The organism is Bradyrhizobium sp. Ken01 (assembly GCF_055807355.1).
Genome location: NZ_JBVVPC010000024.1, coordinates 1 through 55678 on the forward strand (window position 1 = coordinate 1; position 55678 = coordinate 55678).

Annotated in this window: 53 protein-coding genes (1 of these 53 cut by a window edge); 21 read left to right on the forward strand and 32 right to left on the reverse strand. The window is 63.8% G+C overall.

Features of this window, described 5'->3' with window-relative positions:
• Positions 1 to 404, reverse strand: a 404-nt coding sequence (locus AC0L3S_RS22080) for an aldehyde dehydrogenase family protein (protein WP_473281215.1), incomplete at its 3' end; no start/stop codon positions are given.
• A 203-nt stretch (positions 405 to 607) separates the two neighbouring features.
• Positions 608 to 2971, reverse strand: a complete 2364-nt coding sequence (locus tag AC0L3S_RS22085; protein WP_473281217.1) for a transketolase — start codon at positions 2969 to 2971, stop codon at positions 608 to 610.
• 133 nt (positions 2972 to 3104) lie between these two features.
• Between AC0L3S_RS22085 and AC0L3S_RS22090 the strand changes: the two genes are divergently transcribed.
• Positions 3105 to 3566, forward strand: coding sequence for an Lrp/AsnC family transcriptional regulator (locus tag AC0L3S_RS22090; protein ID WP_247342718.1), 462 nt, complete (start codon positions 3105 to 3107; stop codon positions 3564 to 3566).
• A gap of 4 nt (positions 3567 to 3570) precedes the next feature.
• Here AC0L3S_RS22090 and AC0L3S_RS22095 read toward each other — a convergent pair whose 3' ends face one another.
• From AC0L3S_RS22095 to AC0L3S_RS22130, 8 genes are all read right to left on the reverse strand, one after another.
• Complete coding sequence (locus AC0L3S_RS22095) at positions 3571 to 4650, reverse strand: zinc-binding dehydrogenase (RefSeq protein WP_473281219.1); 1080 nt, start codon at positions 4648 to 4650, stop codon at positions 3571 to 3573.
• Positions 4651 to 4709: 59 nt separating this feature from the next.
• Positions 4710 to 5651, reverse strand: a complete 942-nt coding sequence (locus AC0L3S_RS22100; protein WP_473281221.1) for a DMT family transporter — start codon at positions 5649 to 5651, stop codon at positions 4710 to 4712.
• A 185-nt stretch (positions 5652 to 5836) separates the two neighbouring features.
• Positions 5837 to 6676, reverse strand: coding sequence for an aldo/keto reductase (locus tag AC0L3S_RS22105; protein WP_473281223.1), 840 nt, complete (start codon positions 6674 to 6676; stop codon positions 5837 to 5839).
• 45 nt (positions 6677 to 6721) lie between these two features.
• Positions 6722 to 7624: an SMP-30/gluconolactonase/LRE family protein gene (locus AC0L3S_RS22110; protein WP_473281341.1), complete on the reverse strand. Its 903-nt coding sequence runs from the start codon at positions 7622 to 7624 to the stop codon at positions 6722 to 6724.
• Between the two features lie 232 nt (positions 7625 to 7856).
• The gene (locus tag AC0L3S_RS22115; protein ID WP_473281225.1) at positions 7857 to 10562 is read right to left on the reverse strand and encodes a nitrate reductase; all 2706 of its coding nucleotides are present in this window, start codon (positions 10560 to 10562) and stop codon (positions 7857 to 7859) included.
• Positions 10563 to 10577: 15 nt separating this feature from the next.
• Positions 10578 to 11795 (reverse strand): NAD(P)/FAD-dependent oxidoreductase, encoded by a 1218-nt coding sequence (locus tag AC0L3S_RS22120; RefSeq protein WP_473281227.1) that lies wholly within the window; start codon positions 11793 to 11795, stop codon positions 10578 to 10580.
• A 10-nt stretch (positions 11796 to 11805) separates the two neighbouring features.
• Positions 11806 to 12234 (reverse strand): globin family protein, encoded by a 429-nt coding sequence (locus tag AC0L3S_RS22125; RefSeq protein ID WP_354056597.1) that lies wholly within the window; start codon positions 12232 to 12234, stop codon positions 11806 to 11808.
• A 119-nt stretch (positions 12235 to 12353) separates the two neighbouring features.
• A complete protein-coding gene (locus AC0L3S_RS22130; RefSeq protein WP_473281228.1) occupies positions 12354 to 13733 on the reverse strand; it encodes an MFS transporter in 1380 nt (459 codons plus the stop codon).
• Between the two features lie 105 nt (positions 13734 to 13838).
• On the opposite strand from AC0L3S_RS22130, the gene AC0L3S_RS22135 reads away from it, so the two are divergent.
• Positions 13839 to 14078, forward strand: a complete 240-nt coding sequence (locus AC0L3S_RS22135; protein ID WP_473281230.1) for a hypothetical protein — start codon at positions 13839 to 13841, stop codon at positions 14076 to 14078.
• Here the strand turns inward: AC0L3S_RS22135 and AC0L3S_RS22140 are convergent.
• The 3 genes from AC0L3S_RS22140 to AC0L3S_RS22150 form a co-directional block, all read right to left on the reverse strand.
• Positions 14059 to 15774 (reverse strand): ABC transporter ATP-binding protein, encoded by a 1716-nt coding sequence (locus AC0L3S_RS22140; RefSeq protein WP_473281232.1) that lies wholly within the window; start codon positions 15772 to 15774, stop codon positions 14059 to 14061. The two genes, AC0L3S_RS22135 and AC0L3S_RS22140, sit on opposite strands and share 20 nt — an antisense overlap.
• 7 nt (positions 15775 to 15781) lie before the next feature.
• Positions 15782 to 16870 carry an ABC transporter permease gene (locus tag AC0L3S_RS22145; RefSeq protein WP_007607757.1) on the reverse strand — a complete coding sequence of 363 codons (1089 nt, stop codon included), beginning with the start codon at positions 16868 to 16870 and terminating at the stop codon, positions 15782 to 15784.
• A gap of 79 nt (positions 16871 to 16949) precedes the next feature.
• Entirely contained in the window at positions 16950 to 18413 is a 1464-nt protein-coding gene (locus AC0L3S_RS22150) for a CmpA/NrtA family ABC transporter substrate-binding protein (protein WP_473263513.1), read from the reverse strand.
• Positions 18414 to 18550: 137 nt separating this feature from the next.
• On the opposite strand from AC0L3S_RS22150, the gene AC0L3S_RS22155 reads away from it, so the two are divergent.
• From AC0L3S_RS22155 to AC0L3S_RS22165, 3 genes are all read left to right on the forward strand, one after another.
• Positions 18551 to 18793 carry a hypothetical protein gene (locus AC0L3S_RS22155; protein ID WP_473281235.1) on the forward strand — a complete coding sequence of 81 codons (243 nt, stop codon included), beginning with the start codon at positions 18551 to 18553 and terminating at the stop codon, positions 18791 to 18793.
• A 309-nt stretch (positions 18794 to 19102) separates the two neighbouring features.
• Positions 19103 to 19942: a formate/nitrite transporter family protein gene (locus AC0L3S_RS22160; RefSeq protein WP_007607755.1), complete on the forward strand. Its 840-nt coding sequence runs from the start codon at positions 19103 to 19105 to the stop codon at positions 19940 to 19942.
• 55 nt (positions 19943 to 19997) lie between these two features.
• The gene (locus tag AC0L3S_RS22165; RefSeq protein WP_473281238.1) at positions 19998 to 21734 is read left to right on the forward strand and encodes a bifunctional protein-serine/threonine kinase/phosphatase; all 1737 of its coding nucleotides are present in this window, start codon (positions 19998 to 20000) and stop codon (positions 21732 to 21734) included.
• Between the two features lie 24 nt (positions 21735 to 21758).
• Here the strand turns inward: AC0L3S_RS22165 and AC0L3S_RS22170 are convergent, their stop codons facing one another.
• Both AC0L3S_RS22170 and AC0L3S_RS22175 read right to left on the reverse strand, forming a co-directional pair.
• On the reverse strand, positions 21759 to 22433 hold the full coding sequence (locus AC0L3S_RS22170) for an NAD(P)-dependent oxidoreductase (protein ID WP_473281240.1): 675 nt from the start codon (positions 22431 to 22433) through the stop codon (positions 21759 to 21761).
• 42 nt (positions 22434 to 22475) lie between these two features.
• Positions 22476 to 23345, reverse strand: a complete 870-nt coding sequence (locus tag AC0L3S_RS22175) for an SDR family oxidoreductase (protein WP_473281242.1) — start codon at positions 23343 to 23345, stop codon at positions 22476 to 22478.
• 103 nt (positions 23346 to 23448) lie between these two features.
• Between AC0L3S_RS22175 and AC0L3S_RS22180 the strand changes: the two genes are divergently transcribed.
• The gene (locus AC0L3S_RS22180; protein WP_473281243.1) at positions 23449 to 24342 is read left to right on the forward strand and encodes a LysR family transcriptional regulator; all 894 of its coding nucleotides are present in this window, start codon (positions 23449 to 23451) and stop codon (positions 24340 to 24342) included.
• A 31-nt stretch (positions 24343 to 24373) separates the two neighbouring features.
• Here AC0L3S_RS22180 and AC0L3S_RS22185 read toward each other — a convergent pair whose 3' ends face one another.
• A complete protein-coding gene (locus AC0L3S_RS22185; protein WP_473281245.1) occupies positions 24374 to 25291 on the reverse strand; it encodes an intradiol ring-cleavage dioxygenase in 918 nt (305 codons plus the stop codon).
• A 171-nt stretch (positions 25292 to 25462) separates the two neighbouring features.
• Here AC0L3S_RS22185 and AC0L3S_RS22190 point away from each other — a divergent pair, with 171 nt between their 5' ends.
• Entirely contained in the window at positions 25463 to 26737 is a 1275-nt protein-coding gene (locus tag AC0L3S_RS22190) for a serine hydrolase domain-containing protein (RefSeq protein ID WP_473281247.1), read from the forward strand.
• A 49-nt stretch (positions 26738 to 26786) separates the two neighbouring features.
• Here AC0L3S_RS22190 and AC0L3S_RS22195 read toward each other — a convergent pair whose 3' ends face one another.
• From AC0L3S_RS22195 to AC0L3S_RS22210, 4 genes are all read right to left on the reverse strand, one after another.
• A complete protein-coding gene (locus tag AC0L3S_RS22195) occupies positions 26787 to 28106 on the reverse strand; it encodes a TRAP transporter large permease (RefSeq protein WP_473281249.1) in 1320 nt (439 codons plus the stop codon).
• The gene (locus AC0L3S_RS22200; RefSeq protein ID WP_473263503.1) at positions 28103 to 28618 is read right to left on the reverse strand and encodes a TRAP transporter small permease; all 516 of its coding nucleotides are present in this window, start codon (positions 28616 to 28618) and stop codon (positions 28103 to 28105) included. The genes AC0L3S_RS22195 and AC0L3S_RS22200 overlap by 4 nt, the downstream gene beginning before the upstream one ends.
• An 84-nt stretch (positions 28619 to 28702) precedes the next feature.
• Positions 28703 to 29701, reverse strand: a complete 999-nt coding sequence (locus tag AC0L3S_RS22205) for a TRAP transporter substrate-binding protein (RefSeq protein ID WP_473281251.1) — start codon at positions 29699 to 29701, stop codon at positions 28703 to 28705.
• A gap of 377 nt (positions 29702 to 30078) precedes the next feature.
• The gene (locus AC0L3S_RS22210; protein ID WP_007607722.1) at positions 30079 to 30312 is read right to left on the reverse strand and encodes a hypothetical protein; all 234 of its coding nucleotides are present in this window, start codon (positions 30310 to 30312) and stop codon (positions 30079 to 30081) included.
• A 138-nt stretch (positions 30313 to 30450) separates the two neighbouring features.
• Here AC0L3S_RS22210 and AC0L3S_RS22215 point away from each other — a divergent pair, with 138 nt between their 5' ends.
• From AC0L3S_RS22215 to AC0L3S_RS22225, 3 genes are all read left to right on the forward strand, one after another.
• Positions 30451 to 30795 carry a DUF1236 domain-containing protein gene (locus tag AC0L3S_RS22215; protein ID WP_473263501.1) on the forward strand — a complete coding sequence of 115 codons (345 nt, stop codon included), beginning with the start codon at positions 30451 to 30453 and terminating at the stop codon, positions 30793 to 30795.
• 348 nt (positions 30796 to 31143) lie between these two features.
• Entirely contained in the window at positions 31144 to 32601 is a 1458-nt protein-coding gene (locus tag AC0L3S_RS22220) for a sensor histidine kinase (protein WP_473281343.1), read from the forward strand.
• A gap of 13 nt (positions 32602 to 32614) precedes the next feature.
• Positions 32615 to 33751 carry a mandelate racemase/muconate lactonizing enzyme family protein gene (locus AC0L3S_RS22225; RefSeq protein ID WP_473281253.1) on the forward strand — a complete coding sequence of 379 codons (1137 nt, stop codon included), beginning with the start codon at positions 32615 to 32617 and terminating at the stop codon, positions 33749 to 33751.
• On the opposite strand, the gene AC0L3S_RS22230 is transcribed toward AC0L3S_RS22225, so the two are convergent.
• Together AC0L3S_RS22230 and AC0L3S_RS22235 are read right to left on the reverse strand one after the other, a co-directional pair.
• Positions 33748 to 34479 (reverse strand): cytochrome c biogenesis CcdA family protein, encoded by a 732-nt coding sequence (locus AC0L3S_RS22230; protein ID WP_473263499.1) that lies wholly within the window; start codon positions 34477 to 34479, stop codon positions 33748 to 33750. The genes AC0L3S_RS22225 and AC0L3S_RS22230 overlap by 4 nt on opposite strands.
• A 206-nt stretch (positions 34480 to 34685) precedes the next feature.
• Positions 34686 to 34952, reverse strand: coding sequence for a hypothetical protein (locus tag AC0L3S_RS22235; protein ID WP_007593979.1), 267 nt, complete (start codon positions 34950 to 34952; stop codon positions 34686 to 34688).
• Positions 34953 to 35467: 515 nt separating this feature from the next.
• Here AC0L3S_RS22235 and AC0L3S_RS22240 point away from each other — a divergent pair.
• The 5 genes from AC0L3S_RS22240 (at position 35468) to AC0L3S_RS22260 (ending at position 40043) form a co-directional block, all read left to right on the forward strand.
• Positions 35468 to 36514 (forward strand): LysR family transcriptional regulator, encoded by a 1047-nt coding sequence (locus AC0L3S_RS22240; protein WP_473263498.1) that lies wholly within the window; start codon positions 35468 to 35470, stop codon positions 36512 to 36514.
• A gap of 29 nt (positions 36515 to 36543) precedes the next feature.
• Positions 36544 to 36915, forward strand: a complete 372-nt coding sequence (locus AC0L3S_RS22245) for a helix-turn-helix domain-containing protein (protein ID WP_211382658.1) — start codon at positions 36544 to 36546, stop codon at positions 36913 to 36915.
• Between the two features lie 371 nt (positions 36916 to 37286).
• A complete protein-coding gene (locus AC0L3S_RS22250; RefSeq protein ID WP_473281255.1) occupies positions 37287 to 38636 on the forward strand; it encodes a L,D-transpeptidase family protein in 1350 nt (449 codons plus the stop codon).
• Positions 38637 to 38747: 111 nt separating this feature from the next.
• Positions 38748 to 39569 carry an enoyl-CoA hydratase gene (locus AC0L3S_RS22255; protein WP_473281257.1) on the forward strand — a complete coding sequence of 274 codons (822 nt, stop codon included), beginning with the start codon at positions 38748 to 38750 and terminating at the stop codon, positions 39567 to 39569.
• A gap of 189 nt (positions 39570 to 39758) precedes the next feature.
• Positions 39759 to 40043 carry a hypothetical protein gene (locus AC0L3S_RS22260; protein ID WP_473281259.1) on the forward strand — a complete coding sequence of 95 codons (285 nt, stop codon included), beginning with the start codon at positions 39759 to 39761 and terminating at the stop codon, positions 40041 to 40043.
• Between the two features lie 33 nt (positions 40044 to 40076).
• On the opposite strand, the gene AC0L3S_RS22265 is transcribed toward AC0L3S_RS22260, so the two are convergent.
• The 3 genes from AC0L3S_RS22265 to AC0L3S_RS22275 all read right to left on the reverse strand — a co-directional run bounded on the left by AC0L3S_RS22265 (position 40077) and on the right by AC0L3S_RS22275 (position 43752).
• Complete coding sequence (locus AC0L3S_RS22265) at positions 40077 to 41156, reverse strand: isocitrate/isopropylmalate dehydrogenase family protein (RefSeq protein ID WP_473263493.1); 1080 nt, start codon at positions 41154 to 41156, stop codon at positions 40077 to 40079.
• A gap of 135 nt (positions 41157 to 41291) precedes the next feature.
• On the reverse strand, positions 41292 to 42359 hold the full coding sequence (locus AC0L3S_RS22270) for an alcohol dehydrogenase (protein ID WP_473263492.1): 1068 nt from the start codon (positions 42357 to 42359) through the stop codon (positions 41292 to 41294).
• Between the two features lie 196 nt (positions 42360 to 42555).
• On the reverse strand, positions 42556 to 43752 hold the full coding sequence (locus AC0L3S_RS22275; RefSeq protein WP_473263491.1) for a CaiB/BaiF CoA transferase family protein: 1197 nt from the start codon (positions 43750 to 43752) through the stop codon (positions 42556 to 42558).
• Positions 43753 to 43946: 194 nt separating this feature from the next.
• Here AC0L3S_RS22275 and glgA point away from each other — a divergent pair, with 194 nt between their 5' ends.
• A complete protein-coding gene (gene glgA / locus AC0L3S_RS22280) occupies positions 43947 to 45362 on the forward strand; it encodes a glycogen synthase GlgA (protein ID WP_473263490.1) in 1416 nt (471 codons plus the stop codon).
• Between the two features lie 159 nt (positions 45363 to 45521).
• Here the strand turns inward: glgA and AC0L3S_RS22285 are convergent, their stop codons facing one another.
• The 3 genes from AC0L3S_RS22285 to AC0L3S_RS22295 all read right to left on the reverse strand — a co-directional run bounded on the left by AC0L3S_RS22285 (position 45522) and on the right by AC0L3S_RS22295 (position 48600).
• Positions 45522 to 46466: an oxygenase MpaB family protein gene (locus AC0L3S_RS22285; RefSeq protein ID WP_473281261.1), complete on the reverse strand. Its 945-nt coding sequence runs from the start codon at positions 46464 to 46466 to the stop codon at positions 45522 to 45524.
• 94 nt (positions 46467 to 46560) lie between these two features.
• Complete coding sequence (locus AC0L3S_RS22290) at positions 46561 to 47706, reverse strand: patatin-like phospholipase family protein (protein ID WP_473281264.1); 1146 nt, start codon at positions 47704 to 47706, stop codon at positions 46561 to 46563.
• 69 nt (positions 47707 to 47775) lie between these two features.
• Positions 47776 to 48600 carry a 3-hydroxybutyrate dehydrogenase gene (locus tag AC0L3S_RS22295; RefSeq protein WP_473281266.1) on the reverse strand — a complete coding sequence of 275 codons (825 nt, stop codon included), beginning with the start codon at positions 48598 to 48600 and terminating at the stop codon, positions 47776 to 47778.
• A gap of 185 nt (positions 48601 to 48785) precedes the next feature.
• Between AC0L3S_RS22295 and AC0L3S_RS22300 the strand changes: the two genes are divergently transcribed.
• Positions 48786 to 49673, forward strand: a complete 888-nt coding sequence (locus AC0L3S_RS22300; protein WP_063993255.1) for a LysR family transcriptional regulator — start codon at positions 48786 to 48788, stop codon at positions 49671 to 49673.
• 53 nt (positions 49674 to 49726) lie between these two features.
• On the opposite strand, the gene AC0L3S_RS22305 is transcribed toward AC0L3S_RS22300, so the two are convergent.
• Positions 49727 to 50443, reverse strand: coding sequence for a peroxiredoxin-like family protein (locus AC0L3S_RS22305; protein WP_473263485.1), 717 nt, complete (start codon positions 50441 to 50443; stop codon positions 49727 to 49729).
• Between the two features lie 80 nt (positions 50444 to 50523).
• Positions 50524 to 50808 carry a hypothetical protein gene (locus tag AC0L3S_RS22310; protein ID WP_473263484.1) on the reverse strand — a complete coding sequence of 95 codons (285 nt, stop codon included), beginning with the start codon at positions 50806 to 50808 and terminating at the stop codon, positions 50524 to 50526.
• Between the two features lie 228 nt (positions 50809 to 51036).
• Here AC0L3S_RS22310 and AC0L3S_RS22315 point away from each other — a divergent pair, with 228 nt between their 5' ends.
• The 4 genes from AC0L3S_RS22315 (at position 51037) to AC0L3S_RS22330 (ending at position 54803) form a co-directional block, all read left to right on the forward strand.
• Entirely contained in the window at positions 51037 to 51531 is a 495-nt protein-coding gene (locus tag AC0L3S_RS22315; RefSeq protein ID WP_473263483.1) for a DUF302 domain-containing protein, read from the forward strand.
• Between the two features lie 10 nt (positions 51532 to 51541).
• Positions 51542 to 52903 carry a dihydrolipoyl dehydrogenase family protein gene (locus AC0L3S_RS22320; RefSeq protein WP_473263481.1) on the forward strand — a complete coding sequence of 454 codons (1362 nt, stop codon included), beginning with the start codon at positions 51542 to 51544 and terminating at the stop codon, positions 52901 to 52903.
• A 114-nt stretch (positions 52904 to 53017) separates the two neighbouring features.
• A complete protein-coding gene (locus tag AC0L3S_RS22325; RefSeq protein ID WP_473281269.1) occupies positions 53018 to 53500 on the forward strand; it encodes a cupin domain-containing protein in 483 nt (160 codons plus the stop codon).
• 100 nt (positions 53501 to 53600) lie between these two features.
• Positions 53601 to 54803 carry an MFS transporter gene (locus AC0L3S_RS22330; protein ID WP_473263479.1) on the forward strand — a complete coding sequence of 401 codons (1203 nt, stop codon included), beginning with the start codon at positions 53601 to 53603 and terminating at the stop codon, positions 54801 to 54803.
• Here the strand turns inward: AC0L3S_RS22330 and ccoS are convergent.
• Positions 54800 to 54967 carry a cbb3-type cytochrome oxidase assembly protein CcoS gene (gene ccoS / locus AC0L3S_RS22335; RefSeq protein ID WP_007607689.1) on the reverse strand — a complete coding sequence of 56 codons (168 nt, stop codon included), beginning with the start codon at positions 54965 to 54967 and terminating at the stop codon, positions 54800 to 54802. The genes AC0L3S_RS22330 and ccoS overlap by 4 nt on opposite strands.
• A protein-coding gene (locus tag AC0L3S_RS22340) for a cation-translocating P-type ATPase (RefSeq protein ID WP_473281271.1) crosses the window boundary here: on the reverse strand, positions 54967 to 55678 show its 3' portion. 1481 nt of this gene lie beyond the right edge of the window; only the last 712 of its 2193 coding nucleotides appear in the window; its start codon lies off the right edge, out of view; it ends in the stop codon at positions 54967 to 54969. The genes ccoS and AC0L3S_RS22340 overlap by 1 nt, the downstream gene beginning before the upstream one ends.

A 55678-nucleotide genomic window follows, 5' to 3' on the forward strand; every position in this document is an offset into this window, starting at 1 on the left:
TCGCGCAGCACCATGGCGGTGCCGACCGGTTCCTCGAAATGATAGTTCTTGAGCACGTCGAGCGTGGTCATGAGGTGGCCAAGGCCGGCGCCGGCCTGCAGCTTTTCGGCCATCGGCAGCGGCGCGCCCATCTCGTCGGAGACGGCGGCACCGATCTCCTTGAGCCGGCCCTTGTAGATCTCGATGACCTTGGTGAGCAGCGCGACGCGCTCGTCACGGCTGGTCTGGGAGAACGTCACGAACGCGCGCTTGGCGGCGGCGACAGCTTTGTCAACGTCGGCCTTGGAGCCCAGCGCAACCTCGTACATCGCCTCTTCCGTCGCCGGATTGACCACGGCGGTGGACTTCTTGACGGCGGGATCGACCCAGGCGCCGTCGATGTAGAACTGCATGCGATTGACCATAGTGAACCTCTTCTTGGGGGGCTTGGGGGCGTTTCGGCAGGCATCCTTGCACGAAAGCGCCGGCAATTGAACCCGCCATGTGCGGGGCCAGCATTGCGGCGGACTGAGGTTATATGAGCCGATGGCGGAGGGGTGGCAAGGTCTCGATTGCCGTCGTCCTGGCCTAGTGCGCCATTGCGCACGGGGGCCAGGACGGCGGAGAACTACACCGCCATCTTCCGATGCAGCACCGGCGCGCCGGTGGTGAGGCTTTCGGCCGCATCGATGATGGCGTTGGCGTCGATGCCGTGGTGACGATAGAGGTCGGCGATGGTGCCGGTCTGGCCGAACTGCTCGACGCCGAGCGCCTCGACGCGGTGGCCGCGGACGCTGCCGAGCCATCCGAGCGCCGCCGGATGGCCGTCGATCACGGTCACGATGCCGCAGTCGCGCGGCAGCGGCGCGAGCAGTTTTTCGATGTGGCTGAGATGCTGCACGCCGCGCCGATCGCGGCGCAATTTCCGCGCGGCGGTCCATCCCGCATGCAGGCGATCCGCGGACGTGATCGCGAGCAGGCCGATGTCGCGCCGGCTCTCGCCGATGAAGCCGGTCGCCTCGATCGCTTCCGGCGCAACGGCGCCGGTATAGGCGATGACGGCCTCTGCATTGGGGCCCGGCTTGCGCAGCCAATAGGCGCCGTCGGTGATGCCCTGTGCAAGCTCGGGTGTCATGATCCGCTGCGCCTGCTCGATCGAGCGCGTCGAGAGCCGCAAATAGACCGAGCCGCCCTCGCCCGGATCGCGCTGCATGTGGTTTAAGCCGAAGGCCATGATCACGGCGAGCTCGTCGACGAAGGCCGGCTCGAACGAGGCAAGCCCATCCTGCGCCATGCCGATCAAAGGCGTTGCGATCGACTGGTGCGCGCCGCCTTCGGGTGCCAGCGTGATACCTGACGGGGTTGCCGCCACCATGAAGCGGGCGTCCTGGTAGCAGGCATAGTTCAGCGCATCGAGACCGCGCTCGATGAAGGGATCGTACAACGTGCCGACCGGCAGAAGCCGCTCGCCGTTGATCTGGTGCGACAAGCCTAACGCCGAGAGCATGATGAACAGGTTCATCTCGGCGATGCCGAGTTCGAGATGCTGGCCCTTGGGCGAGAAATCCCAGTTGAAGGTGGATGGAATTTTCTCGCTGCGGAATAAGTCTGCCTTCTCGCCGCGCGCGAACAGGCCGCGCCGGTTCACCCACGGACCAAGATTGGTCGAGACGGTGACGTCAGGCGATGTCGTGACGATGCGCCTGGCAAGCTCGCTGTCGCCGCGCGCGATCTCGTTCAGCACGAGACCAAAACCCTGCTGGGTCGACATCTGCGGCGCCGGCTTGAAGGCGAGTTGCGACGGCACCTCGATCACAGGCGCGGTAAGCCGGCGGCCGTCCTGGTTGAACGGCACGCCCGCGAGGAAGGCGTCGAGCTCGGCGGCACTTTGGGCGAGACCCTCGTATCTGTCCCATTCGTGTCCTGGCCGGATGTTCTGGCTGTCGCGATATTTCTCCATCTGCGCAACCGTCATCAGGCCGGCGTGATTGTCCTTGTGACCCTGGAACGGCAGGCCGACGCCCTTGATGGTGTAGGCGATGAAGCAGACCGGGCGATCGTGATCGATGGATTCAAAGGCGTCCAGCATGCTCGCCATGTCATGGCCGCCGAGGTTCGACATCAGCGCCAGCAATTCGTCGTCGCTGCGCTTATCGATCAGCTTGGTGATGGGACCCTGATCGCCGATCTCGTCGTGGAGGTGTTTGCGGAACGCCGCGCCGCCCTGAAAACACAAGGCGGCGTAGAGCGCGTTCGGGCAATTGTCGATCCAGCGCTTCAGCGCCTCGCCGCCAGCTTCCGCAAAGGCCTCGCGCATCAGTCGGCCGTATTTCACGATCACCACGTCCCAGCCGAAATTGCGGAACACGGTCTCGAACTTTTCCCAGAGGCCTTCGCGGACCACGGCGTCCAGCGACTGCCTGTTGTAGTCGACCACCCACCAGGTGTTGCGCAGCCCGTGCTTCCAGCCTTCCGCCAGCGCCTCGAAGATGTTGCCCTCGTCCATCTCGGCGTCGCCGACCAGCGCAATCATTCGCCCTTCGCGGCGATCCTTCATCCAGCCATGTGCCTTGACATAGTCCTGCACCAGCGAGGCGAACAGCGTCTGCGCAACGCCGAGGCCGACCGAGCCGGTGGAGAAATCGACGTCGTCGACGTCCTTGGTGCGCGAAGGATAGGACTGCGCGCCTTTGAAGCCACGAAAATTCTCCAGCTTGTCGCGGCTCTGCCGGCCGAACAGATATTGGATGGCGTGGAACACCGGGCTTGCATGCGGCTTCACCGCGACGCGATCTTCGGGTTTCAGCACGTGGAAATACAGCGCCGACATGATGGTGGCGAGCGAGGCCGACGAGGCCTGATGTCCCCCGACCTTCAGGCCGTCCGCATTCGGGCGGATGTGGTTGGCGTGATGAATGGTCCATGACGACAGCCACAGCGCCTTGCGGGCGAGCGCGGTCAACGTGTCGAGGCGGGTGGTATCAACGGGCATGGCAATGCTCCCGGAAAACAGGTGCCCGATGATACCCCTGCAGGAAGCGCTAAACTTCTCAATTTTTCGCGCAATAGCAACTAATGTTGGGATAGCTTACCAATCGATCGGTAAAAACGACAGGTTCATCCCAATGCCCGCCCTCGACGCCATCGACCGAAAAATCCTCGCTCTGCTCCAGAACGACAGCCGGTTGACCATGCAGGAGCTGGCCGACAAGGTCGGGCTGTCGGTGTCGCCCTGCCATCGCCGGGTCAAGCTGCTGGAGGAACGCGGCGTCATCTCGCGCTACATCGCGACCGTGGACCAGAAGGCGCTGGGGCTGCATGTCAGCGTTTTCATCTCGATCAAGCTGGCGCGGCAGAAGGAGGAGGATCTCAACCGCTTCGCGCGGGCGATCTCGAAATGGGACGAGGTGCTGGAGTGCTATCTGATGACCGGCAACCGCGACTATCTCCTGCGCGTTGTCGCGGCCGACCTCGCCTCCTACGAAACTTTCCTGAAGACCAAGCTGACCCGGCTCGACGGCATCGCCTCGATCGAGTCGAGCTTCGCGCTCAGCCAGGTGAAATATTCGATCGCGCTGCCGGTGTAAGGCATCACCGCCACGGCTGTACGATGATCTTGGTGTGCGCTTCAGGGTTGGCGAGGTCGGCGAAAGCCTTTGCGACGCCGTCGATGCCGATCTCGGCGGTGACCATCGCCGCCGCATCCACCTGCCCTTCCGCGATCAAGCGCAGTGAGGCTGCAAACTCGTCCGGCGTGTAGCCGAGCACGTACTGGACGTTGAGCTCCTTCATGATGCCGAGCATGGGCTCGCTCCTGTCGGTCTCCATGCAGACACCGACCACGACGATCCTGGCATCGCGCGGCGCGCCTTCGAACACCTGTTGCAACAGACCGGGCACGCCGACGCATTCGAAGATGATCGCGGGCTTCAGCGCGGGCAGCATCGCCTGCAACGGTGGCCGCGCAGCCTTCTCCGCATCCGACATCTGCGCATGCTCGGCCCAGGTCGCATAGGGCTGCGACACCCTTGGATCCACGACGACATCGGCGCCGAGTTTTGCCGCAAGCGCGCGCCGCGCCGGCGAATAATCGGCCGCGACGATCGGATGCAGGCCTTTGAGCTTCAGCGCCGCAATCACCGCGAGCCCGACCGGCCCGCAGCCGATCACGAGCGGCACCTCGCCGCCTCGGATGTTGGCCTTGGCGACGGCATGAACGCCGACCGCGAGCGGTTCGGTGAGCGCGGCATGCTCCGGCGCGAGACCGTTGGGCACCTCGAGCAGCAGCGCTTCGCTCAGCAGCATCGCCTCGGCATAGCCGCCAATATTGTCATTGGAATAGCCGATGCCCTCGATGCCCAGCGGAGTCACGAGGGCCGGCAGCGAGCAGACGCGCGTGCCCGGCTTGAGCTTGCGCACAGTCCCCGGGCCGAAGTCGACGATCTCGCAGCAGAACTCGTGGCCGAACACGACGTCACGGGCGAGGTCCATCGGCTTGCGGCCGGTCTTTCGCGCCATCTCCACCATGCGGTGGGCGTGCTGGCGCGCGTGCAGGTCGGAACCGCAGATGCCGCAGGCGAGCGTCTTGACCAGCACCTGGCCGGAGCCCGGCTTTGGCTCGGCGATCCGGTCGACGACAATCTCACCGTTCCTGAAAATCGCAGCGCGCATCCGGCTCCTCCCGTCTTGTTGGAGCCATTGATAGCACGAAGCGGACGCGCGATCTTGCGTCAGGGGTTCGGGGAACGCTCTTCCATGATCAGGAGCTGGGCGCGGCGGATGCGCTCGCGATGGGCGATGTAGAGGCCGCTGGCGACGATGAAGGCCGCGCCGGTGACGGTCCAGACATCCGGAACTTCGCCGAACAGGAAGAAGCCGAGAATGCTGACCCACAGCAACTGCGTGTAGGAAAACGGCGCCAGCACCGAGGCATCGCCGTAGCGATAGGCCAGCACGATGATCCACTGGCCGACCGTGGAGGCGACGCCGATCACGATGCCAAGCCCGATCGCGGTCCACGTCGGCGCGACCCAGACGAACGGTACCATCAGAGAGAGGATCGCAACGCCCGTCAGCGCCGAATAGGCCATGGTGGTGAGGACGGCTTCGCGCCCGCTCATCATGCGCGTCAGGATCAGCGCCGCAGCCCAGCAGAACGCCGAGACGATCGGGAAGAACGCGGCGGCGTGAAACGCGCTGGAGCCCGGGCGCAGGATGATCATCACGCCCGTCAAGCCGATCGCGGTGGCGATCCAGCGGCGCATGCCCACCTTCTCGCTCAGGAACACGATCGAGAGAGCGGTGACGAACAGTGGCGAGACGAACCCGGTCGCGGACGCTTCCGCGATCGGGAGAAAGCTCAGGCCGGTGATGAAGAACAGCGAAGAGCCCAGCAATGCCGCGCCGCGCATCAGCTGCAGGCCGAGGCGCTCGGTGCGCATGGCATGAAGCGGCGAGCCCGGCAGCATCACCGGCGTGAACATCAGCGCGAACGTCACGAAGCGGATCCAGGTGATCTCGATCGACGGGAGGCTCGACGACAAATATTTCGCGGTGACATCGGAGCAACCGAGAAAGATCGTCGACAGCAGCACCAGCGCGATGCCCTTGAAAGGATGATCGACGCGCGCGGGCGCGCGGCGCGCCTGCGGCTTCTTTTCCGGCATAGGCATGGGAATACTGTCGAGCCTTGCGGCTGCGGCGGGCGGCGGGGTCACGGCTGGAACCTAGGAATGCGAATCGGGAATGATCGTAAAAAACGATAATTGCGCCGCTTTCACAACTTCCGAAAACAGGATGCCGATATGCGCTCACGTCCGCGCGCGTCAAGACTCCATTAATAATGGGCGTTTGTGCACTACAGCATGGGCAGCCCGCGCGGCTTCGGACCGCGCGGAAACGCCGCATCGAGCGCCGCAATCTCGTCTTTCGTCAGCACGAGATCGCCGGCCGCGGCATTTTCGCCTGCATGTTCCGCGGACGACGCCTTCGGGATCGCGAACACCGTAGTCGCACGGGTGAGGAAGCTCAGCGCGACCTGGCGCGGCGTCGCGCGACGCGCCTCCGCGATGCGCACCAGCACCGCGCCGCCCTTGCTGCTGCTCGCAGGGAAATCGTCGTGGCCGAACGGCGAATAGGCGACCACGGCAACACCATGCTGCTCGCACCACGGGATCACCGCGTGCTCGATCGCGCGTTCCCTCAGATGATAGAGCACCTGATTGCAGGCGATGCGGCCTTCGCCGGCGGCGTCGAGCATCTCGTCGAGATCATCGGCATCGAAATTGGAGACACCCCAGGATTTGATCTTGCCGGCCTTCACCAGTTCCTCGAACGCGGCCACAGTGTCCTCCAGCGGATACGAGCCGCGCCAATGCAGCAGATAGCAGTCGAGCCGATCCGTCTTCAGCCGCTTCAGCGAGCGCTCACAGGCGGTGATGGTTCCGCGGCGCGAGGCGTTGCTTGGCAGCACCTTTGACACGAGGAACACCTCGTCGCGTCGGCCCGCGATCGCATCGGCAATGACGAGTTCGGCATCGCCATACATCTCGGCGGTGTCGATGTGGGTCATGCCGAGATCGAGCCCGCGCTGAAGCGCCGCGATCGCGCGCTTGCGATCACCATGGTCGAGATACCAAGTGCCCTGCCCGATGACGGAGACGCTGGCACCGGTTTTGCCGAAGGGTTTCGTGTTCATAATTGCTCCGATACCACTCGTTCGCTCAGGCAACCGCCATCGAGCTCAAGAGTTCAATCCGCCGATGTCAGCGACCAGTACGCTACCGGTCGCAGACTCCGTGATGTAGAGCTGATCTTTGTTCGCGCCACCAATCGTGACATTGGTGCAATTCGGTCCGGCACACGATTTCACCCGCGCGATCAATTCGCCGTTGGGCGCGAACACGAAGACATGGCCGAGCGAGGCGTGACCGACGAACAGGCGGCCCTTGGCATCCATGGTCATCCCGTCAGGACCGCTGGTGCCGAACAGCGAGCAGAAGCGGCCGACCTTCGACACGCTGCCGTCCTTCATGAACGGCAACCGCCACACCGCGTTGTCGCGCGTCATCGCGACGAACAGCACGGTCTCGGTTGGATCGAGCACCAGACCATTCGGACTGATGCCAGTGTCGACCAGGCAATCCAGCCGGCCGCTTTGCGCCAGGCGATAGACACGGCCGCTTGCGTCATGCAGGCCGGTCTGTCCCTGGTCGGTGAAATAGATGTCGCCGTTGGAAGCGAGATGCAAATCGTTGCAGCCGCGGAATGATTCCGAATTGCGCGCGGTCAGCACAGGCCTGATGCGGCCTGCCTCGGCGTCGAATTCCATGATGCCGTGCCTGTAGTCGGCGACCAGGATGCGGCCGTCGGCCGCGATCTTCAGCCCGTTCGGCCAGCCCTCATATTCAATCGCGAGCGACCACTCGCCGTCAGGCGCAATGCGGAAGATGCGGCCGAAGGGAATGTCGACGATGTAGAGATTTCCATTGTTGTCGAACGACGGCCCCTCGATGAAGGAGTCCGTCGGCACACCCGGCCGGTTGGCATCGGCCCAATCCGTCCGTTCGCCCTTGCGGCGGAATTTGTCGGGCATGGCGGAGAAGAGCCTGGTCTCGATCAGGCGCGGCGGCGTTTCCAGGTACATCATTGTTGTTATCTTTGTTGAACTGGCGGAATGCGCGGCAGCATAGGGCACAACGGAGGGGTCGTCGATTGGTGCGACAGCTTCACCACACTCTCGGGGTCGTCCTGGCGAAAGCCAGGACCCATTACCACAGGGACATATTGTTGCGGATAGTGGCCACAACGGGCTTCGACAAACGCTGACCGGGGTAATGGGTCCTGGCTTTCGCCAGGACGACGATCAGGAGAGACCTCTACCCCGCCGCGCCCGCGCGCTTGGCCTGCATCGCCGGTGCCACCTCGGTGGTCGCGATCAGGCGCTTCAGCTCGGGGATGCAGGAGCCGCAATTGGTGCCGGCCTTGAGCTTTGCGCCGATCTCGGCGGCCGTGCGCGCGCCTGCGGCGATAGTGTCGCAGATGGTGCCGCGGCCAACGCCGAAGCAGGCGCAGACGACAGGCCCGGTCGAAGCCGCGCCCTCGCTGGACTTGCCGGACAGCAGCATGCGCCGCTGCTCGTCGGTGACGTGGTCGGCGACGAACAGGCTCTTCACCACCTCCCAGTCGCCGGCATCATGCGCGGGGCCGACGAACAGGCAGGTTTCGATGCGGTCGCCCACAAACGACGCCGCGCGATAAACGCCGCCGCCGAAGTCGCGATAGTCGGCGACGTCCTCGCCGGCAACGCCACCGAGCCAGGCCGGCCAGCGCGACAGATCCGCATTGTCGGCGAAGAGATAGCCGAAGCCGCCCGTGACAGTGACGCGGGTCCACATCAGATTCGGCGGCAGCTCCAGCTGCTTGCGCGACAACGCAAAGCCGCGGAAGACGTATTCATAAGGCACGATCGCAGCTGGTGTCGCCTTGGACTCCGGCTGTCCCGAGAATGGATCGGTGAACGGTGCAACCAGCGCCCCGACGCGACCGTGCGAGGCGTTCATCGCACTCCAGTGGATTGGCGCGAACAGCGTGCCGCGCTGCTGCCGGTCGCTGACGACGGCCTTCAGAATGCACTGGCCATAGTCGCTCGTGATGCGGGCATAGCCGTCGTGGACGATGTTGTATTTGTTGGCGTCGTCGGGATGAATCTCGACGAACGGCTCGGGCCGATGCGCACCGAGCCGCTGGCTGAGGCCCGTACGGGTCATGGTGTGCCACTGGTCGCGGATGCGCCCGGTATTGAGCCGCAGCGGCCGCGACGGCCCGGTCTCGCCGCGCAGCGCCGGCACCTCCGTCGCGACGAAGCGACCCTTGCCGTCATTGGTGAAGAAGCCGCCAGCCGCGAAAAACCGCTCGCCGGGCGCCTCGCCTTCGCGCGCAGGCCACTGCACGGGCTTCAAGGCGTCGAAGCCCTCGTCGGATAGCGAGGTCAGCGCGCCGATGTCGAAATCGCGGCTGCCATCGTTCTCGAACGCCGAGAGCGCGGCGTGCTCGCGAAAGATGTCGGCTGCGGATTTGTAATTAAAGCTGTCGCCGAAGCCGAGGCGTTTTGCAGTTTCGCTCAGGATCCACCAGTCCGGCCGCGCCTCGCCGGGCGCCGGCAGGAACGAACGCTGGCGCGAGATACGGCGCTCGGAATTGGTCACGGTGCCCGACTTCTCGCCCCAGGCGAGCGCGGGCAGCAGCACGTGCGGTCCGGCCTCGACGGTGTCGTTGGAGAGCACGTTCTCGGACACCACGAACAGCTCGAGCTTCTTCAGCGCCTCGCGCACGAAGTCGGCATCGGGCAGCGAGACCGCGGGGTTGGTGCCCATCACCCACAGGGCCTTGACCTCGCCGCGGTTGATGGCTTCGAACAGCTGCACCGCCTTCAACCCTTCATGGGTGGCAATGCGCGGCGCCTTCCAGAACCGCCGCACGCGATCGATGTCCGGCGGCGTGAAGTTCATGTGCGCGGCGAGCTGGTTGGCGAGGCCGCCGACCTCGCGACCACCCATCGCGTTGGGCTGGCCGGTGAGCGAGAACGGCGAGGCACCGGGCTTGCCGATGCGGCCCGTGGCAAGATGGCAGTTCAGGATCGCGTTGACCTTGTCGGTGCCCTGCGCCGACTGGTTGACGCCTTGCGAGTACAGCGTGACGACGCGGGGCGTGTCACGGAACATCTTGAAGAAGGTAGCAACGTCCGGCTCGGAAAGGCCGGTCGCCAGTGCGGTCGCGGTGACGCCGCCGGCGATGTTGCGTGCGCGCGCCAGCGCGTCGTCAAAGCCCGACGTGTTTTGCGCGATATAGTCCTGATCGAGCGCACCATTGTCGGCGAGGTGAACGAACAGGCCGGAGAACAGCGCCGTGTCGGTGCCGGGCTTGAGGCCCAGGAACAGATCGACGTCGGTCGCGGTGTCGGTGCGGCGCGGATCGATCACGATCATGCGCGCGCCGCGCTCCTGCCGGTTCTTCAACATGCGCTGGAACAGCACGGGATGGCACCAGGCGGCATTCGAGCCGACGAAGACGAGCAGATCGGCCTGGTCGAGATCCTCGTAGCAGCCGGGCACGGTGTCGGCGCCGAAGGCGCGGCGGTGACCGGCGACCGAGGACGACATGCAGAGCCGCGAATTGGTGTCGACGTTGGCGGTGCCGACAAAGCCCTTCATCAGCTTGTTGGCGACGTAATAATCCTCGGTCAGAAGTTGGCCGGAGAGATAGAATGCGACCGCGTCGGCGCCGTCGCGCGCGACGATGTGCTGCATGCGGTGGGCGACGTGATCGAGCGCATCGCTCCAGGCGACGCGTTCGAGCACGCCCTTGCAGCGGATCATCGGATAGAGCAGCCGGCTTTCCAGCCCGATGGTCTCGCCGAGCGCCGAACCCTTGGAGCACAGCCGGCCGAAATTGGCAGGATGATCGGGATCGCCCGCGATCGCCGCGCCGCCCTTGCCGTCTGGCGTGGCCAGCACGCCGCAGCCGACGCCGCAATACGGACAGGTCGTCTTGGTGGCGCGGAGCGTGGGATCGATCGCCGTCATATCAAGCCGCCTCAATCAAGCCGCCTTGGAGGGACGCGCGAGCGCGCGGCCGAACATCATGTCGGCGCGGATCGCCGCCACCTTTTCGCGGTTGCGGATCAGTTCGAGATACCAGAGCGCATCGACGGTATCGCCAATCAGCAGGGCACCGGCGAGCCGGCCCTCGGCGATCACGAGCTTCTTGTAGGTGCCACGCCTGCGGTCTGACAGCACGAGGCTCTCGCTGCCCTCCCCGCCCATGAAGTCGCCGGCGGAGAACACGCTGACGCCCGACACCTTCAAATTGGTCGAGACCACGCTGCCCTGATAGGCCGCGGGACGGCCGGAGAGATGCCGCGCCAGCACGCGCGCCTGCTCGTAGGCAGGCTCGACGAGGCCGTAGCAGGTGCCGCGATGCTCGGCGCATTCGCCGAGCGCGTAGATATCGGGTGACGCCGTCTGCATCTCGTCGTTGACGACGATGCCGCGGTTGACTGCGATGCCGGCGTCTTTTGCGAGCGCAATGTTGGGCCTGATGCCGGCGGCGAAGATCACCGCATCGGCCTCGATGCGGCTGCCGTCGGCAAGCTCGACCGCTTCGACATGGCCCTCGCCGTGAATGCGGGCTGTGGATGCATTGAGCAGGATGCGAATGCCCTTGCGCTCGACCAGCGTCTTGAGCAGGTCGGCGGCGGGGGCATCGAGCTGGCGCTCCATCAGCCGGTCCATCAGGTGCAGCAGCGTCACGGGCGCTCCGGCCTTGGCGAGGCCGTAAGCCGCTTCGAGTCCGAGCAGACCACCGCCGACCACGACGACGCGTTTCTTAGCCGCGGCAAGGGTCAGCAGCAGATCGACGTCCCGGGTGTCGCGAAAGGTGTGCACGCCGGCGAGATCGGCGCCGGGCACGTTGAGCCGCAGCGGCGTCGAGCCGACGGCGAGCACGAGCTTGGAATATTCCATGCTCTCTTCGCCCTCGATCTTGAGCTCGCGTCGGCCGGTGTCGATCTCGGTGACACGATAGCCGTAGCGCACCGTGACGCCGCGATGGCGCCACCAGTCGGCAGGCCGCAGTTCGATCTCGTGCGAGCCGGTCTCCCCGGCCAGCACGGAGGAGAGCAGAACGCGGTTGTAAGCGAGCCGCGGCTCTTCGCCGATCACGGCGACCGCGTAGCGGCCGAGCGAGGTCTTGGCGAGCTCGTCGACCAGACGCGCGGCCGCCATACCGTTACCGACGATGACCAGCGGTTCGCTCACAACGCATCTCCTATTCGGCGGCCTGCGGCTGTGCGCCGTAGGCCTCGGAAATCATGTAGCCGGACAACACGCCGTAGGCGTCGGTCCAGGCGGTAGCGAGTTCGGGCGTCCAGGCTTCGCCGAGGCCCTTCTCCAAGGTCCACAGCAAGGTCGCGCCGACCACGGGGTAGTGCTCGGCCTTGGCGCCGTAGGCGACGTGACGCTTCGCAAGCGCCGAGGCCGCGGGAAGAATCGAGTCCAGGTTCGACAGACCGCCCACGACGGCAGCGAGCATGCCCATCAGCTTCTTGCGCTGCTCGGTCATGTCCTCGGGAAACATCGCGCGCACGGATGGCGCGACCTCGAACAGGCGATCGTAGAACAGCACCGCGGCTTGCGCGGAAATCGGCGCGACCTTGGCAAAGCTCTGTTGGACGAGGGTGATCTGTTCTGGCGTCATGATGTTCTCCTGCCTGTTGGGTTTGCCTTGGTGCGCGCCATTGCGAACCAGGTTCATTGTCAAACTGTCGGGCAATGCTTCTCCCCGCGTACGGGGAGAAGCGAGATTCGTACCAAGTATTAGGCACGCGCGCCGGCGAGGGTTGACGCGCCTTCGCCCTGCGGGCTGCGACGCAGATAGAACCACCAGGTCAGCGCGAGACAGGAGGCGTAGAAGCCGAGATAGATCGCGAGCGCGAGCTGCGGCCCATCGGTCAGCGCGATCGACTTGCCGAACCCGGTCGGGATCAGATAGCCGCCGACGGCGCCGACCGCGCCGATGAAGCCAACCGCAGCACCGCTCTCGATGCTCGCCGTCTTCAAGGCGGCCGCGCGCTCCGCATCGCCCTTGCCGCGCACCCTGAACAAATTGTGCTCGCGGAAGATCGAGGGGATCATGCGGTAGGTCGAGCCGTTGCCGATGCCCGTCGTCACGAACAGGACCAGGAACATCGACAGGAAGCCGATGAAATCCTTGTGCCCGACGAAGTAGAGCACGCCGATCGTCGCGCCTGCCATCACGATAAAATTCCAGAACGTGATCACCGAGCCGCCGATCCTGTCGGCAAGCCAACCGCCGAGCGGCCGCGAGAGCGAGCCGACCAGCGGTCCCAGGAACGCGATCGCAATGGTGACCTGCGGGAACTGGGTCTTGATCAACAGCGGAAATGCAGCCGAGTAGCCGATGAAGGAGCCGAACGTGCCGATATAGAGATACGCCATGATCCAGGTGTGCTTGCGCTTGACCACGGCGAGCTGGTTCTTGATCGACGACTTGGCCGTGGTCAGGTTGTTCATGAAGAACACTGCGCCGAACACCGCGATCGCGATGGGCAGCACCCACATCAGGCCGGCGTTTTGCAGGAAAACACCGTCAACGGGCGATGCCTGGAACAGGTTGATGACGGCGAGCGTCATCAGGATCGGGGTCAGGAGCTGCACGCTGGAGACGCCGATATTGCCGCCGGCCGCATTCAGTCCCAGAGCCCACCCCTTCATCCGGTCGGGGAAGAAGAAAGAGATGTTGGTCATGCTGGAAGCAAAATTGCCGCCGCCGAGACCGGCGGTCGAGGCAATCAGCAGCATCAGCCAGAACGGCGTATCGGGCTGGCCGACGAAATAGGCCAGCGAGAGCGTCGGAATGAACAGGATCGCCGCACTGAAGATGGTCCAGTTGCGGCCGCCGAACGTCGTCACCGCAAAAGTGTAGGGAAAGCGCATCAACGCGCCGATCAGCCCGGGCACCGCGACGAGCTGGAACAGCTGGTCGGTGGTGTAGTGGAAGCCCGCCTGCGGCAGCTTGGTGGTGACGATGCTCCAGATCAGCCAGACCGAGAAGCCGATATGCTCGGCCACGATCGACCAGATCAGGTTGCGTCGGGCGATCGTCTTGCCGCCCGCATTCCAGAACGCCTCATCTTCGGGGCGCCAGTCTGAAATCCAAGTTGGATTCTTCGTCATTGAGTATCCCTTCCAGGCTCACCGCTGCGTCGTTGCAGGCTCAGCCTCCGGCCACGGAGGCGCGCTCCGAGGCTTCACCCCGGTGGCGAGTTACGATGCTGATTGATGATGTTGAGGGACGTCGTCGTTGGCGTCGCAATTGGTGCTTCAATTTCCGTGCCAACTGCGCGCATTCCGGAAACGCTGGAAATTCAGGAGCTTGTTCGGAGTGCTCCGATTTTTCGCAGGACTATTCCGCACGCAAATTTTGCGATTCGCTCAATCCCTGTGCGGCGCACAAGGATTGAGCTTGATGCAACCGATTTGAACGTGCATGCGCGCCTGATCACGCCGCTTCCGGATTGACCGCTGGTTTCGGCGGCGCCTTCGACACGGCTCCATGCTCGTAAGCTTCGAGAAAATCGAGCAACTCGCGGCGATATCGGTAGTAATTGGGGTGCTCGAGCAGAGCCTTTCGCGTGCGCGGCCGAGGGATGTCGACCTCCATGATGTGACCGATCCGGGCGTACGGTCCGTTGGTCATCATCACCACGCGGTCGGCAAGCAGGATCGCCTCGTCGACATCATGGGTCACGCACATCGCCGTCACTTGCGTGCGCTTCCAGACCTCCATCAGTACCTCCTGGAGGTCCCAGCGGGTGAGGCTGTCCAGCATGCCGAACGGCTCGTCCAGCAACAGCAATTTTGGCGACAGCGCGAAGGCACGCGCGATGCCGACTCGTTGGCGCATGCCGTTCGACATTGCCGCAGCCGACTTGTCGAAAGAATCCGCAAGCCCCACCCGCTCGAGGTAATAGTCGACGATCTCGTCGCGCTGTCGCCGCGTAGCGTGCGGATAGACGCGGTCGACACCGAGCGCAACGTTCTCGCGTGCCGTCAGCCAGGGAAACAATGAAGGTGCCTGGAATACGACCGCACGGTCGGGACCGGCCGTCGTTACCTCGCGGCCGTCGAGAATGATGCCCCCGAGGGAGACCTCGTTGAGACCTGCAGTCATCGACAGCACCGTCGACTTGCCGCAGCCGGAATGACCGATCACCGTGATGAACTCGCCTTTGCGAACCTTGAGGTCGAAGTTCTCCACGATGGTCAGCGGCCCCGTCGGCGTCGGATAGACCTTCGAGAGCTGGGAGAATTCGAGATAACGATCTGTGTTGAAGGTCACCGTAGCAGCCGCTTTCTGATAGGCCGTCGGCGGCTTGTCCATCTGCGTGATGGGTATGACGTTGGGCAGGGTACGAACCGTCGCATCGGCTTCGGCCGAGCGCTCTTTCGCGACGTCAAGGAGATAGCCGGTGACGGCCTGCCGCAGCCGCTTGAAATGCGGATCCTCGTTGATCGAGGACCGGTCGCGCGGGCGCGGGATGTCGACTTTGAACTGCTGCCCGAGCGTCGCGTTCGGGCCCGGCAACAACGGAATGATGCGATCGGCGAGCAGGATCGCTTCGTCGACGTCATTGGTAACCAGCACCACGGTGCGCTTGTCGCGCGACCAGATGTCGACGATCTCGTCCTGGAGCTTGGCGCGGGTCAACGCGTCGAGTGCCGATAGCGGCTCGTCGAGCAGCAAGATCTCGGGGCTGGTTGCAAGCGCACGGGCAACGGCGACGCGCTGACGCATGCCACCGGACAGCTCGGCCGGCAGGCGGGTCGCCGCGTGCGACAGCCCGACCATGTCTATGTAGCGGTCGACGCGGCCGGCGCGCTGAGTCTTGCTTTCGCGGGCAAACACCTGATCGACAGCGAGAGCGATGTTGCCGCGTACCGTCAACCACGGCATCAGCGAGTACGACTGAAAGACGATGCCGCGGTCCGGGCCGGGCCCCGCGACCGGTTTGCCCTTGAGCGTGATCTCGCCGGCATCCGGCTGCACCAGCCCGGCGATCGCCGAGATCAGAGTCGTCTTGCCGCTGCCCGAGAAGCCCACGATGGCGATGAACTCGCCCTCGGCAACCTCAAGATTGACATTCGACAGCACGTCGGTGCGCTTGGCGCCGGTACCGTAGCCCTTGCGGAGCCCCTTCAGCGACAGGAACGACATCAGGGCCTCAGCGCTGGCTGGAAAAGGTGAAAGCGGACTGGAGCGCGTACATCACGCGATCGAGCAGAAAGCCGATGATTCCGATCGTCAGCACAGCCAGGATGATCCGGGCCAGCGACTGCGACGAGCCGTTCTGAAACTCGTCCCAGACGAATTTCCCAAGGCCTGGATTCTGCGCGAGCATTTCCGCCGCGATCAGCACCATCCAGCCCACGCCGAGAGAGAGTCTCAATCCGGTGAAGATCAGTGGCAGCGAACTTGGCAGGACCAGCTTGGTGACGGTGCGCCATGTCGGCAGCTGCAGGACGCGGCCGACGTTGAGCAGGTCCTTGTCGATCGAAGCCACTCCAAGCGCAGTGTTTATCAACGTCGGCCACAATGAACACAGCGTCACCGTGATGGCGGAGATGACCAGCGACTTCGGTAGCAATTCCGACGGGTTCACATAAAGCGCCGAGACCACCATGGTCACGATCGGGAGCCACGCAAGCGGCGATACCGGCTTGAATATCTGGATCAGCGGGTTGAGAGCACTGTTCATGGTCCGGGAGAGGCCGCACAGGATACCGAGCGGCACGGCAACAAGCGTCGCCACGGCAAAGCCGAGCGCCACCGTCATCAGACTGGTTAGTATTTGGTCGAAATAAGTTGGCTTGCCTGCATAGCCACGATGCCGGACATCCTCGGGATGACCGTCAGCGACGACTTTGGCGTTACGTTGATCTTGGCGTTCGTAGAAAGCCGCCCGCTTGGCGCGTTCGGCCAGATGGTCGGCGTACAGGTTTCCGGCCTGCGTCCAGACCTCGGCGGGCCCCGGGATGGCGCCGAGCGACGTCTTGACCCGCGGCGCTGCCCAGGCCCATGCCAGAAGGAAGACTCCGATGCCAATCAGCGGCACCAGCAATCCCTGGCGTAGCTCCTTCAACTGCGGCTTGACGCTGTCGCCGGCCGCAATACGGGCCAGTGGCACGAGCCATCCCAATCCGAGGATGTTGAGATAAATCGCTGCTGCATTGATGCGCGCAAACACCCGCTCCCGGCGGGCACGCTTGCGCTCCTCTGCGCTGAGGTCGATGTAGTCGGTAACCGCTGCCATAGTCTTATCCCTCGGCGTTCATCGCCCGACTTCGAGTGAGGAGACCGGGCCGGCCTGACGGCGGCCCGGCTCATGCGCGTCAGCCGTCGATGACCTTGGCACCGTCGATCTTCTGCTTGCCCTTTAGACCGATCTTCAGGCTATCGATGTAGGCGTTGGGCTTGCGACCATCGTAAGTGACGCCATCGATGAATTCCGAGGTCGGCGCACGATAACCCTCGCTCTCCCAAGGGAAGTCGTCCTTGTTCGCTTTGCCGTCGGCGATCAGAAGCTTGGCCGCGGAAAGATAGATATCCGGACGATACACGCTCTTGGCCGTCGCCTCGTACCAGGCGTCGTCCCTGGCCTCCGCGATCTGCCCCCAGCGGCGCATCTGCGTCAGATACCAGACCGCGTCGGAATAGTAGGGATAGGTCGCGAAATAGCGGAAGAACACGTTGAAGTCCGGGATGGAGCGCTTGTCGCCTTTCTCGTATTCGAAAGTGCCGGTCATCGAGTTGGCGATGACTGCCTTGTCGGCGCCGACATACTCGGGCTTCGACAACAGCTCAACGGCCTTGGCGCGATTGGCGTTGGCATTCTCGTCCAGCCACATCGCGGCGCGGATCAGCGCTTTGGTCAGGGCCAGCACGGTGTTTGGATTCTTGTCGGCAAAGGCCGCGGTGATGCCGAACACCTTCTCCGGATTGTTCTTCCATATCTCATAGTCGGTGATCACGGGCACGCCGATGCCCTTGAACACCGCGGCCTGGTTCCAGGGCTCGCCGACGCAGTAGCCGTTGATGGTGCCGGCTTCGAGCGTCGCTGGCATCTGTGGCGGCGGCGTCACCGACAGCAGCGCTTCGGCCCCGACCGTTCCGGTCACGTCGCCGGACGAATAATAGCCGGGGTTGATGCCGCCCGAAGCGAGCCAGTAGCGCAGCTCGTAATTATGGGTAGACACCGGGAAGACCATGCCCATCTTGAAAGACTTGCCGTCGGCCTTCAGCTTCTCGATCGCCGGACGCAACGTATCGGCCTTGATCGGATGCACGAGCTTGCCGCTCGCATCCTTCGGGATGTTCGGCTTCATCATCGCGAATATCTCGTTCGAGACCGTGATGGCGTTTCCATTGAGGTCCATCGAGAACGGCGTGATGATGTGCGCCTTCGTGCCAAAGCCGATCGTGGCCGCCAATGGCTGGCCCGCCAGCATGTGCGCGCCGTCCAGCTCGCCACTGATGACGCGGTCCAGCAGAACTTTCCAGTTGGCCTGCGCCTCCAGCGTAACGAACAGACCTTCGTCCTCGAAGTACCCGTTCTCCTTGGCAACTGCGAGCGGCGCCATGTCGGTGAGCTTGATGAAGCCGAGCTTCAATTCTTCCTTCTCGGGTTTGAGCGCGGCGGCGCGGACGCGGCCGGGAGCGACCGCAAACGCCGCGGCGACGGTGCCTGCGGCGAGGAACGTGCGGCGGTCCAGGAGCATGAGCGCGTTCGCGCTGGCTCCGCCAAGATGGTGGCCGCGACGACCGCTGCGCGAGGACTGATCAATTGGCTTCGTCATTGAATGTGATGATCCTTTGTGACCGGAGCGACCATCCGCACATGCCGACCGCACGACGCGCACGGCGGCACGTCTCCGGGGAAGCCCCGGATGGCAGAAGTCACAATTCGGATGGAGATCTTCGAGGGACGGCATCGATGGCGTCGCGCATTCTCAAACAAGAAGCGTGCCAAAGCGAAGAAATCGACAATGCCAAGCAAAAACAGAGCGTTGCGCCGAAGCGACTCTCTGTTGGCAAATCTCCGCGCGCCGTCAAATTTGGCGAACAGCCCAGTTCTTGTGCGTCGCACAAAAATTGGGCAGGCCTGACTTCGTACCTCTCGGAACCTTGGTCCATCGATGGTCCGCTCGACATATGGAAGGCGCAAAACACACTGTAACCGCGCCAGCACTCGGTCGCGATGCATGGCCCGTCATCTGGCACGTGGATTGCTTGCACAGTAACCACTCAGTCAACGACGACTGCGGTCCGCCGACATGTTGAGGCCTCCAAAGGCTGAAACTCGGGGAGAGCAATATTGCTTCGCTGAGCCCATCGGGCACAGTCGTCGTCACGCGATCCCAAGCGAGATTCCGAATTCCTTTGGTCCGCAGATTGCCGGTTCACCGGCTCGTGCGGAGGCAGCATCTCGACAACGGTACCGTCCGAAACCGCCACGCTATTCTCACACGAGCAAAAGGAACCATTGATGTCGTATCTCGCGCCTTCGGAATTCGTCACCAAGATGGTGGATGCGGGCGAATCCAAGATCTTCATGTCCACCCGCGATACCATCATCCGCGCCTACATGGCCGGCGCTATCCTCGCGCTGGCGGCATGGTTCGCCGTCACCATCAACGTGAACACCGGCCAACCTCTCATCGGCGCGTTGCTGTTCCCGGTCGGATTCTCGATGCTCTATTTGTTGGGCTTCGACCTTTTGACCGGCGTGTTCGTGCTGGCGCCGTTGGCGCTCATCGACAAGCGCCCCGGCGTAACCTTCGGCGGCGTGCTGCGGAACTGGAGCCTCGTCTTCGTCGGCAATTTCGCAGGCGCCCTTACGGTGGCCTTCATGATGGCCTTCGTCACGACTTTCGGCTTCACGCAGGATCCGGACAAGGTCGGCACGGCGATCGGCAATATCGGCGAAGGCCGCACGCTCGGCTATGCCGCGCACGGCGCGGCCGGCATGGCGACGCTGTTCATCCGCGGCATGCTCTGCAACTGGATGGTCTCGACCGGCGTCGTCGGCGCCATGATCTCCACCTCGGTCCCCGGCAAGGTCATCGCGATGTGGATGCCGATCCTGGTGTTCTTCTACATGGTGTTCGAGCATTCCGTCGTGAACATGTTCCTGTTCCCCTCGGGCCTGATGCTGCACGCGAAATTCTCGATCATGGACTATTTGATCTGGAACGAGATCCCGACCGTGCTCGGCAATCTCGTCGGCGGCCTCGCCTTCACCGGCATGACCCTCTACGCCACGCACGTCCTGACCCAGCCGAAGCGCCAGGCGAGCAAGGCCTCGTCGCCCCGCATTGCGGCCTGATACGTCTCGACAGGAGAGCCTCGCCCGATCAGGGTGAGGCTCCCCTTTGCCGGTGATGACGATGACCCGCGGACTTCAGATCTCGGTCGGCCAGCATTCCGACAAGGGTCGCAAGCCCATCAACCAGGATTTTCACGGCGTCCTCGTTCCGGACGAGCCGATGCTCAGTCTGAAGGGCATTGCGGCGGTCCTCGCCGACGGCATCTCCAGCAGCACGGTGAGCCAGATCGCCAGCGAGTCGGCGGTCAAGAGCTTCCTGATGGACTATTACTGCACGTCGGAATCCTGGACGGTGAAGACCTCCGCCCGCCGCGTGCTCGACGCGACCAATTCCTGGCTCCACGCGCAGACGCGCAAGAGCCAATATGCCTATGACCGCGACAAGGGTTATGTCTGCACGCTGAGCGCCATGGTCATCAAGGCGACCACCGCGCACATCTTCCACATCGGCGACTGTCGCGTCTACCGCGTGGCGGGCAAGGCGCTCGAGCAGCTGACCGACGATCACCGGATCATCGTGTCCTCGGAGCAGACTTATCTTGGCCGTGCGCTCGGCATCAATCCACAGCTCGAGATCGACTACCAGAATTTCGAGATCGAGACTGGCGACACCTTCCTGCTGGCGACCGACGGCGCCTATGAGTTCGTCGACGCGCGTTTCATCACGAGCGCGCTCAGCGAGCATGCAGCCGAGCTCGACGGAGCGGCGAAGGCGATCGTCGAGGAAGCCTATCGGCGCGGCAGCGACGACAACATCACGGTCCAGATCCTCCGCGTCGATGCGGTGCCGCAGCGTGAGCCGGCCGGGATCTTCAATCAGACCTCCCAGCTGCCACTTCCCCCGCTGCCGGAGCCGCGGGACATCTTCGACGGCTACAGGATCGTCCGCGAAATCCACGCCAGCAGCCGCAGCCATATCTACCTTGCCGTCGACGCGGTGACCGAGGAGCCGGTCGCGCTGAAGCTTCCGTCGATCGATCTGCGCGACAATGCCGCCTACCTGAAGCGCTTCCTGATGGAGGAGTGGATCGCGCGCCGGATCGACAGCCCGCACGTGCTGAAGCCGCTGTCACAGTCGAAACGGCGCGGCTATCTCTATGTCGCGACCGAATTCGTCGAAGGTCAGACCTTGCGGCAGTGGATGACGGACAATCCACGCCCCGATCTGGAAACCGTCCGCGGACTGGTCGAGCAGATCGCCGCGGGCCTGCGCGCCTTCCACCGCATGGAAATGCTGCATCAGGACCTGAGGCCCGACAACATCCTGATCGACAAGACCGGTACCGCGAAGATCATCGACTTCGGATCGGTCAAGGTGGCAGGCGTCGCGGAGGCCGCCCCGCTGGACGAGACCGATGAAATTCTCGGAACGGTCCAGTACACGGCGCCGGAATATTTTCTTGGGCAAGGCGGCTCGCCGCGCTCAGACATGTTTTCACTCGCCGTGATCTGCTACCAGATGCTGACGGGAAAGCTTCCCTACGGCACCCAAATCGCGAGGATCCGGCGCAAGGCGGACGTGCGGAGGCTCAAATATCGCCCGGCCGACGACGACAGCAACGTGCCTGCCTGGATCGACGGGGCGCTCAGACGTGCGCTCCATCCGGATCCCTACAAGCGGCACGAGGATCTGTCCGAATTCGTCTTCGAGCTTCGCACGCCCAATCCGGCCTATCTCGACACGCGGATTACGCCGCTTTTGGAACGCAGCCCGCTGATGTTCTGGAAATTGACCACGGCGGCGCTCGCCTGCGTCGTGGTGGTCCTGCTTGCGATGTTGCACGCGCGCTGATCAGGAGTGTAGCCACGCAAAGCGTCACCACGTGATGAGCGGAGAGCGATGAAGCGAGGTATCGGCGCGCACCTGATCGAGCACGAATGTCGCGACGTCTTCGCGCGCAATGCTGCCGCCATGGAAGCCCGAAAGATCCGTCAGGGCCCGGACCGAGCCGCGGCCGGGCTTGTTATTCAGGACCGAGGGGCGAACCAGGACCCAGTCCAGCCCGCTGTCCCTGACGATCGCTTCCTGTCGGTTCTTGTCGGCGTACACCTTCTTCAGGAGAAGCGGAAAGATGACATTGTCGGCGACAAAGCCGCCGTGCCCTGCACTGTCGCCGGCGCCCATTCCCGTGATGCAAACCAGCCGCGAGACCTGCTCGGCCTTCATCGCGCTCACGAGCGCGCGCGTCGCGGTCGAGAGAAGCGTCACCTCGCGGAACGGGCTTACCGGCGTACCCAGCGCACTGACCACGGCATCACGGCCTTTGAGGGCTTCGCGCAGGGCTGTTTCATCGCGGGCGTCTCCGACGATGAGCTTCGCCCCCGTGATGTCACGTGCCTTCTCGGCGGAACGCACCAGCACGGTGACGTCGTAGTCTCGCGCCACCGCCTGGTTGACGATCAGGCGACCGGTGGCACCGGTCGCTCCAAGCACCAATATCTTCGTTGCGCCTTCCGGATCCGCCGGAGAAGTGGCGGTTGAAGAGATCATGATAGCATTCCTCGTTGTCGTGATGGGGACGTGCCCGTGCCGTCAAGCAGTGGCCGCGATCTCGGAGACGAAGTCGCGGTAGGAGCGCAGCGGACGGCCCAACAGCGCTGTCAGCCGCTCGACGTCACCGGACTCGGGGACCATTCCTTCGGTGAGGAAACGCTCGCTCATCAGCCGCATGTCGTAGGCCATCCAGCTCGGCATGAACTGCCGGAGATTCTTCTCGAAGCCGGCGGTATCGTCCCCGGGATAGGCAATCGTGCGGCCCAGCACCTCCGACCAGACGGCGGCGGCTTTCGCGCCGGTCAGCGTATCGGGACCGACGAGATTGATGCGCGTGAGCGGAAGCGGCGCTGCGGCACGCTCACGACGGATGAGCTCGATGGCCGCGATCTCGCCGATGTCGCGCGCATCGATCATGGCGAGCCCCTTGCTGCCGATCGGCATCGGGTAGATGCCGTATCCGGTCACCACGTCCTTGATCGTGACGTCGTTGTTCATGAAGTACGCCGGGCGCAGGATTGTGGCGTCGAAGCCCATCTGCTCGATCATCCGCTCGACACCGAACTTGCCCGCGAAGTGCGGCACGTTCACGTAGCGATCGCTGTGGATCACCGAGAGGTATACGACCCGCTCGACGCCAGCCTCGCGAGCAACGTTGAGCGCGATCAGTGCCTGCGTGAATTCATCCGGCACCACTGCGTTGAGCAGGAACAGGGTCGAGACGCCTTTGAACGCGCTGCGGAGCGAATCGACGTCGAGCAGGTCGCCCTGCACGACCGTGACGCCTGCCGGAAGGTTTGCCTTGGCAGGCTCGCGGGCGAGAGCACGGACATCGGCGCCGCGCTTGACGAGCTGTTCGACGACATGGCGGCCGATGGTGCCGGTTGCGCCGGTAACGAGGATGGTCATGGGGATCACTCCGGGTTTGGGTCAGAAGACACCCCGGAAATTAGTGATCCACAAACGAACCGATAGCCGCTATATCTGGACATACTGTCTCACTGGTGGAACGATGGACCTGCTGGCACTCACCGATTTCAATCTCGTCGCCCGGCACGGCGGCTTCGGACGGGCCGCACGCGCCGCCGGACGCCCGAAAGCCACCCTGTCCCGGCGGGTCGCCGAGTTGGAGGCTGCCCTCGACCTGCGCCTGTTCGAACGGGGAGCGCGCACCCTGAAACTCACGCAGGAAGGGCGCGCCCTTTACGAGCGGACGGGGGCCTTGCTCACCGAGCTCGACGAGACGGCGACAGCGATCGCTTCGGGTGGGGACAGGCCGCGGGGGCGCTTGCGGATCAGCGCGCCTATGCTGTTCTCGCAGACTGCGATGGGAAACCTCGCGGCCGGGTTCGCACGCAGATACCCGGAGGTCCGTCTCGAGGTCACGACGGAAGACCGCTCCGTCGACATGGTGGAGGAAGGGTACGACCTCGTCATTCGGGTCAATCCCGATCCGGATGACAGCCTTGTCGGACGAATCTTTCTGCGCGATAGGCTGGTGGTGGTGGCGAGCCCGAATCTGAAACGACCGCGGGACGGTATCGCTATGCCGGCTGTCATGCGCGGACCGGGCGACCAGCTGACCAGCTGGGAAGTCACGATGCCAAGCGGAAGGTCGCGCATCGCGATTGATCCGGTCCTTCGCCTGTCATCGCTCGTCATGGTCCGCGATGCGGTCCGGGCGGGCGTCGGCGCTGCACGCCTTCCGGTATCACTGGTCAGTCAAGACCTGGCTGCCGGCACGCTGGTGCATTGGGGCGACATCGACGGACCAGAGATCGCGTTGTGGACGCTCTATCCATCGCGCCGGCTGTTGAGCGCGCGCGTCTCCGCCTTCCTCGACTTCATGAAAGAAGCCTTTCCGATGGGAACGCCTGACGAGCTGGCGGCCTTTATCGGGAGATGAGAGGGCGGCGCGCGCTGCTCGCGCCTGACTGTCAGGCGTGCTCCTCCGCCTTCGTCCCCAGCGGCTTCGGCGCCATGCCGCCGCCGGGCTTGAGGTGGAATTCGTAGCTCATCAGGTGCCACTGCCCGTTCGCCTTGGTGCCGTCGGGCATCTCAAGGTCGTTGCGGGGCTCGACCTTGGCGACGAGGTCGTCCTTCACGCCGAACACCACGTCGGAATCCAGATATTTGTCGCCATCCATGAAGACGTGGGTGATCAGCGGCTCGTAGCCCTTGGCATTGACCAGGAAATGCACATGCGCCGGGCGCATCGGGTGGCGGTTGGTCTGCACGATCATCTCGCCGACCGGACCATCGGTCGGAATCGGGTAGCTGCACGGCAAGATGGTGCGGAAGAAGAAGCGGCCATCGCTATCGGTGATGAAGCGCGCCCGCGCCGAGGCGCCGACCTCGTCATAGTTCGGCTTCTGCGAGTCGTAGAAGCCATCATCGTCGGCATGCCAGACATCGACGGGGACATTCGCGAGCGGCTTGCCATTGAGATCGGTAACACGGCTCTGCACGAACATCCGTTCTCCGGTTTGATTGTTCGGAGAGATGTCGGTGCCGTGCGCCGTCACCTTGTGCTCGCCGACATAGAACGGCCCGAGCACGGTGGTCTGGGTGGCGCCCTCGCGCTCGCGATGGTTGACCGCGTCGACCAGCATGGAGACGCCGAGCACGTCGGACAGGAGGATGAATTCCTGCCGGGTGTCCGTGCATTTCTGGCCGGTGCGGGTCAGGAAATCGATGGCGTATTCCCACTCCTCGAAGGTGAGGCCGGTCTTGCTCACGTAATCGTGCAGCGACTTCACCAGTTCCTGGAGCAGGAATTTCGCGCGCGGGTCAGGTGTCTGGTCAAAGCTCCGGACGACGGCTTCGGTGAGTTCGGTTTCGTTGAACTGGGTCATGGTGCGTTTGCCTGCGTTTTCTCATTGGCCCGTTGGGGATCTGTTGGGCTGCTTGGAGGCGTTCCAAGGTGAAGCCTACACCAAACAGCCGGCCGGCGTTAAGCGCGACCGGCTTGGAATGAGACCGCCTTTTCGGCTATCAACGTCGGACAAAACTGCCCGGAGGAACTGATGCTCGCCCCCACCCCCGCCTCGCCCGAATCCGTGGGCATGTCCAAGGCCGCGCTCGACCGCGTCGATGCGCATCTGAAGAGCCGGTACATCGATGCCGGCCGCTTCCCAGGCACGCATCTCCTGGTCTTTCGCCGTGGCAAGATAGCCCACAGCTCGGTGCAGGGTTTTGCCGACGTCGAGCGCAAGCTGCCGGTCAAGGACGACACCATCTACCGCATCTATTCCATGACCAAGCCGCTCACCAGCGTCGCCTTCATGATGCTGGTCGAGCAAGGCCTCGTCGCGATCGACGAGCCCGTCGCCAAGTACATTCCGGAATGGAAGGATCTCGGCGTGTTCGTCGCCGGCACTGCGCCGTCCTTCCTGACCCGTCCGCCGTCGCGGCCGATGCTGATCGTCGACCTGCTGCGCCACACCTCCGGCCTCACCTACGGCTTCCAGCAGCGTTCGAACGTCGACGCTGCCTATCGCGCTGAAAAGATCGGCGAGGTCGAGAAATCAGGCACGCTCCAGACCATGATCGAGAGCCTCGCGAAAATTCCGCTGGAGTTCTCGCCGGGCGAGGCCTGGAACTACTCGGTTTCGACCGACGTGCTCGGCTACCTTATTGGCAAGATCTCCGGCATACCCTTCGAGCAGTTCCTGAAGCAACGCATCCTCGATCCACTCGGCATGTCCGACACTGATTTCCACGTGCCGGCTTCCAAGGCCCACCGATTTGCCGCCTGTTACTCGGCCGACCCGGGTGGCGGCATGACCTTCCATGCCGGTCAGCGGCGCGAGGGACTGACATTACAGGACGACCCCACGACGAGCTCGTTCCTGTCGCCGCCGTCCTTGATCTCCGGTGGCGGCGGGCTGTGCTCGACGACGGCCGACTATCTCACCTTCTGCCGTGCGCTGCTCAATGGCGGCGAACTCGGCGGCGTCAGGTTGATCGGGCCGAAGACGCTGGCGCTGATGACGACCAACCACATTCCGGGCGGTCGCTTCCTCCCCGAGGTGTCCCGCTCGCTGTTCTCCGAAGCGACCTATAACGGCATTGGCTTCGGCCTCGGCTTCGCCGTGACCGTGCGCCCGGCTGAGACACTGGTCGCCGGCAGTCCCGGTGAATACAATTGGGGCGGCGCGGCCACGACGTCGTTCTGGATCGACCCCGCCGAGGAGCTGATCACCATCTTCATGACGCAGGTGCTGCCGTCGAGCGCCTACCCGCTCCGGCGCGAGCTGCGCAGCATGGTCTACGCCGCGATCACCGAGAGCAATCTGTAGGATAAATGGACCGATCCCGCGGCATCAGAGCCGCGGGATCAACCCCTGCTCATTTCAACATCTCCGGCACGATCAGACGCGGCAGGAACAGCGACACGCTCGGCCAGACGATGACGGCCGCCAGCACGAGCAGCATCGGAATCAGCATGATCACCGTGTCCTTCAGGGCATAGCGCAGCCGCACCCCCGCGATCGAGCAGGCGATCATCAAGCACAGGCCATAAGGGGGCGTCACCAACCCGAAGGCCAGCGATATGATGGAAATGATCGCGAACTGGACCGGATGGAGGTCGACTGATTTCGCCAGGGGTTCGAGAACGGTACCGACGATGATGATCGCCGGAATGGCGTCGAGGAAGCAGCCCACCACCAGAAAGCAGAACGCAATGAAGAAGCCGGCCCCGATCGCACCCATGCCCCAGGTCGAGACGTTGGCCAGCAGCTCCTGCGGAATCTTGTAGTAGGCCAGTAGCCAGCCGAACGCGCTCGCGGTGCCCACGCAGAACAGCGCCACGCCGGCCAGGCGGCCGGTGTCGAGCAATGCCTTGTAGAGTTCGCGCGCGCCGGTTTCACGGTAGAAGAATGTCGACAGCGCCACGGAATAAAGCACTGCGACGCAGGCGGATTCGGTCGCAGTGAACCACCCCAGCAGGATGCCGCCGACAATGATGAACGGCGTCATCAGCGCCGGTATCGAGCGCCAGATGGCGCAGCACATCTCCCTCCAGGTGTCCTTCGGATAGGTTGGATAGCCGCGGCGCACGGCATAGACATGCACTGTCGCCATCTGCGCGCCAGCGATCAGCAAGCCCGGCACGATGCCCGCGAGGTACATCGCGGCGATCGAGGTCGAGATCAGTCCGCCCCAGACGATCATCAGGATCGAGGGCGGGATGATGACGGCGAGCACGGCCGAGACCGCGGTGATGGCGATGGAGAACGAGAGGTCGTAACCCTCCTTGGTCTGGGCATCGATGAAGATCTTGGACTGGCTCGCCGCGTCCGCGGTGGAGGATCCGGAGATGCCGGCAAAGAACACCGACAGCACCACGTTGATCTGCGCCAGCGATCCCGGCCAGTGCCCGACCATCGAGCGGGACAGCGCGACCAGCCGGTCGGTGATGCCGCCGATGCTCATCAAATTGGCGGTGAGCAGGAAGAATGGTACTGCCAGCAGGATGAACGAATTGTAGGCGTTGAAGGTTTCCTGCGCGAGCGTCATCAGCGACAGATGCGGCTCGATCAGCAGGATCGGCACGCAGGCAAGGCCAAGCGCGAAGGCGACCGGCACGCGTATGATGAGCAGGCCAACGAAAGTCCCGAACAGGACCATCGCGGCCTGTCCGGCGGAAAGAACATTGCCACTCATTGATTGGCCCCAACCAGAATCCGCATCTCGTCGATAATCTGTTCACCGGCGAACACGATCCAGGTCACGCCGGCAACCGGCCAGGCGACGTGGATCAGCCAAAGCGGCAGATCGGCCAGCTCCGAAGTTCTGTTCCAGGCAAAGCGGGTGAACTCGATGCCGGCGGATACGAACACCAGCGCCAGCGCCAGCACGCCGAGCCGCGCGAGAATCCGCACCATGGCTTCGCTTCGGCGTGACAGGTCAGGCCAGACGTCGACTTCGAAATGCTGCGACTCCCTGATGCCGACCATCGCGCCGATCATGATCGTCCAGATGAACATGAACCGCGCCATCTCTTCGGTCCAGATGTAGGACGGAATCAAAGGCGTGTAGCGCGAGATGATCTGCAACGTGACCGGAATGACCAGAATGCCGACAGAGGCGGCGAGCAGGATTTCCAGCAATTTTGCGTAGGCCGCCGTTGCTCGGCGCCATGGCGACGGGTTCGGTGGCATCGATATTTCGGTCATTACGACTCCGGGGGATCACAATCACGCAATGGGGCAAGCCGTCCGGCTTGCCCCGACGTCCTGTCGCGTGGGCGGCGACAGTTCTCAGACGACGTTGATCTTCTCGAAAATGCCTTCCGCGCCGATTTCCTTGGCGTAGGTGGCCATCACGGGATCGGCGAGCTTCTTCATGGCGTCGCGCTCTTCGAAGGGAACGCGCTTGAGCTTGCCCGCCTTCTCCAGCGTGTCGAGCTTGACGACCTCCTCGCTCGACTCCAGTTGACGACCATAGTCGCCGGCCTCCTTGCCGGCTTTCATGATCGCGTCCTGCAACTCCTTCGGCAAAGTCTTCAGCGTCTTCACCGAGAAACAGATCGGCCGGATCGACACGGCGTGCTGGGTCAGGTTGAGATGCGGGGCCACTTCGTAGAACTTCATCGCCTCGACGCCGGCCGCCTCGTTCTCCCCGGCCGCTATCACGCCGTTCTGGATCGCGTTGTAGATTTCGTTATAGGCGATCACCGTCGGGCTCATGCCCACGGCCGCAAAGGTCTTGGACCAGATCGGCGCGCCCTGTACGCGCACCTTGAGGCCCTTGAGATCGGCAAGATTCTTGAGCGGCTTGTTGGCGAAGATGTTGCGGATGCCACCGCCGGAATAGCCGATCAGAACGACCTCGGCCTTGGCCGCGACTTCGTCAGCGATCGGCGCCAGGATATTGGCTTCGACGACCTTGTTCATGTGTTCGATGCCCTTGAACACGAAGGGCGCGTCGATGAACGGGGCCGCCTTGGCGAAGGTCGACATGTGAGCCGGCGAGACGATGCCGTAATCGACGGCTTTGCCCTGCGACATGTACTCGAAATACTGCTTTTCGAGGCCGAGCGAGGAGTTCCTGTGCAGCGTGAAGTTGACGGGCTTGCCGTAATACTTCTTCACCAGCTCTTCGAACCGGAGCAATGCCCGGTTGAAGGCGTGGTCGTCGTTGAACTGGACCGCGCCGTTCAGCGTGATCGGCGACTGTGCCCTGAGGATCGACGGCATGCCAATCGCAGCCGCCGCAGTGGTCGCGCCGAGCCCAGCGAGAAATGATCTTCGCTTCATCGTCTCCCCTCCCTATGATGCTCCGGCCCTGTCGCCGGGCCGTGAGCGCAGCCGGTATGCGGCTTGCGAGTGGGAAGCGTATGAAAAACGTCGGCGGGACGGAAGTCATTTCGTGTGCGCGGGAGGTCCTCTTCGTCGCAGGGCGCCCCTTTCGCGAACTGCTGCACTGCAACTTGCGCTCCTGGCGACGCGTGGCGGGCCGAGGGGCGCCCCCCTCCTCTCCTAGCAGACGGCTTGCGGACCTGTGCGCTGCACGCGCAGACCCGCTCGCCTTCTACTGTGCTTTAATGCAAATGGCCGATCAGATAGATGCCGCCGCCGATCACCAGTACGGCCGGCACGGCCCAGAGAATCAGAACTGGCATTTGTCATCCTCCTCAGTTGGACGTGCAGACCTTGACGGTCTTCATGCCGCTTTCAGCCTCGGTGCGCGACTTGTATATCGTGCCCGACGGGCTCACGACGGTCATGGACGTGTCAGTCGGCTTCTTATCGACGATCGTGCATTTCTTGGTCTTGACGTCCTGCACGACGTAGAACTCGTCGGCGGCGAACGCCGGCAGGGATATTGCGGCAAGCATCAGTGCTGCAGTTACTATCTTCAACTTCATTAGTCGTCCTCCTCCAGAACCCGAGCCGTTTAGCCCGGTGAGCTACAAACGGGAAAAAGCGGCAATTGGTTCCCAGTGCCGGGAACGCTGTCGGCGATGAGGGGTTGTTGCGGCGCATATTCAAACGAGGAGAACGAGATGAAGAAGTTGTTCCTGCTTTCGGCCGCCGCGGTCCTGATTTCGACCGGCGCTTTCGCGCAATCGACCGTCGTGACGACGACCGGGACGGGCCACGCGGCGACCGTTCAGATCGAGCCGCAATACCGAACCAAGATCAAATCCTACGTCACCGAGCACCGCGTCCGCCCGGTGACGACGAAGGAAAAGATCGTTGTCGGTGCGGCGGTGCCGAGCGACGTCGAACTCGAGGCCGTTCCGGCAGACTGGGGTCCGTCGCTGACCAAGTATCGCTACGTCTACTCCGGCGATCGCGTGATGCTCGTCGATCCCGGTTCGCGCACGGTCGTCCAGGAAATTGATTGATCCAGGTGTTGGGGCGGCTGCCTTGAAGGCGGCCGCCCTCTCTGGGAGTTGAAATTATGAAATCGCATCGAGAGGCCCGGATCGCCGGGCTCAGCCTGGCGGCCGTGTACGCCATGTGTCTCCTACTGACCGCAATCAGCATGAGCTGAGGCGGCGCCGCGGACGGCACTGCAAAATCTCGTCCCTGGGCGGCTCGTCCGGACGCGAAAAATTATGGCGCAGCGCAAGTCCCGCCCCTATGGTCTCCCAAAATCATAAATCCGGCGCTCCCCTGCGCTGGAACCGGGACGCCTGCGTTTGTCAAAGCTCACCCTGCCGGTCCGGCTCGCTCTTCTGGTGACGGGAACGATGTTGCCGCTGATCGTCTTCGCGGTCGGGATTGCCGTCTACAATTACAAGCAGGACCGCAACGACGCGACCCGCCGCGTGCTGGAGAACGTGCGCAGCATGCGCCTCGTGCTGGACTCCGAGGTGCAGCGGATGACCGGCGGCCTGCAAGTGCTTGCGCTGACAAATTCGCTGCGCGACGACGACTTCCAGAATTTTCGGCGCATCGCCCTCGGCTTCGTCGATCAGTACGGCAAGGGCGGCCTGGTGCTAATCTCCGATCGCAAGGGCCGACCGCTGTTCTCCTCCGCGACCGAGGACACCGCAAGCCTGGCGCCACGCGGTCATCTGGAGATCATCGAGAAGGTGTTTGCGACCAGGTCACCGCAATATTCCGATCTGTTCACCGGCGCGATCAACGGGCGGCCGGTGCTCACGGTCGAAGTTCCGGTGGTCCGCGACGGCGAAGTGATCTACGACCTCTGCTTCAGCCCGCCGGTCAGCATCTTTCAGGATTTGGTCGAGAAGCAACGGCCCGACCGGGATTGGACGGTTTCCCTGCTCGACACCAAGGCCATCGTGTTCGCGCGCACGCCGAACCCTACGGAGATCTTCGGCAAACGGGCTACCGGCGCACTATATGAGAGTATGTTGCGCACGCCGGAGGCCGCACTCTCGACCGTTTCACTCGACGGCGTCGCGTTGTCCACCGTCTATACGAGGTCGCGGCTGACCGGCTGGACCATCGTGGCCGGCGTCGCCGAGAGCTCGCTGATCGCTCCGCTCTGGCGCAACATCGCGATCACCAGCCTGATCGGCGGCATCCTGCTGCTGACCGGTCTGACCTTCGCGGTCAGGATGGCAACCACGATCGCGCGCGGCGAGATGCTGCACGATCTCCTGATCGATGAGCTCAACCATCGCGTCAAGAACACGCTCGCCTTGATGCAGGCAATCGCGGTGCAGACCTTCCGCAGCGCCAGCCGGGACGAGCGGGCAAAATTCGAGGGTCGGCTCGGCGCGCTGGCCGAGGCGCATAATTTGTTGAGCCAGGAGAAATGGGCGGGCTCCGAGCTGCGGGACGTGATCGCCCGCGCGCTCCAGCCGTTCCTGCTGAACAATCCAGAGCGCATCCGCATGGCCGGAGCCGCGGTGCCGCTGTCGCCGCGGCTCGCCGTGGTGCTGTCGATGATCGTGCACGAGATCGCCACCAACGCTGCGAAATACGGCGCCCTGTCCAACGAGACCGGCCGGGTGACGCTCGAGTGGGGGGTCATCGCCGACGCGCCGAAGCCGCGGCTGCGCCTGATCTGGACCGAGATCGGCGGACCGCCGGTGACGGCGCCGGTGCAACGCGGCTTCGGCTCACGCCTGATCGAGCGCAGCGCGCGCGACCAGCTCGGCGGCGAGGCAACGGTCGACTTCCTGCCGCGCGGCGTGGTCTGCACGGTGATTTGCGCGCTGGACGAGGCGCGATGAACGGAGGCCGGCAATGAAGATCACAAGGGTTCGCACGCACATTCTCGAAGCAAAGCTGTCGCAGCCCTTCGCCTATTCGCGCGCCTGGTACGACACGCGCACCGCGATGCTGGTCGAAATCGAGACCGATAACGGCCTTGTCGGCTGGGGCGAATGCTACGGGCCGGCACGTATCACGGCCGCGGTGGTGCAGAGTATCGCGCCGTGGCTGATCGGCGAGGATCCGTTGCGCACCGACGTCTTGTGGCAGATGGTCTACGCGCGCTTGCGCGATCACGGCCAGAAGGGCGTCGTGATCCAGGGGATGAGCGGCATCGACATCGCGCTATGGGACATCAAGGGCAAGCATTTTGGCGTACCCGTGCACCAGCTGCTCGGCGGCGCCGCGCGCAAGCAGGTTGCGGCCTATGCGACCGGTCTCTACCGGCGCAAGTCAGGCGATCCGCTCGAATATCTGCCGGAAGAAGCGGCCGGTTATGCCGCCGAGGGATTCCGCGCCGTGAAGCTGAAGGTCGGTTTCGGCATCGCGGAGGATGCCGCAGTCACCCGCGCGGTGCGCGAGGCGATCGGCCCCGATGTCGCGCTGATGGTCGATGCGAACCACGCCTATGACGCTGTAGCGGCGATCCGGCTCGGCCGCCTGATCGAGCGCCATGACATCGGATGGTTCGAGGAGCCGGTGCCGCCGGAGGATGTCGCGGGCTACCGTGCGGTGAAATCCGCGCTCACGATTCCGGTCGCCGGCGGCGAGTGCGAATTCACGCGCTTCGGCTTCCGTGAGCTGTTCGTCTCGCATGCGCTCGACATCGCCCAGCCCGACACCTGCGCGGCAGGTGGTCTTTCCGAATGCAAGAAGATCGCCGACATGAGCGAGGCGTTCGGCATCCGCTACAATCCGCACGTCTGGGGCACCGGGATTGCGATCGCCGCCTCGCTCCAGCTCCTCGCCGTGCTGCCCTCGCACACGCCGACCTCGCTGGCCCCGCTCGACCCGATGCTCGAGTTCGACCGCACCGAACATCCGATCCGGCAGGCGATTTTGAAGGAGCCGATCGAGCATGAGAGAGGCGTCGTGCGGGTGCCCGAGGGGCCGGGCCTCGGCATCGAGATCGACCGCGAGGCGCTGGCGCGGTTTGCGGCGGACGCCTAACCGATCGTCTGCAACGCCGGGAACGTCTCGAGCAGCCAGATGCTCACATTCGAGACCGCGCCGGTGAGAAATCCAATGCCGGTGATCACCATCAGAACGCCCATGGCGCGCTCGACATTGACGAGATGGCCCTTCATGCGCGCGAACAGGGTGGAAAACTGCTCGATCATGAGGGCGGCGATCAGGAAGGGAATGCCGAGGCCGGCCGAATAGACCGCGAGCAGGCCGGCGCCCCTGGTCACCGTCGCTTCGGCCGCGGCGACCGAGAGGATCGCGGCGAGGATCGGACCGATGCAGGGCGTCCAGCCAAAGGCAAAGGCCAGCCCCATCACATAAGCGCCCCAGAGGCCGACCGGCTTGGGCGCGGTCAAGCGTCCCTCGCGCATCAACAGGCCGATGCGCGTCAGGCCGAGGAAGTGGAGGCCCATGACGATGATGACGATGCCGGCGAGGATCGAGAGTTCGGCCGACCAGGCGCGGATCAGCCCGCCGATCAGCGAGGCGCTGGCGCCGAGCGCCACGAATACCGTGGAGAAGCCGAGCACGAACAGGAGCGCCGACATCATGATCGCGCGTTTGGAGGCCGATGCGGGCTCTTCGCTTTCGACATGCTCGATCGTCGCGCCCGTCAGATAGATCAGGTAGGGCGGGACCAGCGGCAGGACGCAAGGGGAGAGGAAGCTGACGAGGCCCGCAATCAGAGCCGCCGGGATCGAAACATTTTGCATGATGCAGTCGGAGCCATCTCAGGCGCCGGTGCGGCGCGCGGGGAATGCGCGCGGCCCGGAGCCGAACCGGCTCTGGTGTAGCCGATGTCAGCGAATGCGCAACAGAGGCGCACAAAACCAGGGCTCCTCCCGATGCCGTCTGTGATCACAGATGCGGCACCGGGACACGCACAAATCTCGCCAAAAAGCGAAACTCGGCGGCGCGGCTACTTCACCACGCGGAGCAGCGGACGCCGGGGCTGGTCCTGCGTCTGCTTGGAGGGGGGCTGCGGTTCGTTCGTGGCGGTCCGCAGCATTTCGTCGCACAGTGCCTTGAGATCGGCACTGTCAATTCCTTTGAGTTTCATCCTCACGTCCAGGATGACAATGGACAGCAGCTCGGCCGACTCGCGGCTGTTGCTCTCGTTCAGCACCCTGCGGCACTCTTCGAGCGTTTCCAGCACCGACTGCAACTGTTCGTCTGAATGCGACACGGCGTTCTTTCCGCTAATTCGGCCTGTGAGACGTGATTGTGACGACCTCTTTGGCCCCCATGAAGCATCGAGGATAACACGAGGCCGCTGCGCCCCCGAACATGATTTCAGTGTGTTTCTGCCTTGAAACCGCGGTTCCGGCGCGTATCGCGTCGCGCCGCCAGCCGTCCAAACGCTCAGGAGTAAAGCGCCCGATCGTAAAAAGCTCAGTCGTAAAACGCCTGGCGTGCTGCAATTGATCCATCGCGGAAGACAGCACCGGCTCTCGCGCAAGGACGTTCATTGCGGACAGCGCCGACGATCCCGTAGCCATGTCACGGCTCACAACGGAACTCACGCCACACCCCTCATACGGGCGATGATTTGCCCGTTTCCCAGCCTTGTTCCAGCGCTGGCAGCACCCGAATACCACCTTCGGCGTAGTAAGGATGACGTTCAAAACTCGTCGTTCCCCAACCCGCCGTGGTTGTGGTTTGCCCCAGATTCTGCCAGTTTAGCGACCCGAAGGGACTTGTATGCACTCCTTGGCGGAAAGGGGCGTTCCTCTGGAGGAACGCCCAAAGACAAACATCAGCGGCCTGTCGGACTGGGATGCAGCGCGCATTTTCCTGGAAGTTGTCCGATGCGGAAGTTTCCGCTCGGCGGCCGAGCGTCTGTCGCTGTCGATCAACGCCGTCCGCCGCCGGATCGATGATTTCGAACGCCAGACCGGCACCACCCTGTTCACCCGCGACGTCCACGGTACCCGTCTGACCGACGAAGGCGCGCTGGTGGTCTCCGCCGTCGAGCAAATGGAGGCAGCTGCCTTCGACGTGCTGCGCACCAGCGATTCGACGGCAAATGCCCTGTCCGGCGAGGTCCGCGTCGCCGTGACCGAGGGACTGGGCACATTCTGGCTCGCCCCCCGGCTGGTCGAATTCCAGCAGACCTATCCGAAGATCCTGGTCGATCTGCATTGCGCGATGCGTTCGGCCGACGTCTCCCGCCACGAGGCCGACGTCGCCATTCACCTGTCGCGGCCTTCGGCGCTCGACGTCAAGCTGGTGCGGCTCGGCCGCATGCATCTGATGTTCTGGGCCTCCGAGAAATACATTTCGAAGCATGGCGCGCCGCGCTCGGCAGCGGAGTTGATCAAGCACCGCCTGGTGCTGCAGTTCGCCGACCAGCTCGCCGCCAAGCAAACTTTCGAGAGCTTCTTCCCCGGCGTTCCGGAACGTGACCTTCTGGTCATGAAGACCAACGTCTCGAGCGCCAACTACTGGGCGGTCGCGAATGGCGCCGGAATAGGCGTGTTCCCGAGCTACGCCATTGCGCTTGGCGGGAAGTTGATTCCACTGGAGGTCGAGCTGAACAGACCGCTGGATATCTGGTTGTCCTACCATCCTGGTAGCGGCCGGATCCCGAGAGTGCGGCACATGATTGACTGGCTGATCGAAGCCTTCAATCCGGCGCGTTTCCCGTGGTTTAAGGAAGAGTTCGTGCACCCGCATGAATTCAAGGACGAGTATATGGGCGAACCCCTGACCCAGCTCTTCGGGGGGTTTTCAACCGAAGACCGATGAGAAAAAAGATGAAGACAGCGGCGAAGAGAATGAAGCAGCGCAGTGCCGGCAAGCCGGACATTGAGCTGGGCAAACGCATCCGTTTGCGGCGCGTCGAGATGAAGATCTCGCAGGCCGAGCTCGGCGAGAAGCTCGGCGTCAGCTTCCAGCAGGTTCAGAAATACGAGAAGGGCGTCAATCGCGTCGGCGCGGCTCGGCTTCAGCAGATCGCCACCTCGCTCGACGTGCCCGTGACCTTCTTCTATGACGGCGACAACAAGGCGCGTGAAGTCGAGAGCCTGCTCTTCCTGGACTCGGCCTTCAGCCTCCGCCTGCTGCGCGCCTACAGCAAGATCAAGGACCAGACGGTGCAGCGTCAGCTCGTCTCGCTGATGGAATCGATCGCAGCGAACGAAGCCTGAGCCGATCGGCGTTCGCGCCTTTCCGCCCGATGTTCAATCCGCCGCGTCACGGGGCGCGGCTGGATTGGACGAGACCCGGACGAGATATATCCGGCCCGCGCGCTCGCGCGGACTTCTCGGGGCGGCATGACCGCCCCTTTTTGTTGTCCATTTTTTCCGCCGTCGCCCGCGTTTTCGCGAACCCATTCCGGCCCTGTCGCGACCCAATCCAGAGACCGCCGTCCGACGTGCGGGGCTCGCGATGCGCCGTGCTTAAGGGTCCCGCAACCGGGAGGCGCTAGCCTGCCGCCGATTTCTCGAATCAGCACGACGACCGGAATTGCCGACGCGAGCGCCTGTCCGGGCCTCGCTCTCAGGGGAAGATGGGACACATGTCGAAACGCCATGCGATGATCATTGCTGTCGGCATGCTTGCGAGCGCCTCCGCGCTTGCACAGACCGAGACCATTGGACAGGCCGGGTCCAAGCCGGCGACTGCGGCTGGCACGGTGCCGGCCACCGCCAATCCGGCCCACGCAGCCGCACCGAAAACTGCTGCGCCGGTGTCCGCTTCGACGGCAGAGAGCCGCTCGGCCGCGGCGCTCGCGCTGACGCACGAGCCGACCTATGACGAAGGCTCCGCCCAGCGCATCAAGGATGCGGCGCTGAGCTATTCCGATCTCGCCGTGCGCGGTGGCTGGCCGGCGATCCCGGCAGACGCCAAATTCGCGCCCGGCGCCCAGGGCGCCAATGACGATCTCCTGCGCAAGCGGCTGGTCGTCTCCGGCGATCTTTCCGCCGACAAGGCGAGCGGCGCCTTCGACCAGGATCTTGCCGACGCCGTGAAACGCTTCCAGGCCCGCCACGGCCTCGCGCCGACCGGAACGATGACCCCGCGTACGATCGCGGCGATGAACGTGCCGGTCCAGAAGCGCATCCGACAGTTGGAAGCTTCGCTGCAGCGGCTCGAGAACATGAATTTCGGCTTCGGCCAGCGCTATGTCGTGGTCAACATTCCCGCCGCCTTCGCCGAAGCGGTCGAGAACGACGTCGTGGTGCGGCGTTATCGCGTGATCGTCGGCAAGACCGAAAAGCCCTCGCCGACGCTGACGGCCCAGATCAGCAGCGTCGTCCTCAATCCGACCTGGACGGTGCCCTCCTCAATCGCCAAGACCGAGATCTCCGCGCATATGCGCAAGGATCCCACCTATCTGTCGCGCATGCACATGGAGGTGCTCGACGCCCACGACAATCCGATCGACCCGAATTCAGTCGACTGGTCGGGCACGCACACGCCGAATTTCACCGTGCGCCAGCACAACGGCACGTTCAACGCGCTCGGCGCGGTCAAGATCGACATGCCGAATTCCTATTCGGTCTACATGCACGACACCAACCAGCGCAATCTGTTCAGCGATGATTACCGCTTCGATTCCCATGGCTGCTCGCGCGTCGACAATGTGCGCGATCTCGCCGCCTGGCTGTTGAAGGACCAGCCGAAATGGAGCCGCGCCGCGATCGACGCAGAAATCGCCAGCGGCCAGCATCTCGACGTCGCCATGGTGAAGAAAGTGCCGGTGGCCTGGATCTATCTCACCGCATGGATGACCAAAGACCAGACCGTCCAGTTCCGCAACGACGTCTATAGCCAGGACGAGCAGCTGCTGGAGGCGACCGCCGAAGAGGCGGCCTTCTTCAGCAATGCCGGCAGCCATCCGCTGACCGCGCATATGACGAGATAGGTCGCGCCATGCAATCGCGGCACAGGCGGCTGCAAAGCCACGTCCGTTGTCGCGGTTGACCCTGGCCTCGCCCCGGCCGAACATTGCGCCTCGCCAACGAAAGCGAGCGCGATGTCCGACATATCAAGCACGACCGAAATTCCCTACGCCGACGGCAAGATCCTCAAGCACACAGCCGGTGGCGTCGGCGTTATCACATTCAACAATCCCGACAAGCGCAACGCGATGTCGCTGGAGATGTGGGAGGGATTTGGCGAGGCGCTGACAGCCTTACGCGATGACGCTGCCGTGCGCGTGGTGATCCTGCGCGGCGCCGGCGGCAAGGCCTTCGTGTCCGGCGCCGACATCAGCCAGTTCGAGAAGACGCGCCACAACGCGGCCGCTTCCGAGGAATATGGCAAACGCAGCGCCGCCCAGCGCGCGCTGCTTGCCGATTATCCCAAGCCGACCATTGCCTGTATCCAGGGCTTTTGCCTCGGCGGCGGCATGCAGGTGGCGATGCTCGCCGACATCCGCATCGCCTCCCATGGCAGCCAGTTCGGCATTCCCGCGGCGAAGCTCGGCATCGCCTACGGATATGATGGATTGAAGCACCTGGTGTCGCTGGTCGGACCGTCCTGGGCCCGGCTCCTGATGTACACGGGCATGCGCATCGATTCCACCGAAGCGCTGCGCATCGGGTTGGTCGAGCGCGTGGTTCCCGAGGATCAGCTCTGGGGCGAGACCATGGGGATCGCCGAGACGATCTCGCAAAATGCGCCGCTCGCGATCAAGGCCGCCAAGCTCACCATCGCGCAAGTGCTGAAGGACGAAAGCGCGCGCGACATGGACGCGATCAAGGCGATCGGCAACGCCTGCATGGACAGCGTGGATTTTCGCGAGGGCCGGCAGGCTTTCATGGAAAAGCGCAAGCCGCAGTTCCAGGGACGGTGATTCCGTCGTCAGCGAGCAAAATGAAAACAATCCAGAGTGCCTCTGCCTGCTTCGTCGCCTGGCTCTTCGCGATGACGGCAGCCAACGTGAACATGCATTCAGGAAGATTAAATTCCCACGCCCCTGCAACACCATAGCAACCAGCTGATTTGCTGGAAGTTCTCTCGCCATCAAAAGAGGGAGATTGCGATGAAACTGAAATTTGCTGTTGTTGGTCTGGCTGCCCTGGGCGGCGCAGCGCTCATGTCAGGACAGGCACTCGCAGCGATGCCGAACGGCATTCCGCAGACCGACCGTATCGCGAGCGGCCCGGCAGCCAACGTCGATCAGGTGCGCTGGGTCTGCAACCCCTGGGGTCGCTGCTTCTGGCGTCCGAACTATTATGGCGCCTACGGCTTTTACGGCGGCCCGCGACGCTTCTACGGCCCACGTCCGTGGGGCTGGGGCCACCGCCACCACTGGCGTCGCTGGTGAACTGCGAGGGGCCGCGAGGCCCCTCTTCCTTGACTACAGCGCCGCGAGCACCGCCTTCGTAATGTCAGCCGTGCCGTTGCTGCCACCGAATTCCATCGGCTTGAGGCCGCCGGCATAGACCTTGTCCACCGCACGCTCGATGGTCTCGCCGGCCTCGGCCGCGCCCTCGACGCCGTGCTTGTCGGCGAGCCAGTCCAGCATCATCGCCGCCGACAGGATCATCCCGGTGGGATTGGCTTTGCCCTGCCCCATGATGTCGGGCGCGGTGCCGTGGCACGGCTGGAACACCGCGTATTTGTCGCCGATGTCGGCCGACGGCGCCATGCCGAGGCCGCCGATCAGGCTCGCGGTGATGTCGGAGACGATGTCGCCGAACATGTTCTCCATCACCATCACGTCGAAATCCCAGGGACGCTTCACCAGCATCGCCGAGCAGGCATCGACATAGAGCCGGTCGGTCTTCACCTCCGGATGACGCTTGGCAATCTCGTCGAAGATACCGCGGAAGAACGCAAAGGCCTTGAACACGTTCGCCTTGTCGACGCAGGCCAGCGCACCGGGCTTGCCGCGCGCCTTGCGCCGCTCGGCGAGGCGAAACGAGAACTCGAACAGGCGCTCGGACGTCTTGCGCGTGATCACCATGGTCTCGCGCGCCTCCTCATGGGTGACGATGCCCTTGCCCATCGAGGCGAACAGGCCTTCGGTGGACTCCCTGATCACGACCAGATCGATGCCGCGCTGGTCGGCGCCGACGATCGGGCTCGGCACGCCCGGAATGAGCCGCGCCGGGCGCACACCGGCATAGAGATCGAAGATGAAGCGCAGCTCGATCTGCGGCGCGATCTCGGTATTGTCAGGGTAGCGCACCGACGGCAGACCGCAGGCGCCGAGCAGGATCGCATCCGCCTCCTCGCACAGCTTGACGGTGGTATCAGGCATCGACTTGCCGGTGGCGAGATAATGGTTGGCGCCCGCCGGCGCCTCGGTGAAGCGGAAGCTCAAGCCGGATTTCGTCTCGATCTTGCGCAGGACTTCGATGGCCGGCGCCATGACTTCGGGACCGATACCGTCACCGGCGAGCACGGCAATGTGGAAGGCGTTATTTGCGGACATGGGAGTTCCTAAATGACGAAAGGTGTGGCCTCGTCATTGCGAGGAGCTCTTGCGACGAAGCAATCCAGACTGCGTCCGCGGAGGGATTTCTGGATTGCTTCGCTACGCTCGCAATGACGGAGGGTGGAGCGCTTGTTACGGCGTCAGCACCGTGCGACCAACCACCGCGCCCTGCTGCAACTGCACCAGCGCGTCGTTGGCCTTCGCGAGCGGCTGCCGCGTCACGGGGATCGGCGCTATGTTCTTCGCTCGCACCAGGTCGAGCAGCTCCTGCGTCTCGCGCAAATTGCCGACATAGCTGCCCTGGATCGTCACCGCCTTTATCGGAATCAGCGGCAGAGCCCAGGTCGCACCGCCGCCGAACAGGCCGACGATGACGAGCTTGCCGCCCTTGGTCAGGCAGTCGAAGCCGAGTTGCGTGGTGGCGGCGTTGCCGACGAGATCGAGCACGGCGCGGATGGGACCACCGGCTTTCTTGGCAAGCTGCTCCAGCGCGTCCGACGCCTTGGGATCGACGGTCGCGAGCGCGCCCGCTTGCTCCGCGGCTTCGCGCTTCTTCGCGTCGATGTCGACCATGATCGCGCCCTTGCCGCCCATCGCCTTGAGCAGCGACAGCGCCATCAGGCCAAGTCCGCCGGCACCGAACATCACGATCGGCGTGTCGAAGTGCTGCTCGAGCTTCTTCAGCGCGCTGTAGGTCGTGACGCCCGAGCAGGCGTAGGGTGCAGCCGACGCGGGATCGAGGCCTTTGAGATTGAGCAAATACCGCGGATGCGGCACCAGCATGTGGTCGGAATAACCACCGTCGCAATAGACGCCGAGCGAGCGCGGCGTCAGGCACATGTTCTCATCACCGGCGAGACAGGTGGGGCATTTGCCGCAACCGATCCAGGGATAGACCAGCCCGACATCGCCGATCTTCACGTCGCCCTGGTCCGACGACGTCACGTCCGGGCCGAAGGCGAGGACCTCGCCGACCGTCTCGTGCCCCATTGTCAGCGGCAAATTGATGCCGCGGTCCTTCAGCGAGAGCGGCTTGCGGCCGTGGCCGAGATCGTAGCCGCCTTCCCAGATGTGGAGGTCGCTATGGCAGACGCCGGCGGCCTTCACCTTGATCAGCACCTGCGTGCCGGACGGCTGCGGCGTTGCCTCGTCGAACTCCTGCAGCGGCGCCTTGAAATCGGCGACCTTGAAACTTTTCATCGGCGTCCTCCCGGATACTTTTCTTGTCGCCGCCACCATCGCATGGGCGGCAGGACGAGACAAACTTGGACCTGTCTAGTTTAAGCTGACGGATGATGGCAAGCCGGCCACGCGCACGGCCGCATTGCTTGCCGCAGCGTGGTATCCGTCAGACCTCCCGTGAGACTTGCCGTCAGACTTGCCGTCAGACTTGCCCTCAGCCTTGCACGGCTGTTTTGCCAGACGGAATTGGCGCATCGTCGGTGAGCCCGATCTCCGCGCGCAGTCCGTCCGTGTGCTCGCCAAGCACGGCCATCGTCTTGCCCGGTGTCGTATCGGCACCGGTCATCCGGAACGGCAGATTGAGGACCTGGAACGAGCCGCCTTCATCCTCGACAGACGAGAGGGCCTCACGGTGCGCGAGCTGCGGATCGGCCAGTGCTTCGGACACAGTGCGGTAGGCCGAGGCCGGCACGCCGGCCGTACCTAGCGCGACAAGACAGACATCGGTCGAGAGCTGCCGCGACCACGCCTCGACACCGTCCATCAAGTCGGCCCAATGGTCGCGACGCGCGGCATAGGTGGAGAAGCGCGGATCGGAGATCCATTCGGGACGGCCGATCACGCCCATCAGTCCCTGAAACGTCTTCTCGCTGGCAACCGTGATCATGACGTAACCGCTCGCCGTCTCGGTCGGCCCAAACATCGGGCGCGGCGGCGGCTTCACGGTGAACTGCGAGTTCTGCAACTCGATCAACGTCAGCGTCAGCATCGATTCCAGCATGGAAACGTCGATGTGCTGGCCGAGCCCAGTCAGGGTGCGCTGGTAGAGCGCCGACGCGATCGCGCCAAACCCGTAGGTGCCGGTGACGACGTCGGCATGGTAGATGCCGCAATAATCCGGGCGGCTGCGGCCGGGCTGGTAGGCGAGATGCGCCATGTCGTAGCCGGAGGCTGCATGGATCACCGGCGCATAGGCCGGCAGCTCGGCCGACGGGCCGCTCTGGCCGTAGCCGGAGATCGAGCAGTAGATCAGCTTCGGGTTGACGGCGCGCATTCTGTCATAGTCGAGCCGCAGCCGGTGCATCACGCCAGGGCGGAAGTTCTCGACCAGGATGTCGGCCGTCGCGGCCAGCCGGCGGACCGCCTCCTTGCCGTCCTCGGACTTGAGGTCGAGCACGACGCTCTTCTTGCCGACGTTGAGCTGGCCGAAAACGGTGCTGCAGCCCTTGCGCAGCGGCGGCCGGGTCCGCATCGTCTCGCCGCCGTCGGTCTCGATCTTGATGACCTCGGCGCCCATGTCGGCGAGCATCCGCGCACAATGGGGACCGGCGATGGTGGTCGAAAAATCCAGGACCCTGAGACCGGCGAAGGCCTTTGTCGTGGTCCCCTCATGCTTATCTGATAGCTGCATGCCTGCTTGCGTCCTTGAGTCACTTAGGAACTTATCGAAGTTCTCTGTCGTTGGTGCGCCGACCCTAGAGGGCGGCGGCTGAGTAGGAAAGTCTTTACCGAACAGACACGTCTCGCGGGCGGGCTTGGAATTCCAGGGCAACTGGACCCGTTCTTGCATAGCAGCAATCGGGCTCCGGCAGAGGGCAGCAGTTCTTGAGGGTCTTGTTCGTTACGACAGAAATGGACGACTTTGTCCGCGTCGGCGGACTTGGAGCCGTTTCCGCTGCACTCCCCCGAGCCCTCCGTCCTTTCGCCGACATCCGGGTCATGTTGCCCGGCTATCGCGACATCATCGAACAACTCACGCATATTCAGGTCGTTGGCCGCTGTCCGGCGTTCGCGGAGATGCCGGCCTGCTCGCTCGGCCGCGCCGCGACCAAGGACGGCCTGCCGGTCTATGTGCTGTTGTGTTCGCAACTCTACGACCGGCCCGGCAACCCCTATGGCGACGAGTCCGGGCGCGACTGGCCCGACAACGACATCCGTTTTGCGCGCTTTGCCTCGGCCGCCGCTGAGCTCGCGATGGGCACGCTGGACAAGGATTGGGCAGCAGACCTGATCCATGCCAATGACTGGCAGGCTTCGCTCGTGCCGGCCTACCTCGCCTGGCGCGGCTCCAAGCTGCCGTCGATCCTGACCATTCACAACCTCGCCTACCAGGGCCTCTTCCCGAAGGACTCGCTGCGGCGGATCGGCGCACCGGAGAGCTCCTTCCACATCGACGGCGTCGAGTTCTACGACCAGCTCTCCTTCCTCAAGGCCGGGCTGGTCTACGCCTCGCATCTCACCACCGTCAGCGGCACCTATGCGCGGGAGATCACCACGGATGAATTCGGCTGCGGTCTCGAAGGCCTGCTTCGAGTCCGCTCCGACGCGGCCGAGCTCACCGGCATCCTCAACGGCATCGACGAGAGCTGGGACCCGCGTTCCTGCGCCCAGCTTGCCCAGCAGTTCGGCGCCGGCGACTGGATCGGCAAGAAGGCCAATGCGGACTATGTGCGCAAGCAGTTCGGGCTTGCGGTGTCGCGCGGCCCGATGTTCGGCATCGTCGCCCGGCTGGTGCACCAGAAGGGCATCGACCTCGTGCTGGCGGCGGCCGATGAGATCGTCGATGCCGGCGGGCAGATCGTGGTCACCGGCTCCGGCGAGCCGGCGCTCGAGCAGGCGCTGATCGACGCGCATCGCCGGCGGCCTGACGCGATCGGGGTCGTGATCGGCTTCAACGAGGCCCAGGCGCGCCGCATCTTCGCCGGCAGCGACTTCACATTGATGCCGTCACGCTTCGAGCCCTGCGGGCTCAGCCAGATGTACGCCCAGCGCTTCGGCTCGCTGCCGATCGGCCACCAGACCGGCGGCCTCGCCGAGACCATTACCGACGGCGAAACCGGCTTCCTGTTCTCAAAACCTTCGCACGAATCCTTCCTCGGCGGCGTCCGCCGCGCGTTCTCCGCCTTCGTGGCGCAGGACCAGCTCGACACCATGCGTCGCAGTGCGATGGGACGGTCGTTCTCCTGGAGCATCCCGGCCGGCAGCTACAACGCGTTGTACCGGAAGCTGGCGGCGGTGTGAGCGCGCGCTCCCTCGTGCCCCGGACGTAGCGCAGCGTCTCTTCGACGGTGCGCTGCAGAGCCGGGGCCCATGTTGCACAGAGTTCGTGGCCCTGGATCCCGGCTCTGCGCCGCAACGCTCACGCGCTGCGGCTTGTCCGGGACACGCGAGAGGTGCTTCTTAGCGGCGCTGATCCATCTGCGGCCGGCCGATCCAGACCCTGTTGAGGCACCGTGTCATCCAGTCCGGCTGCGGCTCGCCGCGCAGCCGCGCTTGCGCTTCCTGGTAGGGACCGACATGGCGCAACCGATCGGGCAATTTGGGATAAACGCGCCGTATCCATCGGAGCGCGTTATCGGCGGCCCTCTTGTCGCGCTCATCAAGCTCGAACCCAAACCCCACACGCAGGCGTTCCGGCACCAGGCTCGCCGTGAGTGCGCGATACCACCGCGGCGGCCGCAACCAGGGACGGGCACCGCTAAAAATCTGCCTCGCAATCTCGCGCGCGGCCGGGCTGACGGTCAGCGTGTCCGACTCCGTCATTGCCGCGGTGTAGGCGGCGAAGCCGGACCAGTCTGCCGGCAGATCGTTCGTCGTCAGCCCGAACAGGGCGCCGAATGTCCGGCTCTCGGTCCAGTAGCGTTCGCGCTCGTCTATCGAGAGCGGTGGCAAGACCAGGTCGTGCGCCATCAGCGCGGTCTCGACCAGCGTGGCATGAACCCATCGCAGCGACGGGATATCGTTGGCACAGTAGCGCGAGCCTGCCGCGAACGGACCGACGGTCTCCGGCATCTCGCCGACGATCATGCTGTGGCGCCGGTGCAATTGCCGCGACGATAACAGCGCGCGGTCAAGCGAGCCGAACACCATGGCAAAGACGATGTCGAAGGTGCGGTGAAATCGTCCGATCGGATCAGCAAAGGTTTTCGAATGCTCGGCGATGGCGGCGGCGACCCAGGGATGCGCGAGTTGAAGGAGCAGCGCCCGGCCGGCACCGAGAAAGATCACGGCCTCGCGGTCGATCTGCCAGGTCACCGTGTCAGGACCGAACACGCCGGCAACGGGTCCTGCCATATCAGCACGAACCTGATCGAGGGCAGATTCCAGATCTCTCTCAGCGACCAATTGCAAGGCCTCGCGACGAAGACAGCGGGCGACAATAACCCGGACTGCCTTCCCGTGAAATCGTCACTGCGAGAAGCAATGACGGACGAAGCCCTTACTCCGCCGCAATCGGCATCACGTCCATATGTTCGTGCAGCACCACGCCCGCGAGCGGATCGAACTCGCCAACCCACGGCCTTCGCTCCAGCACGGACTTGGTGTGCGAATAGCCGGCATCCCAGCGCCGCATGATGCCGGACGGACTGAAGTCGATATCCTTGGTGTGGCTCTCGCGGTCGAGCTGCGGCGCAAGCAGGCGCACGACATGCATCCTGGTCGGGCAGCCGTAGCTGGTCAACTCCCTCACGGCCGGATCGCTGCGCTCGCCCTCGGGCAGTCGCGCGGCGAGCTGGTTGATGACGTGGCGCAGGCGATGGGCTTGCTGCTGGCGCGCGATCTGGCTCGCGATCCGGCTGGAATATTGCACATCCTTGTGCCGGTTCAGCACCTCCGCCATGGTGGTCGGCTCGGCGCCGACGGGGTTCCATAGGTGTACGGCGAAGATCAGCGAGTCCTTGCGCGGATTGTCGTCGAAGACCGCTTCCGTCGGCGTGTTGGACAGGATGCCGCCGTCCCAATAGAGCTCGCCGTCGATGCGCACGGCCGGAAACGCCGGCGGCAGCGCGCCTGACGCCATGACATGCTTCACCGTCAGCTCGCCGTCACGGCTGTCGAAATAGCGCATCTGGCTACTGCGGACGTGAGCGGCACCGACCGTCAATCGTGGCGCGCAGCGATTGATCCGGCCGAAATCGACGAGCTCGAGCAGCGTCCGCTCCAGCGGCGCCGTCGAATAGAAGCCCGCGTGATCGGCTCCGAGCGGATAGGAATCGCCCGCATGCGCCAATGGATTGGGGCGAAAGAAACCGGGAATGCCGTGGGTCACGGTCGACCAATAGGCGAGCTTTTCGTTGAAGCCGGGAAACGCGGCGCGCAGATTCCAGACCGGATTCTGCTCCATCCGTTTCCAGAACTCCTTCAGGTGCTCCAGCCGCTGGTCGGGCGCGTTGCCCGCAATGAGGCAGGCATTGATGGCGCCGATCGAGGTGCCGATGATCCAGTCCGGCTCGATGCCGGCCTCGTGCAGCGCCTGGTACACCCCTGCCTGATAGGACCCGAGCGCACCGCCGCCCTGAAGCACCAGCACCACCTGGCCAGGCAGATCCTTCGACACGCTGCTATCGCGCTTCGCACCGTTCATATCCTGCTCCCTGAGAGCCCGTATCCTTGCCATGTTCGTTCCTCGCGATGTTTTGTTACGCGCTCGTCTTCAATGGGCGGTCCAGCCTCCGTCGACGGGCAACGCTATCCCCGTGATCGTGGCCGCCGCGTTGGTCGACAGAAACACGCTAAGCGCACCGAGCTCCTCGACGGTCGAGAAACGCTTGTTCGGCTGTTGCGCCAGCAGCACGTCGCGGATCACCTGGTCACGCGAGATGCCGTGTGCTTTCGCCTGGCCATCGATCTGCGCCTCGACCAGCGGGGTGTAGACGTAGCCGGGGCAGATCGCGTTGCAGGTGATGCCCTCTTCCGCGGTCTCCAGCGCCGTCACCTTGGTCAGGCCGAGGATGCCGTGCTTGGCGGCGACATAGGCGGCCTTGAAGGGCGATCCGACCAGGCCATGGCTCGAGGAAATGTTGATGATCCTGCCAAAGCCGTTCTGACGCATGGCCGGTAGCGCAGCTCGGGTGGTGTGAAAGGCCGACGACAGGTTGATCGCCAGGATCTGGTCCCACTTCTCGACCGGAAATTGATCGAGGGGCGCCACATGCTGGATTCCGGCATTGTTGACGAGGATGTCGAGCCGGCCGCATTGAGCTATCGTGGCCGCAATCATCTCCGCGATGGATTTCGGCCTCGTCATGTCCGCCGGCGAGAAGCTGACGTTGACGCCGAAATCGGCCGCGATCTGTTCGCGCGTCCTGCCGATCTCGTCAGCGGCGCCAAGGCCGTTCAGCACGATGTCGGCGCCGGCCGCGGCAAGCGCTCGGGCGATGCCGAGCCCGATACCGCTGGTCGAACCGGTCACCAGCGCAATCTTGCCGGCGAGCGCGCGTGAGGATACCGAGATTTGTGGTTTGACCGGAATATTCATGGTGCAAATCCCTCCAATGAGGCCCGCGCCGCGCGGACCCTGGCTTTCGCCAACTCTGGGGGATGACCCATCTTTAAGGAAATGCCCGTTGGCTTCCGAAACCATGCCCGCGCGCTATCACGGTCGGGATGTCATTCGCCTGGCTGATCGGCTAGGTTCCGGTCGATCTTGCCAGGAGCCGATCCATGGAAATGCACCAGGTCCGCTATTTCCTCGCGGTGGCGCAACTCTTGAACTTCACGCGTGCCGCCGAGGACTGCAACGTGACGCAGCCTTCGCTGACGCGTGCGATCAAGCAGCTCGAGGCCGAGCTCGGCGGCGATCTGTTTCGCCGCGAACGGCCCGCAGCGCAATTGACCGAGCTTGGCCAGCGCATGCATCCGCTGCTGAAGCAATGCTATGATGCCGCCGCCGGCGCGCGTTCGCTCGCCTCCTCGTTTCGAAGCGGCGAGATCGGCGCCCTGAGGGTCGCCCTGACGCATTCGATTGATCTGGCGCTGCTCATTCCGCACCTCAACGAAATCAAGCGACAGTTCAACCGGCTCGAACTCCGTTTCCTGCGCGGCTCGAGCCGCGAGGTCGGCGAATTCCTGAAAAAAGGCGAAGCCGAACTCGGCATCGCCGCCGAGATCGACGAAGCCTGGGATCGTCTCGACGTCTGGCCGCTGTTCACCGAACCTTTCGAGCTCGTCGTCAGCAAAGAGAATCGGCTCGCCGAGTGCAGCAGCATCGAATTGGATGACCTCCGCGCCGAGCAATTGCTCGTCCGCAACTATTGCGAGCACGCCAAGCGTATCGGGGCGAGCCTTCGCGAACACGGCATCGACTTCGATCGCGGCCACGAAATTTCCAGCGAACGCGATCTGATCGAACTGATCGAGGCCGATATCGGCGTCGCCATGCTGCCGCACACCTCACCGGTCCCGGACAGCCTGAAGCGCACCGCCGTCTCAGGGCTGGACGCGCGGCGCACCGTCAATCTCTATGGCGTCGCGGGCCGCCAGCGCACGGCGGTTGCCAACGCCGTGATGCGCATGCTGCGCGGCGCGGACTGGCGACCGATTGCGGGATAGCGTTGCGGGCTGCTGTCCCTACTGGAAGGAACAGAGCTCACCTCGCACGAAGCTCAGTGTTCACGGCTCGCGCTTTCGAGCGCCTCGAGCAGATCGTCGATCTCCATGCGCTTGCGGAAATCAGGATCGACGAAGCGGGCTTTCACGAGACCATTGCGGCCGACCACGAATACGGCGGGGATCGGCAACATCCACCCATCATTGCCGTGAAATCTCGCCATGTCCTGGTAGGACAGCAGCTGCTGGATCTCCGTCCCGAGCCAGATCGCCAGGTTGAGAGACAACGCATAGCCGTTATCGAGATCGGTAAGCACCGGGAACGGCGCGCTCGAATCGGCTTTGAATACGCCCGTGAACTCCTGAGTTTCCGGCATGATCGCCACGATCTGCGCGCCCATTGAAGCGATGCGATCCTGCGCCTGGATCACGGCGCGGACATTGAGCCGGCAATAGGGACACCAATGGCCGCGGAAGAACATCACCGCGACCGGGCCGTTCGTCAGTAGCGACGGCAGCGAGACCAGCCGTCCGGTCTCGTCAGGCAGCATGAAAGGCGGCATTGCCTCGCCTGGTCGCGGCGCGTTATCGCCGCCACCGTTCTGGCCTAGCCTTGTGACGAGGCGGTCGACGGCTTCGCCATACGCCGGAAAGATTTCACGCCCCGCATCTGCGTAGGCGCGGAGTTGCTCGTTCAGCGTGCCCTCCATGTCCCGACAGCGTTGGAAGGCGACCTTGAGCCGTTCGGCATCGGTTGTCGAAAGGGCAGTCATTTTGCGCTCCGGCTTTCGGTTCCAATACTAGTTTCCTGGTCCGGCCGCCCGCAAGGGGCGGCCGCTACGCGGGGATCGACCTAGTTCACGTAGAAATTGCCGGTCGGATCAAGCCGACCCGGCGTGTAGTACAGCGACCCATTGTCCATGAAGAAGACGGTATGCTCAGGCACCTTCTTGGCGTTCTTCATCATGGACTCATGGTTCTTCTCGGTCGAGGCCATGGCCATCGCCGACATCTTGCCGGGCCCACCATAGATGTAGGCCATGCCGGCCTTGAAATCCCAGGCGGCTTCCGAGAAGGCAGATGTGGCGATAACCGCGAAGGCGGCGGTGGCAATGAGAGTCTTGGACAGTTTCGTCATGGGATGTTCCTCCGGATTGACGTAAACGCCCGCCAATCGGGCGCCCTGCCATCAAACGGCGGAAGCCGCCAAGGCGGAAATGCCGATCTCCAATCGGTTCGATAGCAAGCGCGTATCGGACCGCCATAGCGCGGGGCTATCGCGTTCAGAGGCGTTTCGCATTTCACTCCGCCGAGCGCCGCGTCCATCCTGGCTGCTATCCAAGCTGCTACTCACAGGAGGACCGCCATGAGCCGTCACATCGCATCGCGTCTTGCCAATTTCGCCAGCTCGCTTCTGCTGCTGTTCCTACTGCTATCGGCCGCAACAGCGGTTGCGCGAGCCGATAGCGATGACGGCATTGTCCGCGTCAAAAGCGCCATCCCCTTGTCGGAGGCGATCAGTCGCATCAAGGCGGACATTGCCGCAAAGGGCATCAAATTCTTCTTCGAAGTCGATCAGTCCAAGCTTGCTTCCGATGCCGGAATCAAGCTTCGCCCCTCCACCCTGCTGGTCTTCGGCAATCCGCCGCTCGGCACCCAGTTCATCACCGCCAACCCCAACGCCGGACTCGACTGGCCGGTCCGCCTGCTGTTGACCCAGGACGACAATGGCGACGTCTGGGCGGTGTGGACGGATTTCGACTGGATCGCAAGGCGGCACAACATCCGAAATCGCGAGGCGCAGTTCAAGATGGCGACCATGGTCGTCAAGTCCATCACGGCCACCATCACCGTCAAATAACGAGGGTCCCATGGTGCGCCAAACATTCGATGTCGTCATCCTCGGCGGCGGAAATGCAGGCATCGGCGTGACCGGCCCCGTCCGGCGCGCCGGCCTCTCGGTCGCGATGATCGAGCCGCTCGATCTCGGTGGCACCTGTCCGAATCGCGGCTGCACGCCGAAGAAGGTCCTCGTCGCCGCCGGCCAGGTGCTGCACGACATCGAGCGTGCTGCCGCTCATCATATCGCGGTCGGCAAGCCCAGGCTCGACTGGGCGGCGCTGATCGACCGCGAGAAGAACATGATCAAGGATATCCCCGACAACCTCGCCCGCGCGATGGCGCGGCGCGAGGTCGAAGTGATCAAGGGGTATGGTGCCTTCGTTGCACCCAACACCATCCGCGTCGGCGATCGCGTGATCGAGGCCAAACACGTCGTTGTCGCGACGGGTTCGAAGCCGCGGCCGCTGCCGATCGCCGGCGCCCAGTACATGGTCACCTCGGACGCGATATTGAGTGATCGCGACTTGCCGGCTTCGGTTATCTTTATCGGCGGCGGCGTAATCTCCCTGGAATTCGCTCACATCTACGCGCGCGCCGGCGCAGCAGTGACGATTCTCGAGGGGCTGACTCAGCTCCTGCCGGTAATGGACACCGATGCGGTTGCCCAACTGGCGGTGGAGAGCGAACGCATCGGCATCAATATCCGGACCGGCGTCAGCGTGCAGAGGATCGAGCGGACCGGCGACGGGTTCAGGGTGGTCTTTGCCCAAGACGGGGTCGAGCGGGCGGCCGAGGCCGATCGTGTCGTCAACGGTGCCGGCCGGGTTGCCAATACCGACTCGCTGGACCTCGCGGCCGGTCAGGTCGAACATGCCGACGGACGAATCTCCATCGACTGCCACTTGCGTTCGACCTCAAATCCTCGGGTTCATGTCTGCGGCGATGCCGTCCCGATGGCTCCGCAACTTTCGCCTGTTGCGACCTATGAAGGCGACATCGTGGGCCGCAACATCGTCGACGGACCACGACATGCGCCCGACTACACGGGCATGGCTACGGCGGTCTACACCGTCCCGGCGCTTGCTGCCGTCGGTCTGACCGAGGCGGCGGCTCGGCAGAGCGGATCCGCCATCGAGGTCCACGTCAACGACATGTGCGACTGGTTCTCGGCGCGGTCCTATGCCGAGACCGTCGCCTGGTCGAAAGTGATCGTCGATCGCGCCACCGACCGTGTGATCGGCGCGCACCTTGTCGGCCACGCCGGCCAGGAGCTCATCAATATCTTCGGGCTTGCGATCAAGTTTGGCATCACAGCGAGCCAGATCCACGAGAACGTCTATGCCTATCCGACCTTCTCCGCCGACATCAAGCACATGCTCGGACGCACATAGCGGCTCGCTATGGTTTCGAGAGATACACGGCATTTCAACGAACACATGATCTCGAGGAAACTGAGATCATAGCCGACGGCATTCGAGGTCGCGGCCAACAGAGGAGACTTCCCGATGTTCAACACTATCGAACTTTCCCGCGCAAGCTGGCTGGGACTTGCGGTCGCCGGCGCTTTGACGCTCTCGGCGCAGCCAGTCTTCGCCGGCGAATGCCCGGCCGACAAGATCAAGCCGAACGCGCAGCAGATGGTCGACTACAAGCCGGTCGGCGTCACCGACGTCACGCTCGGCGCCATCGACCTCGGCAAGCAGCCGGCGCATATCGAAGGTCGCGAGCTGCGCTTCCGCAAGCTGACCATCGAGCCCGGCGGCGTCGTGCCCTGGCACAGCCATGACGATCGCCCTGCCCTGATCTTCGTGCAGCAAGGCGAGATCGTCGAGCACGCCTCCAACTGCGTCGATCCGATCGTGCACAAGGCCGGCGAGATCCGCCCGGAGGTATCCGGAACCTCGCACTGGTGGAAGAACCTCGGCAAGGAAACGGTCATCCTCTACGTCGGCGACGTCCGCAAGGACCCGCATGACCACAACATGTAACGGGTGCGCGACCCCAGCGCACGCGTGACCGAATGTGGCGCCCGCGATCCCCATGCTGCCCCGCATGCGGGCGCCACATTCATCACAAGGGAGGCCTGCCATGACCGATCTTTCCGCGCCGATCAAACCGACCGCGATGACGATGGACGCGCATTCACCAGGTCTCGCGCTTCGCTCCCTCGTGATCGGCCTCACTGCCTTCCTGACCGTCGTCGACCTGTTCGCGACACAGGCAATCCTGCCCTCGCTGACACGTCACTACGGCGTCACCCCGGCGGCGATGAGCCTGGCCGTCAACGCCAGCACGTTCGGCATGGCCGTCGCAGGCCTCGTCGTCGGCTTTCTCAGCCCGCACATCGACAGGCGGACCGGCATCCTGCTCAGCCTGACCCTGCTCGCGATTCCGACGAGCCTGCTGGCGACTGCGCCCAATCTTGCCGTCTTCACCGGCCTAAGAGTCGCGCAGGGCCTCTGCATGGCATCCGCCTTCGCATTGACATTGGCTCATCTCGGCGAGCAATGCAGCGCAGTGGATTCCGGCGGCGCCTTTGCCGCCTACATCACGGGAAACGTCGCCAGCAATTTCGTTGGCCGGCTGGTCTCGGCCGCGATCGCCGATAGCCTTGGCCTGGCATGGAATTTCTATTTCTTCGCAGCCCTCAATCTCGCCGGCGCCGCACTGGTCTATTTCACCATTGCGCGCGTACAGCCGACGCGTGCAACGACGCCGACCGCATCGGCGTTTGCCGCGACGATCGTGCAGTGGCAGGATTCACGGCTGCGTGCCGCCTACGGCATCGGCTTCTGCATCCTGTTCGCATTCATCGGCACCTTCACATTCGTCAATTTCGTTCTGGTTCGGCCACCGCTGTCGCTGGGCATGATGGACCTCGGATTCGTTTACTTCGTCTTCCTGCCGTCGGTGGTCACGACGTTGCTGGCCGGCAAGGTGGCGTCCCGCCTCGGAACGCGTCCGACGATCTGGGGCTCGCTCACCATCGCAGGGATCGGCCTGCCGCTGATGCTGGCTCCATACCTGGGCGCGGTCCTCGCCGGGATGGTTCTGGTCGGAATCGGCACCTTTTCCGCGCAAGCCGCTGCGACAGGATTCGTGGGACAGGCTGCGGCGGAGAACCGCGGCATCGCCAGCGGCACCTATCTCGCCTGCTATTTCTGCGGCGGGCTCATCGGCACCGCCGTCCTCGGCCGGCTGTTCGACGCCTATGGCTGGTATGCCTGCGTGGCCGGAGTGGGTCTGGCGCTTGCGGTCGCGGCCCTGCTGACGCTCGCCTTGAAGCGCTAGCGCTTGGCCGGCGCCTCCTGCGGCGGCTCGTCGTCGGCGATGGCGCGCCAGGCGGCGCCGTCGAGATCGTCATACTGGCCGCTGCGGAGCGACCAGAGGAAGGCGACGAGACCGGCGAGACCGAGCATCAGCGCCAGCGGCACCAGGATGACGAGGATCTCCATCACACGATCTCCCGCGAGGCGCCGCGCGCGCGCAACGAATTCAGCATCACCAGGATCGACGATCCGCTCATGGCGGCAGCCGCGATCAGGGGTGTCACGACGCCGCTGATCGCCACCGGCACCGCGAGGGCATTGTAGCCGATCGCAAGCCAGAGATTCTGCCGCATCAAGTGCAGCGCCTTGCGTGAAGCGTCGATGGCGGCGACGACCGGGGCCAGCGGCCGGCCGAGGAAGACGAGATCGGCGGTTGCCTGGCTCAAATGCGCGGCCGAAATCGGCGACATCGAGACGTGCGCTGCCGCCAGCGATGGCGCGTCGTTCATACCGTCGCCGACCATCAGGACCTTCATGCCCCGCTGCTTCAACACCTCGATCCGCGCGATCTTGTCGGCCGGCGTCACCCCGGCGCGCCATTCGGAGATGCCCAGAGCATGAGCCGCCGCGATCACCGCCGGTTCGCGGTCGCCGGAGAGAATCTCGATGCCGATGTTGCGCGCCCTCAGCGCCGCGATCACAGCCTGCGCATCGGGACGGAGGCCCTGGCGCACAGAGAGGATGAATTTTTCGCTGCCCTTGCTGAAAGCCACGACGGAGGCTTCGGGATCGAGACTTGTGACGTCGGAGACCAGCGTCTCGGCGCCGCAGAAGGACGGACGGCCGAGGCGAATCTCGATGCCATCGACCACAGCGCGCACGCCCTGGCCGGCCTCC

What these genes read in the sequence shown, in the direction of transcription:
- AC0L3S_RS22260 (WP_473281259.1), top strand. Translation starts at nt 39,759, where the DNA reads ATGAAACTGAAATTTGCTGTTGTTGGTCTGGCTGCCCTGGGCGGCGCA.
- AC0L3S_RS22100 (WP_473281221.1), bottom strand. Translation starts at nt 5,651, where the DNA reads ATGCCTATGCCGGAAAAGAAGCCGCAGGCGCGCCGCGCGCCCGCGCGC.
- AC0L3S_RS22240 (WP_473263498.1), top strand. Translation starts at nt 35,468, where the DNA reads ATGCACTCCTTGGCGGAAAGGGGCGTTCCTCTGGAGGAACGCCCAAAG.
- ccoS (WP_007607689.1), bottom strand. Translation starts at nt 54,967, where the DNA reads ATGGAGATCCTCGTCATCCTGGTGCCGCTGGCGCTGATGCTCGGTCTC.
- AC0L3S_RS22330 (WP_473263479.1), top strand. Translation starts at nt 53,601, where the DNA reads ATGACCGATCTTTCCGCGCCGATCAAACCGACCGCGATGACGATGGAC.
- AC0L3S_RS22315 (WP_473263483.1), top strand. Translation starts at nt 51,037, where the DNA reads ATGAGCCGTCACATCGCATCGCGTCTTGCCAATTTCGCCAGCTCGCTT.
- AC0L3S_RS22255 (WP_473281257.1), top strand. Translation starts at nt 38,748, where the DNA reads ATGTCCGACATATCAAGCACGACCGAAATTCCCTACGCCGACGGCAAG.
- AC0L3S_RS22115 (WP_473281225.1), bottom strand. Translation starts at nt 10,562, where the DNA reads ATGACGGCGATCGATCCCACGCTCCGCGCCACCAAGACGACCTGTCCG.
- AC0L3S_RS22215 (WP_473263501.1), top strand. Translation starts at nt 30,451, where the DNA reads ATGAAGAAGTTGTTCCTGCTTTCGGCCGCCGCGGTCCTGATTTCGACC.
- AC0L3S_RS22250 (WP_473281255.1), top strand. Translation starts at nt 37,287, where the DNA reads ATGTCGAAACGCCATGCGATGATCATTGCTGTCGGCATGCTTGCGAGC.
- AC0L3S_RS22140 (WP_473281232.1), bottom strand. Translation starts at nt 15,774, where the DNA reads ATGTCGTTCCTGTCGCTGAAGGGGCTCCGCAAGGGCTACGGTACCGGC.
- AC0L3S_RS22135 (WP_473281230.1), top strand. Translation starts at nt 13,839, where the DNA reads ATGATGTTGAGGGACGTCGTCGTTGGCGTCGCAATTGGTGCTTCAATT.
- AC0L3S_RS22270 (WP_473263492.1), bottom strand. Translation starts at nt 42,359, where the DNA reads ATGAAAAGTTTCAAGGTCGCCGATTTCAAGGCGCCGCTGCAGGAGTTC.
- AC0L3S_RS22295 (WP_473281266.1), bottom strand. Translation starts at nt 48,600, where the DNA reads ATGAATATTCCGGTCAAACCACAAATCTCGGTATCCTCACGCGCGCTC.
- AC0L3S_RS22105 (WP_473281223.1), bottom strand. Translation starts at nt 6,676, where the DNA reads ATGAACACGAAACCCTTCGGCAAAACCGGTGCCAGCGTCTCCGTCATC.
- AC0L3S_RS22175 (WP_473281242.1), bottom strand. Translation starts at nt 23,345, where the DNA reads ATGACCATCCTCGTTACCGGCGCAACCGGCACCATCGGCCGCCATGTC.
- AC0L3S_RS22265 (WP_473263493.1), bottom strand. Translation starts at nt 41,156, where the DNA reads ATGTCCGCAAATAACGCCTTCCACATTGCCGTGCTCGCCGGTGACGGT.
- AC0L3S_RS22230 (WP_473263499.1), bottom strand. Translation starts at nt 34,479, where the DNA reads ATGCAAAATGTTTCGATCCCGGCGGCTCTGATTGCGGGCCTCGTCAGC.
- AC0L3S_RS22225 (WP_473281253.1), top strand. Translation starts at nt 32,615, where the DNA reads ATGAAGATCACAAGGGTTCGCACGCACATTCTCGAAGCAAAGCTGTCG.
- AC0L3S_RS22170 (WP_473281240.1), bottom strand. Translation starts at nt 22,433, where the DNA reads ATGATCTCTTCAACCGCCACTTCTCCGGCGGATCCGGAAGGCGCAACG.
- AC0L3S_RS22185 (WP_473281245.1), bottom strand. Translation starts at nt 25,291, where the DNA reads ATGACCCAGTTCAACGAAACCGAACTCACCGAAGCCGTCGTCCGGAGC.
- AC0L3S_RS22180 (WP_473281243.1), top strand. Translation starts at nt 23,449, where the DNA reads ATGGACCTGCTGGCACTCACCGATTTCAATCTCGTCGCCCGGCACGGC.
- AC0L3S_RS22095 (WP_473281219.1), bottom strand. Translation starts at nt 4,650, where the DNA reads ATGCGCGCTGCGATTTTCAGGAACGGTGAGATTGTCGTCGACCGGATC.
- AC0L3S_RS22145 (WP_007607757.1), bottom strand. Translation starts at nt 16,870, where the DNA reads ATGGCAGCGGTTACCGACTACATCGACCTCAGCGCAGAGGAGCGCAAG.
- AC0L3S_RS22190 (WP_473281247.1), top strand. Translation starts at nt 25,463, where the DNA reads ATGCTCGCCCCCACCCCCGCCTCGCCCGAATCCGTGGGCATGTCCAAG.
- AC0L3S_RS22195 (WP_473281249.1), bottom strand. Translation starts at nt 28,106, where the DNA reads ATGAGTGGCAATGTTCTTTCCGCCGGACAGGCCGCGATGGTCCTGTTC.
- AC0L3S_RS22310 (WP_473263484.1), bottom strand. Translation starts at nt 50,808, where the DNA reads ATGACGAAACTGTCCAAGACTCTCATTGCCACCGCCGCCTTCGCGGTT.
- AC0L3S_RS22085 (WP_473281217.1), bottom strand. Translation starts at nt 2,971, where the DNA reads ATGCCCGTTGATACCACCCGCCTCGACACGTTGACCGCGCTCGCCCGC.
- AC0L3S_RS22110 (WP_473281341.1), bottom strand. Translation starts at nt 7,624, where the DNA reads ATGTACCTGGAAACGCCGCCGCGCCTGATCGAGACCAGGCTCTTCTCC.
- AC0L3S_RS22320 (WP_473263481.1), top strand. Translation starts at nt 51,542, where the DNA reads ATGGTGCGCCAAACATTCGATGTCGTCATCCTCGGCGGCGGAAATGCA.
- AC0L3S_RS22200 (WP_473263503.1), bottom strand. Translation starts at nt 28,618, where the DNA reads ATGACCGAAATATCGATGCCACCGAACCCGTCGCCATGGCGCCGAGCA.
- AC0L3S_RS22210 (WP_007607722.1), bottom strand. Translation starts at nt 30,312, where the DNA reads ATGAAGTTGAAGATAGTAACTGCAGCACTGATGCTTGCCGCAATATCC.
- AC0L3S_RS22160 (WP_007607755.1), top strand. Translation starts at nt 19,103, where the DNA reads ATGTCGTATCTCGCGCCTTCGGAATTCGTCACCAAGATGGTGGATGCG.
- AC0L3S_RS22125 (WP_354056597.1), bottom strand. Translation starts at nt 12,234, where the DNA reads ATGACGCCAGAACAGATCACCCTCGTCCAACAGAGCTTTGCCAAGGTC.
- AC0L3S_RS22305 (WP_473263485.1), bottom strand. Translation starts at nt 50,443, where the DNA reads ATGACTGCCCTTTCGACAACCGATGCCGAACGGCTCAAGGTCGCCTTC.
- AC0L3S_RS22155 (WP_473281235.1), top strand. Translation starts at nt 18,551, where the DNA reads ATGGCGTCGCGCATTCTCAAACAAGAAGCGTGCCAAAGCGAAGAAATC.
- AC0L3S_RS22300 (WP_063993255.1), top strand. Translation starts at nt 48,786, where the DNA reads ATGGAAATGCACCAGGTCCGCTATTTCCTCGCGGTGGCGCAACTCTTG.
- AC0L3S_RS22325 (WP_473281269.1), top strand. Translation starts at nt 53,018, where the DNA reads ATGTTCAACACTATCGAACTTTCCCGCGCAAGCTGGCTGGGACTTGCG.
- AC0L3S_RS22220 (WP_473281343.1), top strand. Translation starts at nt 31,144, where the DNA reads ATGTTGCCGCTGATCGTCTTCGCGGTCGGGATTGCCGTCTACAATTAC.
- AC0L3S_RS22245 (WP_211382658.1), top strand. Translation starts at nt 36,544, where the DNA reads ATGAAGCAGCGCAGTGCCGGCAAGCCGGACATTGAGCTGGGCAAACGC.
- AC0L3S_RS22130 (WP_473281228.1), bottom strand. Translation starts at nt 13,733, where the DNA reads ATGACGAAGAATCCAACTTGGATTTCAGACTGGCGCCCCGAAGATGAG.
- AC0L3S_RS22150 (WP_473263513.1), bottom strand. Translation starts at nt 18,413, where the DNA reads ATGACGAAGCCAATTGATCAGTCCTCGCGCAGCGGTCGTCGCGGCCAC.
- AC0L3S_RS22205 (WP_473281251.1), bottom strand. Translation starts at nt 29,701, where the DNA reads ATGAAGCGAAGATCATTTCTCGCTGGGCTCGGCGCGACCACTGCGGCG.
- AC0L3S_RS22090 (WP_247342718.1), top strand. Translation starts at nt 3,105, where the DNA reads ATGCCCGCCCTCGACGCCATCGACCGAAAAATCCTCGCTCTGCTCCAG.
- AC0L3S_RS22290 (WP_473281264.1), bottom strand. Translation starts at nt 47,706, where the DNA reads ATGAACGGTGCGAAGCGCGATAGCAGCGTGTCGAAGGATCTGCCTGGC.
- AC0L3S_RS22165 (WP_473281238.1), top strand. Translation starts at nt 19,998, where the DNA reads ATGACGATGACCCGCGGACTTCAGATCTCGGTCGGCCAGCATTCCGAC.
- AC0L3S_RS22275 (WP_473263491.1), bottom strand. Translation starts at nt 43,752, where the DNA reads ATGCAGCTATCAGATAAGCATGAGGGGACCACGACAAAGGCCTTCGCC.